This is a genomic window from Frigoribacterium sp. AC759, from assembly GCF_979256015.1.
The window spans coordinates 57,672-113,330 of sequence record NZ_CEEDMT010000006.1 but is presented as its reverse complement, the minus strand read 5'-3'; the positions used below and the strand labels follow the sequence as shown (position 1 = coordinate 113,330).

The window sequence follows — 55,659 nt, the reverse complement described above, 5'->3', positions numbered from 1 at the left end:
CACCGAAGACAAGATCACGGGTCTGACCGTCGGCGGCGACGACTACGTCACCAAGCCGTTCAGCCTCGACGAGATCGTCGCCCGCATCAAGGCGATCCTCCGCCGCACCATGAACGAGGACGAAGACGCGATCATCCGCGCCGGCGAGCTCACGATGGACCAGGACACCCACGAGGTCACGATCGGTGAGACGGCCATCGAGCTCAGCCCGACCGAGTTCAAGCTGCTGCGCTACCTCATGCTGAACCCCAACCGCGTGCTGTCGAAGGCCCAGATCCTCGACCACGTGTGGGAGTACGACTTCAACGGCGACGCCGGCATCGTCGAGAGCTACATCTCGTACCTGCGCCGCAAGCTCGACCAGTTCTCGGCCGAGCCGATCATCCAGACCAAGCGCGGCTTCGGCTACATGCTCAAGGCGTCGAAGAGCTAGTCGCCCGCACCGCCGTCACCAACGCCTGGGAGCCTCGGCTCCCAGGCGTTCTCGGTAGTCTGACGCCCTTATGCACGCACGCCTCTCGCAGTGGTGGAACGAGATCTCCATCCGCACGAAGATCACCGGCATCACGGTGACCCTCGTCACCCTCGGTCTCCTTGTCGCCGGGCTCGGCACCATGACCGTGCTGAGCACCTATCTCTACGGGCAGGTCGACACGCAGCTGAAGACGTCGGCCGACAGCTTCACCGGCGCATCGCGCAACGGCACGTCGTGCACCATCAACTTCGGCGACAAGTCGAGCTACCTGGCGATCCTCAACCCCGACGGCAGCATGATCTGCGACACCAGCGACCTGCTGGAGGACGGCGTCGGGCCCGTGCTCGGCGGGGTCACCGTGGCCGAGTCGGCCGGGGGCGAGGCGCAGAGCGTCGACAACCGCACCCACGATCAGGAGTGGCGGGTCTACGCCACGGTCAAGCCGCTCACGCTGACCTCGACGACCGGCTCCACGCAGACCATCGACGCCACCATCGTGACGGGCACGAACCTCGCCGCGACCAACGCGACGATCAACCGCTTCGGCGGGATCTTCCTCGGCTTCGGCGTCTCGGTCGTGGTGCTCGGCGCCGCCCTCACCCGGCTGCTCGTCACATCGACGTTCTCCCCGCTGCGTGACGTCGAGGCCACGGCCGCGCGCTTCGCCGACGGCGACTACAGCCAGCGTCTCGACTCGACCACGCCCAACACCGAGGTCGGGCGACTCAATCGATCGCTCAACACGATGCTGAACCGCATCGACGACGCATTCGACGACCGCGCGAAGACCATCGACCAGATGCGGCGCTTCGTCGGCGACGCGAGCCACGAGCTCCGCACCCCGCTCGTCAGTCTGCGCGGCTACGCCGAGCTGTACCGCATGGGCGCCCTCACGAAAGAGGAGGACGTCGCCCAGGCCATGGAGCGGATCGAGAAAGAGGCCATCCGGATGGGGGTGCTCGTCCAGGACCTGCTGCAGCTGGCTCGTCTCGACGAGTCGAAGCCGCTCGAGCTCGGCCCGGTCGACCTCGTGCAACTCGCCCGCGACTCCGCCCTCGACACGATGGCCTCGAACCCCGACCGCGACATCGAGGTGCTCGTGCTCGACCCGGTCGTCCCCTCGGCCACCCCGGCGGATGACGGCGAGGCGGCCGAGCCCGCGGTCGACGCGGCGCCCGGCGCCCCGGTCGAGAGCCGGATGACCGGCCCGGTGGCGCCCGTCGCGCCGGGGTCGGCGACGGCGGGCGGCGCACCGGCGACGTTCGCGGGGGCCACCCTCGCGCGCCTCCGGAGCCTGCGTGCCCGCGGCGGCCGCAACGCGGACGGCAGCGCGGCCGTCGTGCCCGTCGAGCAGACACCCCTCGACGAGGCGCACGCCATCGTGCTCGGCGAGGAGAACAAGATCCGTCAGGTGATCACCAACTTGATGGGCAACGCCATGCGCTTCACCGAGCACGACAGCCCGATCGAGATCGTGGTGCAGTCGGACCCGGGTCGCGGCGTCGCGACGTTCGCGATCGTCGACCACGGCGAGGGCATCCCGCCGCAGATCCGCGAGAAGATCTTCCAGCGGTTCTGGCGAGCCGACTCGTCGCGCACCCGCGACACCGGGGGCAGCGGGCTGGGACTCGCGATCGTCTCGGGCATCGTCGCGGCGCACGGCGGCAGCGTCGACGTGCGCGACACCCCCGGCGGCGGCGCCACGTTCCAGGTGGCACTGCCCCTGATGCCCGCCGACGCCCCTGTCACCACCGCCCCCGCGGCCGGCCCGCAGCCCGCCTAGCCGCCCGCGGCGCCCGCGGCGCCCGCGGCGCCCGCGGCGCCCGCCGCGCCCGCGGCGCCCGCCGCGCCCGCGGCGCCCGCCGCGCCCGCGGCGCCCGCGGCGCCCGCCGTCGCACCCCACACCCCGAAACCCGCGCAACACCCGCATATCTCGGGGTGCTACGCGGGTTTCGGGGTGCTGGGCGGCGTCGGGCGGGGTGCCGCGCAGGTCTCGGGGTGCCGCGCGGCTTCGGGCGGGGTGCTGCGCGGGTCTCGGGGTGCTACGCGGGTCTCGGGGTGCTGCGCGCCTCTCGGGGTGCTGCGCGGCTTCGGGCGGGGTGCCGCGCGGGTCTCGGGGTGCTGCGCGGCTTCGGGCGGGGTGTCGTGGCGCACACGCCGAAGGGCGGCCCTCCCGGAGGAGAGCCGCCCTTGTGGTGGTGCGGTGGTGCGGTACGGACTAGAAGTCCATGCCACCCGTGGGGTCGCCGGCCGGGGCCGGGTTCTTCTCGGGCTTCTCGGCGACGACGGCCTCGGTCGTGAGGAACAGACCGGCGATCGAGGCGGCGTTCTGCAGCGCCGAGCGCGTGACCTTGGCGGGGTCGATGATGCCGGCGGCGATCATGTCGACGTACTCGCCGGTCGCGGCGTTGAGGCCGTGACCGATGGGCAGGCCGCGGACCTTGTCGGCCACGACGCCGGGCTCCATGCCCGCGTTGAAGGCGATCTGCTTCAACGGAGCGTCGATGGCGACACGGACGATGTTCGCACCCGTCGCCTCGTCGCCCTCGAGCTGCAGCTCGGCCAGAGCGGTCTTGCCGGCCTGGATGAGAGCGACGCCACCACCGGCGACGATGCCCTCTTCGACGGCGGCCTTGGCGTTGCGCACGGCGTCTTCGATGCGGTGCTTGCGCTCTTTGAGCTCGACCTCGGTCGCAGCGCCGGCCTTGATGACGGCGACGCCGCCGGCCAGCTTCGCGAGACGCTCCTGGAGCTTCTCACGGTCGTAGTCGCTGTCGGTCGCCTCGATCTCGCTGCGGATCTGACGCACGCGACCCGCGATCTGCTCGGGGTCGCCGGCACCCTCGACGATGGTCGTCTCGTCTTTGGTGATGACGACCTTGCGGGCACGACCGAGGAGGTCGAGCGTCGCGTTCTCGAGCTTGAGGCCGACCTCTTCGGCGATGACCTGACCACCGGTGAGGATCGCGATGTCCTGCAGCTGGGCCTTGCGACGGTCGCCGAAGCCGGGGGCCTTGACGGCGACCGACTTGAAGATGCCGCGGATCTTGTTGACGACCAGGGTCGCCAGCGCTTCGCCGTCGACGTCCTCGGCGATGATGAGCAGCTGCTTGCCGCTCTGGATCACCTTGTCGACGATGGGGAGGAGATCCTTGATGTTCGAGATCTTCGAGTTGACGATGAGCACGTAGGCGTCTTCGAAGACGGCCTCCTGGCGCTCGGGGTCGGTGACGAAGTACTGCGACAGGTAGCCCTTGTCGAAGCGCATGCCCTCGGTGAGCTCGAGCTCGGTGCCGAAGGTGTTGGACTCCTCGACGGTGACGACGCCCTCCTTGCCGACCTTGTCGATCGCCTCGGCGATCAGCGCGCCGATGGTGGGGTCTGCGGCGGAGATCGAGGCCGTGGCAGCGATCTGCTCCTTGGTCTCGATGTCCTTCGCGTCGGCGAGCAGCTGAGCCGAGACGGCCGCAGCGGCCTTCTCGATGCCGCGCTTCAGCGAGATGGGGTCGGCGCCTGCGGCGACGTTGCGGAGGCCCTCACGGACGAGCGCCTGAGCGAGCACGGTGGCGGTGGTGGTTCCGTCGCCGGCGACGTCGTCGGTCTTCTTCGCGACCTCCTTGACGAGCTCCGCACCGATCTTCTCGAACGGGTCGTCGAGCTCGATCTCCTTCGCGATGGACACGCCGTCGTTCGTGATGGTGGGGGCGCCCCACTTCTTCTCGAGCACGACGTTGCGACCACGCGGGCCGAGCGTGACCTTAACCGCGTCGGCCAGGATGTTCAGGCCACGCTCGAGGCCACGACGGGCCTCTTCGTCAAAAGCAATGATCTTAGCCATGTGTGTTTTTCGTCCCTCCCGGACGTCATGAAGCAGAAGCTTTGGCACTCACGTGTCGCGAGTGCCAGTGACGATTCTGGCACTCGCCCGGTGAGAGTGCAAGTGACGTCGCGGGCGACCCGGGGAGGTGCGGTGCGCGGTGATCGCGACCCGCGCCTCCTCGGCCCGGTCGCCCTCAGGGCGTGTAGTCGGCGCCGAGCACGACCGTCACCGACGCGTTCGGGAACGCCGAGCTGACGGCCGTCGCCGCGACGCCGAGCGTCTGGGCGAGCCCGAGGGCGACCCCTTCGTCGGCGGCGTCGGCGTAGTAGACGGTCGAGGTCGTGGCCGAGGTGTCGCCCGCGTTGCCCTGGGTGGCGACGGTGTACCCGGCGGCCTCGAGGTCGGCGGAGGCGGCGGTCGCGAGACCCGCGGTCGACGTCCCGTTCAGCACCGCGATCGTGACGGAGGGGTCGACGTCGGCGGGGTCGGTCACGGGAGCCTCCGTGGGCGTCGCGGAGGCGGTGTCGTCGGGCGCCTCCGCCTCGGCCGTCTCGGTGACGGTCGTCGTGGGGGCGTCGAACTGGATGCTGTCGTTCAGCACGCCCAGGGCGACGACCCCGCCGCCCACCAGCACGCCCGTCGCGAGAGCGGCCCAGGCGAAGACGACCAGCCCACGGCCCCGCCTCGGGGTGGACCGGTGCGCGCCGACCCTCTGCAGATCGGCGGGCAGGTCGTCGAAACGGTCGCGGGGGAACTTCGGCATGTGCTGTCGGTCTTCTCTGGGTCGGCGGGCGTCGGTTCGGCGGGCGTCGGGCGCTCTGTCGGCGGGTCGGCGTGCAGCGGGGCGGCGGGTCGGCGGTCGGCGGGTCAGCGGGTCGGCGGCCCGAACGATCGGGTCGTGCGGGCGAGCGAGCGGGCGTCGCGGAGTCGGAGCAGACGCCCCACGAGCATCGGCGCGTAGGCCAGTGCAGCCGGTCGGTCTATGAGCGAGTTGAGCAGCTGCTGGTACCGGGCCGTCGAGAGACCGAGATCGCGTCGGATCACGGCCTCTTTCTGGCGCGCGGACCCCGTGGTGGACTGCTCGAGGTCGAGGATCGCGCGGTCGCGCTCGGAGAGCCCGATGACCGTCCCGTCGTCGCCAGTCGCACCGCTGTCGCCCATCACCCGCCCTCTCGATCGTCGTCATCCTACGGGCGGCCGCCTCCGGGCCGCCTCAGGCGCAGCCCTCCGCGCCGGGTCAGGAGGGGAGCAGTCGCACTCGCCTGCCGTGAGCGTCGCCGACGGCGAGGGCCCGGCCGTCGAGGGCGAGCGCGGCGAACCCGTCGCCCGGCGCGACGCCCTCCGGCACCTCCGCCACGACGTCGTGCAGCAGATCGCGCCGCTCGTACGACACCCAGGTGGCGCCGAGGGCGCGCACGGCGTCGACGAAGGCCTGGCGCCGGCGACCGGGCAGGTAGACGAGCGTGCCGGTCGAGACCACGACGAGCCGCGCGTCCGACGGGGCGGTCGCGGCCAGGGCGGCCAGCCCGTCGACGGCGTCGCCGCGGACGAGCCGAGGAGGCGCGCTCCGGGCGATCGCGACGGCCCGCCGCAGCAGATCCACCCGCTCCGACGGCCCGGGCGGCAGCGACGTCTCGAGCCACGAGACCGCGGCGGGGTCGGTGACGTCTACGGGGTCCAGGTCGAGACCGGCCCGCCAGACGATCTCGGGCAGCACGACCCGGCGAGGCCACTCGTCGTGCGGCAGCGGGGAGTCTCCGAGGTCGACGTCGAGCTCGACGACGACGTCGCTGTCGGCCGCGCCCCAGCGCGCCTGCTCGTCGCGGCCCGCGCCGCGGAGGTCGGCCCGGAACGCGTACCGGTCGGGGAACAGGCAGAGCCCCGCCGAGGCGCCGACCTCGAGCAGGGCCACCGGGCCCTCGAGCCTGGCCAGCGCGAGCGACACCGGCCCGAGGCGGCGGACGTCGTTGACCTGGGTCGTCCGACGGGCGAGCTCGGCGAGGAGGGCGTCGGGGTGGGCGAGCATCCACTCCCGGAGGCGCGGCCACGGTGCGAGGGGGGCGCCCAGCCAGCGCGACACGGCGAGCACGAGGGCGGGCTGGCGCCGCGCCTCCGGAGCCCTCTCGATCAGCGCGAGCACGTCGGGGTCGCCGGCGATGCCGAGCGACCACTCGGCGTACAGAGGGGACTGCTCACGGGCGGACGCGTCGGCGTGGCTGCGGAACCGGTCGGCGAGGAGCATGCCGTGATTCTAGGGAGGACGGGGCTGCGACGGGCCGGCGCCGGTGCCGCCCTGGAATGACTGTCGGGGGGACCGTGTTGAATGGGGAGTCCCGAGAACTGAGGAGTCACCCGTGTCGTACAAGGTCGAGAAGTCCGAAGAGCAGTGGCGAGCAGAACTCGGCCCCGAGCAGTACGCCGTGCTGCGCGAGGCCGCGACCGAGCGCCCGTGGACGGGCGAGCTGCTCGACGAGAGCCGCGCCGGCGTCTACGCCTGCGCCGCCTGCAACGCCGAGCTGTTCAAGAGCGGCACCAAGTTCGACAGCAACTGCGGCTGGCCGAGCTTCTACGAGTCGGTGAACCCCGAGGCCGTGCAGCTGATCGACGACGACAGCCTCGGCATGACCCGCACCGAGGTGCGGTGCGCGAACTGCGGTTCGCACCTGGGCCACGTCTTCCCCGACGGCTTCGGCACGCCGACCGGCGACCGCTACTGCATGAACTCCGTCTCGCTCAGCTTCCGCGAGGGCGACGACGCCTCCTCCACCGCCGAGTGACCCGGTGAGCACCGTCGCGGCTGCGGCCGCCCGGCGTCGATCGCGGTCGAAGGTCACCGACGACGCCCCCGATCACGAGCAGCTCGTCGCAGCCGTCGAGGCGGCGGCGACCGTCGCCGACCACTCGTCGATGCGCCCTTGGCGGCTCATCGAGCTGAGGGGCGACGACCGCCGACTGATCGGCCGGTCGCTGGCGGCGGCCGACGGCGCCGTGGGCAAGGACGCCGAGAAGCTCGAGCAGAAGTCGCTGCGGGCACCGCTGGTCGTCGCGGTGGTCTCGTCGCCGAAGCCCAGTCGCAAGGTGCCCGAATGGGAGCAGGAGAGCGTCGCCTCGGGTGTCGCCCACCTGCTGTCGCTCGTGCTCGACGACGAGGGCTGGGGCGTCTTCTGGCGATCCGGCACACACACCCGGGCCCCCGAGGTCCACGCGGCGCACGGTCTGACGGGCGACGAGAAGCTGCTGGGCTGGCTCTACGTCGGGGGTCGCGATCGGCCGCGCGACGCCGACAAGCCGCGCAAGCGCGTCGAGGTCGATCGGCATCTGAGCGGCCCGCCCCGCCCGTGACACGACGAGACCCCGGTGCCGAGGCACCGGGGTCTCGTGGTCTGCGACCCTAAGAGGTCACCAGGTCTTCTGGCTGGTGCCCACGAACGTGATCGGCAGCCAGAACGAGCCGGTCATGGCGACGATGCCGGCGAAGAAGATGATCGCGTTCGGCTCGCCCGACCCGAACGAGTAGGCGAACAGCGCGAAGCTGATCAGCAGCAGCACGATCGAACCGATGGCGGTCAGGATGTTGGTCATGGGGGCTCCTCGTGATCCGGGCCGGGCGACGGCCGACGCCGTCTCCCCCTACTTCACCACTGATGACCGCTCCTGCGCCAATCGCGGGCGGGAAGATGCACTGCGTGCGCCCATCCCGGGCCGCTCCCGACCTCGCCGCCGGGCTTGTAGGGTGGTGGAGTCAGCCGCCTTGGCGCAGTCCGGTAGCGCAGTGCTCTTGTAAAGCGAAGGTCGTCGGTTCGAATCCGACAGGCGGCTCCATCGAAGGCCCCGATCGTCCGAGATCGGGGCCTTCCGTCGTCCGCCGCGCCTCCATCCGGGGCCCTTCACCGGGGAATCCGAGACGCCTCGCGCCGAAAGGGGTACAGGGAGGAGGACAGACGCCCTGTCGCTCCCCCCAACGAGGGCGACCCGTCTTGGGGATGACGGCATCCGTCCCCCGAGCGCACACTGGACGCGCCCCGAGGAACCCGAAGAACCGCGGGGCGCTGTACCCCATCGAGCGATCGATGGGTCGCGCCAGATCCACCCCCCGATGCACCCGCTCGCCCTTCCGAAATCCCAAGGAAGGCACACCGCGACATGGTCACACGGACATACTCACGATCGCTGCCGATCGGCGCCACGATGATCGCCGGCGCACTCCTCGCGACGGTTCTCGTCGCGACGGGCACGCAGAGCGCCTCGGCCGCCACCGGTTCGATCATCGCGGGCAAGACGGCCACGGACGCGGCGGCCGCCTCGAAGACCCTGCTGAACGGGAACCTCGCGGGGTGGACGCAGAACTTCAAGGACGACTTCACGACCCCCATCGCCCAGGGCGGGTTCCCCGGTCCGTACGCGAAGCAGTGGATGAGCTACGACGGCTTCGGCGACACCTGGCAGATCGGCCGCTACGAGTCCGACATCCTCTCCGTGCGCGACGGGCTGCTCGACATGCACCTGCACACCGGCTCCGACGGCGTGCCGCGGGCCGCCGCACCCGTGCCCCTGATGAACGGCCAGTGGGGCGGCCAGACCTACGGGCGCTACAGCATCCGGATGAAGGCCGACGCCCTGCCCGGCTACGGCACGGCCTTCCTCCTCTGGGACGACGCCGAGACCTGGGCGAACGGCGAGATCAACTTCCCCGAAGGCAGCCTGGACGGCTCGACCAAGGCCTTCAACCACCAGCTCGGCACGCCGTGGAACAACGACCTGGCCGTCGACACGCACACGTCGTACACCGACTGGCACACCTACACGATCGACTGGACGCCGAAGAAGATCAGCTACCTGCTCGACGGCATCGTCGTGGCGTCGACCACGACGAACATCCCCAAGACGCCCATGCACTGGGTGCTGCAGACCGCGACCAACGGCACGAAGCCGGACGCGAAGGTCGACGGCCACCTCCAGATCGACTGGGTCAGCCAGTACGCGTACACGCCCGGCAGCCCCGCCACCGTCAGCGTGCCGACCGCACCGGCCCGACCGACGCCGACCCCGACGCCTGCTCCGGCCCCGGCTCCCGCTCCTGCCCCGGCTCCGGCTCCCGCTCCTGCCCCGGCCCCGGCTCCCGCTCCGGCCCCGGCTCCCGCTCCGGCTCCTGCTCCCGCTCCTGCCCCGGCGCTGAAGACCCTGACCGTCCCCGTGCCGAAGATCGTCGGCAAGACCACCGTGGGCGCGACGCTCACCGCCCAGACCGGCACCTGGACGAGCGGCACCGCGCTGACCCACCAGTGGCTGCGCAACGGCACGGCCATCGCCGGGGCCGCACGAGCGAGCTACGTCACGACCGCGGCGGACGCCGGCAAGAAGATCACCCTCGTCGTGACGGGCAGGAAGACCGGATACACGACGGCGTCGAAGACCTCGGCGGCCGTGGCCGTCACGCCCGCTCCTCTGGCGAGTGCGACGCCGGCGGTAACGGGGACGCCGAAGGTCGGCGGCAAGATGGGCACGAAGACCGGCACCTGGACGGCGGGCACGTCGTTCTCGTACCAGTGGAAGAGCGACGGCAAGTCGATCTCACGGGCCACGGCGCCGACCTACGTGCCCACGGCCTCCGACGCGAACCGAGCGCTGACGGTCGTCGTCACCGGCACCAAGCCGGGGCACACCGCGGTCGCCCGCACCTCGAAGGCGGCGACGGTCGTCCCGTTGCGGCTCACCGCCCCGGCCCCCGCCATCTCGGGTTCGGCTAAGGCCGGCAGCACGCTCACCGCCAAGAAGGGCACCTGGACCGCGGGCACCGCAGTGACGCTGCAGTGGACGCGCGACGGCAAGGCGATCGCCGGCGCCACGGGCCTGACGTACCGCACCAGGGCGTCGGACGTCGGTCACGAGATCCGCGTCAAGTCGACGGGCTCGAAGGCCGGGTACTCGCCGGCGGCTCGGTGGTCGGCAGCTCTGGTCGTCCGCCGCTGAGGACTCAGCCCTGACGTGCGGCGTCCCGGCGGCCGTCCCGCGACCACCAGACGAGGTCGGCGACGCCCTGTGCGATGAGCAGCAGGGCGACGACCAGCACCACGTAGGCCACCGGCTCGACCGGGCGACCCGACGTCAGCGTGGCGATCTGGACGACGAGGCCGAAGACGCCGAGCGCCGCCTCGAGGACGGGAGGGAGGACGCTGCCCGTCTTGGTCAGGATCCAGAAGGGTCGGCGCGGGGTGCTCATGCGTCGAGGCTACCCGGGGCGCGGGACCGCAGGAGGCGCGCGAGACTACCCTGGCGGGATGCGTGAGAAGACGGTCCGGGTCGACCCCGACGTGCCGAACTGGCTGCTGACCAAGCAGGGTGGTCGCGTGCTGCCCGTCGTCACCGTCGTCTGCGCCCTGATCGTCGTCGCGAGCATCGTCGCGGCCCTGCTGGTCGGAGGCGGTTCGGTCACCGTCGTCACCGTCGTCGTGCTGCTCGCCGCGGCCGGGGCGATCGCCTGGGCCGTCGCCGACCTCGTCTGGTGGACGCGCGGCGGTCGTCGCGCCGTCGTCCGTCTGCCCCGCGACCCCCGCGGATGACGTCCGAACATGCCCCGATCGGCATGTCTGTGCCCCGGCAACCTGGCAACCGCTCAGAGACGGGAGCCGTAAACTCGTCAGGATGCATCGATTCGATGCCACGATCTCCCGGCCCTGATCGTCACTGCTCGTTCAGCCGCGCCGGCATACGCCTACCCAGACAATTCGACAGGGAGTTCCGGTGAACGGAAACGCCACGACCCGGCACAGCAACGCGGCGTTGCTGTCGGTCGCCAGCACGATGGCCGAACGGGTCACCACCTCCGAGAGCATCGACGAGAAGCTGCGACCCGTCCTCAAGCGCCTCCGCATGCCGACCGGTCTCCTCCAGCGCGTCGCCGGCGTGCACGAGCGCCGCAATTGGGGCCCCGAGCAGAGCTTCGACGTCGCGGCCATCGACGCGGGCAAGCGCGCCCTCGCCGAGGCCGGCGTCCGACCCGACCAGGTCGGACTGCTGATCAACACGTCCGTCACGCGCCCGCACCTCGAGCCGTCCGTCGCCGTCCGTCTGCACCACGGGCTCGGGCTCCCGTCGTCGGCGACCAACTTCGACATCGCGAACGCCTGCCTCGGCTTCGTCAACGGCATGACCCTCGCCGCGCAGCTGATCGACGCCGGGCAGATCGACTACGCCGTGATCATCGACGGCGAGGACGCCGACGACGTCCAGGTCAACACGATCGACCGTCTGCTGACCGAGGGCTTCGACCGCGACGACTTCATGAGCGAGTTCGCGAGTCTCACCCTCGGCTCCGGCGCCGCCGCCGCGGTCATCGGCCGAGCCGACCTGCACCCCGAGGGCCACCGCATCCTCGGCGGTGTGACCCGCGCCGCGACCGAGAACTACGACCTCTGCGTCGGCAGCGTCGACGGCATGTTCACCGACGCCAAGGCTCTGCTCAAGCGCGGCATGGAGCTCGTCGTCTCGGCCTGGCGCGAGGCCAAGCCCGAGTGGAACTGGCAGGGCATGGACCGCTACGTCATGCACCAGGTCAGCGACGTGCACACCAACGCGTTCGTCAAGGCGGCCGGCATCGACCGCAAGCGCGTGCCGCTCACCTACCCCACACTCGGCAACGTCGGCCCCGCGTCGATCCCGATCACGCTGGTGGAGGAGTCCAAGACCCTGTCGCGCGGCGACCGGGTGCTGCTGATGGGAGTTGGCTCGGGCATCAACACCGCGATGATGGAGCTCGCCTGGTGAGTCGCCTCCCCCGCGCCGCACGGTCGACCGCACCGGCCCTGCTGCCGCCCGACGGGCTCGCAGGGCTCGACCCCGCGTGGTCGCGTCTCATCGACGTGCCGTACGGACTCGGCTCGCACCGCGCCTCCCGACGCTGGCACGTGCTCGACAACGCCGAGGCGCTGGCCCGGCTCGACGTCGAGCCGGTCGGCACCATCCTGTGCGTGCACGGCAACCCGACCTGGTCGTACCTCTGGCGCGAGCTCGTCGCGGCCACCGTCGAGACGGCCTCCGCCGGCGGACCGGCCTGGCGGGTCGTCGCCGTCGACCAGCTCGACATGGGCTTCTCCGAACGCACCGGTTCGCCGCACACCCTCGCGCGCCGCGTCTTCGATCTGGGCGACCTCACCGAGGCGCTCGGCGTCGAGGGCCCCGTCGTCACGCTCGGTCACGACTGGGGCGGCGTCGTCTCGATGGGCTGGGCGGTGGACCACCCCGAGATGCTGGCCGGTGTGATGCTGCTCAACACGGCGATCCACCAGCCGCGCGGCGTCCCGATCCCCGCTCCGCTCCGACTCGCACTCGCCCGGGGCGTGCTCGGGCGCGCGACGGTCGGCACGACGGCGTTCGTCGACGTGACGCTCGCCCTCGGTCACCCGCCGCTGCCGGCCGAGGTGAAGCAGGCCTATCGCGCCCCGTACCGCACCGCGGCCCGTCGCGGCGGCATCGGCGCCTTCGTGGCCGACATCCCGGTCGACGCCGACCACGAGAGCGCACCCGAGCTGAACCGCATCGCCGAGGCGCTGCGCGAGGTGCCGGTGCCGTCGCTCATGCTGTGGGGGCCCCTCGACCCGATCTTCGGCGACCGCTACCTCGACGATCTCATCGAGCGTCTGCCGCACGCCGACGTGCACCGCTTCGAGGGCGCCGGTCACCTGCTCGCCGAGGACGTCGACTACGCCGCGGCCGTGCTCACCTGGCTGGGCGACCGGCTCCCCGACGGCTCGCCACCCGCCGAGCCCACCGTCGACGGCGCCGTCGCGGGGGCCGAGACTCCCGGCGACCCGTCGACCCCGGCAGGCCCCGGGCGGCTCGACGGCGCCGGCGCGACCGGTGCCGCTGCGGCCAGGAAGGCCGTCGAAGCGGGGGCCGACGAGGCCACGGCCGCCGCTGCGGCGGCATCCGCCGAGCACGTCGCCGAGGAGGCGCGGGTCGACTCCTCTCAAGACCGCCCGCTCTGGTCGTACCTCGACGCCCTGGCCGACAGCTCCGACACCGCACTGATCGAGATGGTGCCCGCCGGGTCGGACGGCCCCCGGTCCGTCAGCTGGCGGCTGCTCTCCCGCCGGGTCCGCGAGATCGCCCTCGGGCTCCGCAAGCACGGCGTCCGCCCCGGCGACCGCGTCTCGCTGCTCGTGCAGCCCGGCGCCGACCTCACCGCGGTGCTCTACGCCTGCCTCCGTCTCGGGGCCGTGGTGGTCGTCGCCGACGCCGGTCTCGGGGTCCGCGGGCTGACCCGCGCCGTCCGCGGGGCGTGGCCCGACCACGTGATCGGGCAGCTGCCCGGTCTCACGGCCGCGCGAGCCCTCGGCTGGCCCGGTCGCGTGATCTCGACCACGCGCCTCCCGGGGGTCACGAGACGCGCCCTCGGCGTCGAGACGTCGCTGCCCGAGATCGCCGCGCTCGGTCGTCGCGCGCACGAGGCCCTCGCCGAGCTGCCCGAGTCGCCCACCGGCGACGCCGAGGCCGCCATACTCTTCACCTCGGGCTCGACCGGCCCCGCCAAGGGCGTCGTCTACCGCCACCGGCAGCTGACCGCGCTGCGCGACGCCCTCGCCGCCCAGTACGGCGTCGGTCCGGGCACCGGGCTCGTCGCCGGCTTCGCGCCGTTCGCCCTGCTCGGACCCGCCCTCGGCGCGACGAGCGTGACACCCGACATGGACGTCACGAAGCCGCGCACCCTGACGGCGCGCGCCGTGGCCGCCGCGACCGCCGCCGTCGACGCGACCGTGGTGTTCCTCTCCCCCGCCGCGCTGACCAACGTGGTCGCCACCTCCGGCGAGCTGACCTCCGCCGACCGCGCGGCGCTGGCCGGGGTCGAGACGTTCCTGTCGGCGGGTGCGCCCGTGTCGGAGTCGCTGCTCGCCGCCGCCGGCGACCTGATGCCCGGCGCGACCCCGCACACCCCCTACGGCATGACCGAGGGGCTGCTGCTGACCGACATCACGCTCGAGGGGGTCCGTGCGGCGACCGCCGACCGCGCCGCGCGCCTCGCCGACGGCGCCACCGACGCCGGCGGTGTCTGCGTGGGGCTGCCCGGCGCGACCACGACGGTGCGGATCGCCGCTCTCGACGAGGCGGGCCGCGCCTCCTCGGAGTTGATCGCCGAGCCCGGCGTCACCGGCGAGATCGTCGTCTCGGCCGCGCACGTCGAAGACCACTACGACCGGCTCTGGCTGACGCACCGCGCCAGCCGTCGCGGGTCGACCACGACGAGCCGCTGGCACCGCACCGGCGACGTCGGCCACCTCGACGAGCAGGGCCGCCTCTGGGTCGAGGGGCGTCTGCCGCACGTGATCACGACGGCGAGCGGCGTGCTGACCCCGGTCGCGTCCGAGCAGGCGGCGGAGGCGCGGGCCGGCATCGCCCGCGCGGCCGTCGTCGGCGTCGGCCCGGCCGGCACCCAGCAGGTGGTGGTGGTCGCCGAGACCGTGCCGCCCGCACGCCGTGCCGGTCTCGCGTCGGCCGCACTCGCCGCCGAGGTCCGCCACGCCGTCGGCGCGGCCTCGGGTCGACCCGTCGCCGCCGTCCTCGTCGTGCCGGCGCTGCCGACCGACGTGCGTCACAACAGCAAGATCGACCGCTCACGCCTCGCCGCCTGGGCGACGTCGGTGCTCTCGGGCGACAGGATGCGCCGCCCGTGAAGGTGCTGGTCGCCTCAGCCGGGCGAACCCGGGCGGGTTCGGCTGAGACGGGCGCGTGGACGCGCCCGTTCGCGCCGAACACGCCCGCCTCCGCCGCCGGTACGCCGCTCCCGAGCGACGGACGCCGCCCGTGAAGGTGCTGGTCACCGGGGCCAGCGGGCTGCTCGGCGGTGCCGTCGCCCGTGCGATCGCCGCGGCCGGGCACGAGGTCACGACGTTCCAGCGTCGGCCGTCCGGTGTGACCGGGGTCCGCGACGCGCTCGGCTCGATGACCGACCCGGCAGCGGTCGCCGCCGCCGTCGAGGGGCAGGAGGCGGTGGTCCATCTGGCCGCGAAGGTCTCGCTGGCCGGCGCACCCGCCGAGTTCGAGGCCGTCAACGTCGGCGGCACGCGGTCGCTGATCGCGGCGATGCGCGCCTCCTCGGTGCCCCGCCTCGTATTCGTCTCGTCGCCGTCGGTCGCGCACGCCGGCTCGTCCATCGTCGGAGACGACGCCGCTCCCGCCTCGCCGAGCCGGGCCCGCGGCCACTACGCCCGCACGAAGGCGGCGGCCGAGCTCGTGGCGCTGCAGGCGGCGGGCGACGATCTGCGCGTCGTGGCCGTCCGCCCGCACCTGGTCTGGGGGCCCGGCGACACCCAGCTCGTCGCCCGCATCGTCGATCGCGCGCGCTCGGGTCGACTGCCGCTGCTCGGCCACGGGGCGGCGCTGATCGACTCGATCTACGTCGACAACGCGGCGTCCGGCATCGCCGCGGCGCTCGAGCGGGTCGACGCCGTCAGCGGCGGGGCGTACGTGCTCACCAACGGCGAGCCGCGCACGGTGGCCGACCTGATGGCGGGGATCTGTCTGGCGGCCGGTGTCCCGGCACCGCGCCTCCGGGTTCCGGCGGGGGTGGCACGGGGCGCCGGGTCGCTCGTCGAACGGGTCTGGGCCGTGCGCCCGGGAGCCGACGAGCCCCCGATGACCCGGTTCCTGGCCGAGCAGCTCTCGACCGCGCACTGGTTCGACCAGCGGCGCACGCAGCACGACCTGCAGTGGACGCCCGCCGTCGGGGTCGACGAGGGCCTGCGGCGACTCGCGTCCTGGTACGCCGCCGGGCAGCCCACGGTCTGATCTGCAGGGCTCGCCCCGGGCTGTGCGGCTCGCCCCGGTCTGTTCGGCGGGCCCCGGGCTGTGCGGCGCGCCTGACCCTCGGGCTGTTCGGCGGGTTCCCGTCATCCGCGGCGGGTCAGCGCTGACCCGCCGCCGATGACACCGACCCGCCGCACCACGCTCAGATGACCGCGTCGCTCCACGGGTCGGGGTTGCCGAACCGGTGCGCCGTGATCGCGACGGCCTGCTCGCGGAGGAACGGCAGCAGCTCGAGCCGCCCCGTCGGCGTCACCGAGGCGTCGAACACGGCCACCGACGGGTCCCCGCCGAGAGCCGACGACAGAGCCGAGGAGGCGCGGGTCGGGTCTCCCGCAGCCGTCACCAACCGCACGCGCTCGGTCCGCAGACCCCCCGCGCGCACCCTCCCGAGCCAGGACGCGTCGTCCTCGTGCGTGACGGAGCCCGCCGAGAGGCCCAGCGCCGAGACGAGCGCCGTCGGCAGCTCGATCGCCGACGACACGGTGACCGGGGCGCCCGACCGGAGACCGGCCAGCAGCACCCGCACGACGGCCGCGGGGTCGGCGCCGTCGGCCGCCCGCACCGTGACCGGCAGGGACCGGTAGCGCAGCAGGTCGCGCTCGAGTCCGAGCCCGCTGACGTCGCGGGCGACGCCGAACTCGGTCGCCCAGAAGTGCTCGTCGGAGGCGGCGGCGGCACGCAGGTCGTCGTGCGCCGACGCGCTCGACGCCCCGAGCAGCGGCGTCGAGGCCTCGACGGCCGCCAGGACGGCCGAACCTGGGCGCGCCTCCTGGGCTTCGACGAGCGGGGTCGGCCGCCACGAGCCGAGGTGGACGAGGTAGTTGGGCCCGCCGGCCTTCGCCCCGGCGCCGACCGACGACTTCTTCCAACCGCCGAACGGCTGGCGCCGCACGACGGCACCGGTGATGCCCCGGTTGACGTAGAGGTTGCCGGCCTCGACGGCGTCGAGCCAGATCTCGAGCTCGGCGGGATCGAGGGTGTGCAGACCCGCCGTCAGACCGTAGTCGGTGGCGTTCTGCAGCCGGATCGCCTCGTCGAGGGTGGCGGCGGTCATGATGCCGAGCACGGGCCCGAAGTACTCCGTCAGGTGGAACTCGCTGCCGGCCGCGACACCCGATCGGACGCCGGGCGACCAGAGCCGACCCGTCTCGTCGAGCTGCTTCGGCTCCACCAGCCACGACTCGCCCGCGCCGAGCGTCGTCAGCGCCCGCTCGAGCTTGCCGTGCGCGGGCTCGACGATCGGACCCATCTGCGTGGTCGGGTCGGACGGCAGCCCCACCCGCATCGTCGACGCGGCGTCGACGAGCTGACGACGGAACCGCTCGGAGGTGGCGACCGAGCCGACCAGGATCACGAGACTGGCCGCCGAGCACTTCTGCCCCGCGTGACCGAACGCCGACTTGATCACGTCGGAGGCCGCGAGGTCGAGGTCGGCGCTCGGGGTGACGATGATCGAGTTCTTGCCGCTGGTCTCGGCGAGCAGGGGCAGGTCGGTGCGCCAGCTGGTGAACAGCGCGGCCGTCTCGAAGGCCCCCGTGAGGATGACGCGGTCGACCGACGGGTGCGACACGAGGTGCCGCCCGAGGTCGCCCTCGTCGACGTCGACCAGGGTGAGCACGTCTCGCGGCACGCCGGCGTCCCAGAGGGCCTGCACCATGACCGCGCCGCAGCGCTTGGCCTGACCGGCCGGTTTCACGACGACGCTGCTGCCCGCGGCGAGCGCGGCGAGGGTCGAGCCGGCGGGGATCGCGACGGGGAAGTTCCACGGCGGGGTGACGAGCGTGAGGCGTTCGGGCACGAACTCGGCGCCGTCGACGGAGTCGAGCTCCTCGGCGAGGTGGGCGTACCAGTTGGCGAAGTCGATCGCCTCGCTGACCTCGACGTCGCCCTCGGCGATGGTCTTGCCGGTCTCGCTCGCCGCGACCTCCATCAGGTCGGCCCGCCGGGCGGAGAGCATCGCTGCGGCGTCGCGGAGGACGACGGCCCGACCCGCGCCTCCTCGTGCCGCCCAATCGGAGGAGGCGGCGACCGCGGTGTCGAGCAGGGCGTCGAGCGTCGCCTCGTCCGTGACCCGGGCGGCCTCGATCAGGTCGACGCCGAGCGTCGAATCGGCCGAGCGGGCGGCGATGCCGCGACCCCAGCTGCGGTTCGCGGCGAGCGCGGGGTCGGTGTCGGGCTCGTTCTCGAAACCGCCGCCGGCCGGGCGCGGCTCGAGGGCCTGCGCGGGGTCGAGTCGGCTCTGCACCCGGTGCGGAGCGGGCACGACGCCGTCGACGGCCGCCAGCGAGGCGAGGAACCGCCCCTTCTCGCGCTCGAACATGGCCTCGTTCGAGGCGAGCTCGAAGACGGCCGACATGAAGTTCTCGCTCGACGCGTTCTCTTCGAGGCGGCGGATGAGATAGCTGATGGCGACGTCGAACTCGCGGGGGTGCACGACCGGCGTGTAGAGCAGCAGCCCGCCGACGTCGGCCTTGACGAGCTCGGCCTGACCCTCGGCCATGCCGAGCAGCATCTCGAACTCGATGCGGTCGCCGACCCCGCGGGCCTCGGCGAGCAGGTGCGCGAAGGCGATGTCGAAGAGGTTGTGACCGGCGACGCCGATCCGCACGGCGCGGGTGCGCTCGGGGGTGAGCGCCCAGGTCAGCACCCTCTTGTAGTTCGTGTCGCTGTCCTGCTTCGTGCCGTATGTGGCGAGGGGCCACTCGTGGACGGTGGCGTCGACGGTCTCCATGGCGAGGTTCGCGCCCTTGACCACGCGCACCTTGATGGCCGCGCCGCCCGCGTCGACCCGGTCGGTCGCCCACTCGGTGAGCCCCTGCAGGGCGCCGAGCGCGTCGGGCAGATAGGTCTGCAGCACGATGCCGGCCTCGAGGTCGCGGAGCTGCGGCTGGTCGAGGAGGCGCGTGAAGACCGCGATCGTCAGGTCGAGGTCGCGGTACTCCTCCATGTCGAGGTTGATGAACTTCGGCTCGCGAGAGCGGGCGGCCAGTTCGTAGAGCGGGGTCAGCTTCTCGACGACGCGCTCGACGGTCTCGTCGAAGGCCCACATCGAGAGCTGGCTGACGATCGACGAGACCTTGATCGACACGTAGTCGACGTCGTCGCGGGCGAGCAGCGCCCGGGTGCCCGCGAGCCGGTGCTCGGCCTCGGCGTCGCCGAGCACGGCCTCGCCGAGCAGATTGAGGTTCAGCCGCGTGCGGTCCTGCTTGATCGAGGCGATCGCCTTGCCGAGCCGGGCGGGGCGGGCGTCGGCGACGAGGTGCCCGACCATGCCGCGGAGCACGCGGCGGGCGATCGGCACGACGACGCCGGGCAGCACGGGCGCCATCACGCCGCCGAGGCGGACGGCGCTGCGCATGTGCCACGGCAGGAACGACGGAGCCTGCTTGGCGAGGGTCGCCAGGTTACGGGCGGCGACGCCGAGGTCTTCGGGGCGGACGACGCGATCGACGAAGCCGATCGTGAAGGCGAGACCCGATTCGTCTTTCAGCACCTGTGCGAGCAGATGGGCCGAGCCGGTGCTCGGGGCCGCGGAGGCCTCGTGCGCCCAGCGGCGTGCGAGGGCGACGGCGTCGTCGCCGATGCCGACGGGCAGGAGCTGTTCAGCGGTGGACGGCCCCGCCGTCTCGTCGAAGGTGGTCATGGGATGAATGTAGAGCGGAACTTGCCACGCGGCAAGGTTTGACATCTGCTCGTAACACGAGGCCGTCTGCTCGGCTGTCCACCGGCCGTCGGTCGATGTCCGGTCGATGTCCACAGCTGACGGAATATCACTGGCGGTGAGGGGCGGACCGCGCTACCTTGAGCGCGTCCGGGGCCGCTCCCCGGAAACCGGCAGCGAGCGGAGAACGGATCGACGATGGCCATGATCGAAGCACGGGGCCTCACCAAGACCTACCGGTCGAAGTCCGGTCCCGTCCACGCCCTGAACGGGCTCGACCTCACCGTGCCCGAGGGCACCGTGAAGGCGCTGCTCGGGCCGAACGGCGCCGGCAAGACGACGGTCGTCAAGATGCTCACCACGCTCGAGCGCCCCGACACGGGCACCGCGACCATCGCCGGTCTCGACGTCGTCGCCGACGCGCAGGCCGTGCGGCGCTCGATCGGCGTCTCGGGCCAGTACGCCGCAGTCGACGAGAACCTCACGGGCTTCGAGAACCTCGACATGATCGGGCGGCTCTACCACCTCGGCGCGAAGGTCTCCCGCGAGCGCGCTCGCGAGCTCATCGACGTGTTCGACCTCTCCGCCGCCGGTGATCGACCGGTCAAGGGCTTCTCCGGCGGCATGCGCCGTCGCATCGACCTCGCCGGCGCCCTCGTCACGAACCCGCGCGTGCTCTTCCTCGACGAGCCCACCACGGGTCTCGACCCGCGCAGCCGGCTGGCCCTCTGGGACATCATCACCAGCCTGGTCGACGGCGGCACGACGGTGCTGCTCACCACGCAGTACCTCGAGGAGGCCGACCGCCTCGCCGACGACATCTCGGTGATCGACGGCGGCGCCGTCATCGCCGAGGGCACGTCCGATCAGCTGAAGGCCCAGGTGGGCGGTCATCGACTCGTCGTGGCGCTGGTCGACGAGACCCGATCGGCCCAGGCCGTCGAGGTCCTCCGCCGGCACGGCGACAACGAGCCGACGATCGACGCCGACGGCCGTCAGCTCGAGGTCGCCGTCACCGACGGGCCGACCGCGCTGCAACGCACCCTCGCCGACCTCGGCGCGGCCGGCATCGAGCTGCACGACGCCGGCATGCGGCGCCCCACCCTCGACGACGTCTTCCTGCAGCTGACCGGCCACCGCACCGGCGCCGACGACGACGCCGCCGGCACCGACGCCCCGAGCGAGAAGAAGGCCCGCGCATGACCACCACGACCGCGCTCGCGCAGACCCTCGAGCCCGCCACCGACACGGGTCTCTCGACCTGGGCGTCCGACGGCTGGGCCGTCACCAAGCGCAACCTGATCAAGGTGCGTCGCTCGCCCGACATGCTGATCTTCGCCGTGCTGCAGCCCATCATGTTCGTCCTGCTGTTCAGTCAGGTCTACGGCGGAGCGATCGCCGTCGAGGGCACCGACTACACGCAGTTCCTGATGGCGGGCATCTTCGCGCAGACCGTCGTGTTCGGCTCGACGTTCTCGGGTGCCGCCATGGCGCAAGACCTGAAAGAGGGGATCATCGACCGGTTCCGCACCCTGCCGATGAGCCCCTCCGCCGTGTTGATCGGCCGCACCAACAGCGACCTCGCGCTCAACACGATCTCGATGGTCATCATGATGCTGACCGGTCTCGCCGTCGGGTGGCGGGTGAACGCGTCAGCGGCGTCGTTCCTCGGCGGCGTCGCCCTGCTGCTGCTCTTCAGCTACTCGTTCAGCTGGGTCATGGCCCTGCTCGGCATGAGCGTGAAGACCCCCGAGACGATCAACAACGCCTCGTTCATGATCCTGTTCCCGCTCACGTTCGTCTCGAACGCGTTCGTGCCAAGCGACACGCTGCCGACGGTCCTCCGGGTCTTCGCCGAGTGGAACCCGGTCTCGTCGCTCGTGCAGGCGGCGCGCACGTCGTTCGGCAACCTCGGCGACACCCCGGTGCCCGACATCTGGACGATGCAGCACCCCTACGCGACCGTGCTGATCGGCATCACCGTGATGCTCGTGGTGTTCGTGCCCCTCTGCATCCGCAAGTTCCAGCGCATCAGCGCGAAGTGACGCGGGGCGACGACGGGGGGCGGGTCGGTCACCGCCGGCGCCGCGCCTCCTCGCGGACCGCCTCGTCGAGCTCCGACGTCGGAACGGTCAGCACGCTGCCGATCACGAGCCGCATCAGGTCGGCGACGTGCACGGCGTCGCGTTCGTAGAGCCACTGCAGCTGCAGGCCGTCCTGGACGGCGAGCACGACCCGCGCCGCCGCGGTCGCCGTGTAGCCGGGCCGCAGCCAGCCGCGGTCGGCGGCCACCGAGAGGTACGCCGTCGTCGAGCGGATGATGCGGTCGTAGTAGTCGCGGTAGTACTCGTGCGCGGGGTGCTCGCTCGAGACGGCCTCGGCCGACGCCGTGATGAACAGCGAGATGACGACCGGCACGTCGACGTTGTACTCGGCCAGCTCGACGAGCTCGTCGACCCGCATGCCGCCGTCGTCGTCGAAGTGCCGCCGCAGGCGCTCGTCACGCCGACGCAGCACCGCCATCAGCAGTTCGTCCTTCGTCGGGAAGTAGTGCATCAGCGACTGGTGCGACACCCCGCACTGCCGCGCGATCTCCCGCAGCGACGCCCCGTGGAACCCCACCTGGCCGAAGACGGGCAGCGCGGCGTCGAGGATCGCCTCGCGCTTGGCGATGCCCTTGCGGTAGCGACCCGGCTCGCGGACGTCCGCCACCGCGGGGCCGGCCGCGGGGCCGACCTCAGGGCCGACCTCCGGGCCCGCCGCGGGATCGACCGCGGGTTTGGAACCCGGGTCGGCGGAGGGGGCGGGGGCGGAGGCGTCCATCGGGGCCAGCCTAAATCGTCGTCCGGCCGTGTGACACCGGGCGGGTGCACCCGCCCGCACCGGCATAGAGTCGAGCGATGCCCTGGTCGCTGCTGACGGTCCCCGCCTTCCGGGCCCTGTGGCTCGGTCGTCTCGTGTCGTGGACGGGCAGCGGATTCGCCCCCATCGCGATCGTCTTCGCGGCGATCGACCTGGGGGCCGACCCCGTCGACCTCGGCCTCGTCGTGGCGGCGCGATCGGTGCCGAACATCGCGCTGCTGCTCTTCGGCGGAGCCCTCGCCGATCGACTCTCGAAGCGCCTCGTCGCCGTCGTCTCGTCGTTCGTCTCGGCCGGCTCCCTGCTGATCGCGGCCCTCCTGATGCTCACCGAGACCGAGACCCTGACCACCCTCGCCGTGATCGGGGCCGTCAACGGCGCCTCCGCCGCCTTCTTCGGACCGGCCACCGGCGCACTTGTGAGAGACACGGTGCGCGACGCACGGATCGGCGACGCGACCGTGCTCATGCGGGTCGGCACCAACGTCGGGCTCGTCGTCGGCCTCGCGGTCGGCGGTGCCGTGGTCGCCACCCTCGGCTCGGGTCTCGCCCTGGCGCTCGGCGGTGCGGTCTTCGCGGTGGCGGGCGTCGTGTTCGTGGGGCTGCCGACCGACTCGGCCCGCGCCTCCGGGGGGACGACCGTCCTGGCCGATCTCGGCAGCGGACTCGGGTTCGTCTGGCGCACCCGGTGGCTCGGCGCCGCCGCGGCGCTCGCGTTCGTGTTCCAGTTCGCCTTCGGGGGCGGGATCCACGTTCTCGGCCCCATCGTCGCCGACGACGCCTTCGGGCGCCTGCTCTGGGGATTCGCCGGCGCCGTGCAGACCCTCGGGCTGATCGTCGGAGCGTTCTGGGCCGGCTCGCTGCGCGGCCGGGTGCGGCTGTGGGCCGCCTGCCTCGGCGCGGGGGCGCTCGCGATCCCGCTGGTGCTGCTCGCCTTGACGGTGACCACCGACCCGGTCGCCTTCGACCCGCTGCACTGGTTCTTCTGGATCAGCGTCGGGCTCTTCGTCGCGAGCATCGGACTCGAGGTGTTCACCGTGCCGCTCGACATCGCGGTGCAGCGGCAGGTACCCGGTCTCTACCGCGGGCGGGTGATCTCGGCCGTGACGGTCGCGTCACTGGCGGGGATGCCGGTCGGCGAGATCGCGGTCGGTCCGCTCGCCGAGCTGGTCGGCACGTCGACCGCGCTGATCACCCTGGCCGTGCTGGTCGTCACCGTCGCGACGGCCGTGGCGGTGCACCCCCGCGTGCACCGCGTCGACGCCCCGGAGGCGCGGGTCGCCTGACCGCGCACCCCCGGGAGGCGCGGGTCAGCTGTAGTCGCCGCGCTCGATGGCCTCGGCGTACTTGCGCACGTCCGGGCCGGGCTCGTAGTCGATGAAGCGGTCCTTGACCGCGTCGTTGATCGCCTTGTACGACTCCTCCCACGACTCGCCCGAGTGGGCGGCCGCGGCATCGCGGACGGCCTCCTGCAGGACGCGGTCGGAGTCGGTCAGGATCTTGTCGCGCGCTTCGTCGTTCCAGCGCACATCGGTCAGGTCGGCCATGCTGTCTCCTTGGGTCGAGGGTGTCGCGGGTGCGGGGTGGGGCTACTTCTTCTTACTCAGGGCGGACTCCTTGTGGGCCGCCTTCGAGCCGCTCTTGTCGCTCTCGACGACGAAGTAGGGCTCGTCGTCGGAGGCCTTGAACTTCTGCCCGTCGAGCTGGAACTCCTCGACGCGCTTCTCCACGACCGTGCCGTGGGTCTCGCCCTGCGGGGTGTTCCAGGTGACGTGGTCTCCCTTGCTGAACGTCATCGCGCCTCCTTCGTCTGCGCCGGCCGTCGTCGGCCGGTCGTCGATGCGATCGTGGCGTGGACGCTACGCCGCGGAGGCCCGCAGGCCGCTCAGCCCGGAGGGGTAGGGGTTCCGAGGGCGATCCTGTACCCCGCGCGCGTACCCCACGCCGGGTCCGGACGGTGCGAGGCGGGGGCGGCAGGGCGGTGGCGGCTCAGCGGCTGCGGCTCGATGGCTGCGGCCCAGCGACCGAGGCTCAGCGGCCGCGGCGGGGGCGGCTGCGCCCGGTGCCGCGCTGCGGTCCGCGGCCCTGCGGCGGCGTCCGCTTCGGCTTGGCGCCGCGAGGGTCGGGAGCCGACCCCTTCTTGGCCGGGGCCGCCTGCTCGGGCTCGTCGCGCCTCCTCGACCGGCTGCTGCGCGCCGTGCGCCCGCGGACGACGCCGATGAAGTCGTCGGTGTCGTCGTCGCTGCGGTCGACGAGCCAGACCAGCGCGACGACGGTGGGCTCGAGATCCGAGACGAAGCGGTAGGTCAGGCCGCTGCGCGAGTACAGCCGCGAGATCGACTGCGGCACGACCGCGACGCCGGCGCCGGTCGCCGCGACGTCGACCGCCTGGGCGTCGGTCAGCGTCGGATCGAGGTCGTGACGGGTCTCGCCCTCGAGGTCGGCGGCGGTCAGCTCGTGCTCGATGCCGAGCGCGGCGAGCGGGTGGTCTTTGGAGACGACGGCGACCGCGCGCTCGTCGTAGAGACGGATGACCGAGTGGTCGTCGTCGGTGGCGAGGGGCAGCCGCGCGAGCAGCATGTCGACGGCGGCGTCGCCGTGCAGGGCGTCGAGGGCGCTCGAGGCGTCGATCTCGACGACGTCGAGGGGCAGGTCGGCCCGGCGCTCCTCCCACAGGCGCGACCACTTCGACAGCGTGACGCCGGGGACGAACCCGATGCGGAAGGAGGCGCGGGTCGGCTCGGTCGTCATCGCCCCAGGGTACCGGGGTGCGCGCTCGTGCCGACCCGCGCCTCCCGGTACCCTTGCGGCATGACTCAGAAGACCCCGCAGACGCTCAAGCCCTTCACTGCCGCGAAGAAGCTCGGGGTGCACCTGCCGGCCACGCCCGAGTCGTTCCAGAACACGCCCGTCACCCGCGAGGAGTTCGCCGAGCTCACCGCGAACCCGCCCGAGTGGCTGGCCGAGCTGCGCCGCACCGGCCCGCACCCCCGCCCCGTCGTCGCGCAGAAGCTCGGCGTCACGATCTCGGGTCTCGCGCGCGCCGGCGTCGACGACGCGCTCACCACCGACGAGATCCACGACCTGCTGAAGGAGATGCCCGCCTGGCTGGTCACCGAGCGCGCGAACCTGGCCGAGGTGCGCGAGGAGGAGCAGCGCGTGAAAGACCGCGACGCCGGTCGCGCGCTGCTCCGCGCCGAGCGCGAGCGGGCCGAGGGCGCCGACCAGGCCTGACCTCGACGGGCCGCGGCCCCCGCGACCCGCGTAGTTTCTGACGCATGTCATTCAACGACGATGCGCGCATCGACAGCAGCAAGGTCCGGCGGCGCGGGCGGGGTCGCACCACCGGCATCGCGGCCGGCGGGACGGGCGTCGTGGCGATCATCGTCGTCGCCCTGATCAACCAGTTCACCGGGGTGAACCTCAGCGGGCTGCTCGACGGCACGTCGACCGGCTCGGGTTCGCCCGATCAGATCGCGGCGGCTCCGCTCGAGGGCTGCGCGACGGGCGCCGACGCCAACGCGAGCATCGACTGCCGCATGGCCGGCGCGGCGGACTCGCTCGACACGTACTGGTCGACGGAGGCCGCCCAGCTCGGCGTCGGTGACTACGTCACGCCCGACTTCTTCCTGTTCACGGCGGCCGTCGACACCGGCTGCGGCAGCGCGACGAGCGCCACCGGCCCGTTCTACTGCCCGCCCGACCAGGCGCTCTACGTCGACACCGACTTCTTCGACCAGCTGCGCGAGCAGTACGGGGCGAGCGCCGGTCCGCTCGCGCAGATGTACGTCGTCGGGCACGAGTGGGGCCACCACATCCAGCAGCTGACCGGCGCCTTCGACCGCGCCGACCGCAGTGCGACGGGGCCCGGCTCGGACACCATCCGCCTCGAGGTGCAGGCCGACTGCTACGCGGGGGCCTGGGTCGGCGCGGCGACGACGGTCGCGGACGACGCCGGCACGACGTTCCTCGAACCGGTGACCGACGCGCAGATCGCCGACGCGCTCGACGCCGCGGCGGCGGTGGGCGACGACCGCATCCAGGAGGCGTCGGGCGGCCGCGTCGACTCCGACACCTGGACCCACGGCTCGGCCGAACAGCGCCAGAGGTGGTTCGACACGGGTCGCGCCGGCGGCGCGGGGGCCTGCGACACGTTCGCCGTGCCGACCGAGCGGCTCTAGCGGGACCCGTCGGAGTGGTGAGCGGACCCGGCAGCCCGCACCGCGCCTCCTCGGAGTGGTGAGCCCCGCCCCGTCGGAGTGGTGAGCCGACCCGGCGGCCCGCACCGCGCCTCCTCGGCTGCTCGCCTGACGACCTCGACGGCCCGACGACCTCGGACGGGGGCGTGCGCACCGCCGCGAGGAGGCGCACAATCAGGCAACGCCACAAGGAGGTCGGTCATGAGTCGCACCGGAAGAGCCGTCGAGTTCGAACGCTACGGAGACGTCGACGAGCTGCACTTCGTCACCCAGGAGCTGCCCGTCCCCGCCGACGACGAGGTCGTCGTCGAGGTCGTCTGCGCCGGCCTGAACCACATCGAGAACTTCATCCGCAAGGGCGACTTCATCGACCGGCTGCCGCTCGAGTTCCCGGCCCGTCAGGGGTCGTGCTTCGCCGGCATCATCAAGAAGCGCGGGTCGGCCGTTCGCGACTTCGCGGTCGGGGCCGAGGTGATCGGTCACGCGATCGAAGGCGGAGCGCACGCCACCTACGTGACCGTCCCCGCCTCGTCGATCGTGAAGAAGCCGTCGAACGTCGGGTGGGAGGTCGCCGGCGGGCTCTATCTCGCCGGGGTGACGGCGTACGACGTGGTCCGCTCGCTGCACCTCGGGCCGGGCGACATCGTGGTCATCACCGCGGCGGCCGGCGGGGTGGGTCACATCGAGTGCCAGCTCGCCCTCGCGGCGGGGGCGAAGGTGATCGGCACCTGCAGCCCGCCGAACCACGACTACCTGCGCTCGATCGGCGTCACGCCCATCACGTACGGCGAGGGTCTGCAGCAGCGCATCGAGGAGGCCGCGAAGCGACCCATCACCGCGTTCATCGACAACTTCGGCGGCGACAACCCCGAACTGGCGACGAGCCTCGGAGTGAAGGAGGCGCGGTTCAGCTCGAGCGAGCACCGCCTCGACCTCGAGATGCACTACATCCGGCCCGAGCGAGACGACACCGAGCCCGCCATGGTGCTCGCCGCCCTCGCGAAGCTGATCGCCGAGAACAAGGTGCGGGTGCTCATCTCGGGCTTCTACCCGTTCGACTACATCACGCAGGCGTTCGACGATCTCGCCGAGCATCACTCGCGGGGCAAGGTCGTCGTCGGCATGCAGCCCGTCGAGACCGGCGTGCGCTCGCACTGGTACCTGTCGGGCAAGGCGCGCAGCACGCACGAGGCCAGCGCCTGACGCGGGCCGCGCCGGTGCGCCCCGCGCCCCGCGCCCCATCGAAGTGACGCAGCAAGGCCCCCGCGTGCGCCGCAACGCCCCCTTCGCGTCACATCGATTTCCGAGGGGGTGCGGCTCAGCGAACGCAGCAGCGCGCGCCGCACGCAGCGCATCCAAGTGACGCATCGGGGGCCCTCCGCGCGCCGCAAGCGCCCTTTCGAGTCACATCGATCACCGCGGAGGCGCGGAACGGAGCAGCGCGCGGCACCGCACAGCACCGCACCGCACCGCACCGCACCGCACCGCACCGCACCGAGGTGACGCATAAGGGGTCCTCCCGGCACCGAGAGGCCCCCTTCGGGTCACATCGATCGCCACGGAGGCGCGGCTCGCGGAGCGGAGCAGCGCGCGCCGCACGCGCCGCATCGAGGTGACGCATCGGGGGCCCGACGCGTGCCGCAAGCGCCCCTTCGCGTCACATCGATCGCCGAGGAGGCGCGGGTCGCGTCAGAGGCCCGGCGCGCGGAGCAGCGCCCCCGGCGAGCGCACCGTGGCGGCGGCGATGTCCATCGCGCGTCCGAGCGCGTCGGCCCAGTCCACCGACCCCGGTTCGCGCCGCGCGGAGAGCAGCGACGAGACGATCGCGGCGAAGGTCGCGTCACCCGCGCCCATCGTGTCGACGACCTCGCCGTCGGCGGCCGAGATGCCGCGCCGCAGCTCCGCCCCGCCGGCCAGCAGCAGGCTCGCCCCGTCGGACCCGCGCGTCGCGAGCACTCCCCCGGCACCGGCGGTGAGCAGCGCCTCCTGCCAGTCCGACAGCGGGCCGCCGGTGACGAGCTCCGCGTCGTCGTCGCCGATCTTGACGAGGAGGCACGTCGCGGCCACGCGGGCGAATCCGGCTCCGAACGCGGCGACCTGGGCGTCGCCGCCCGGCAGGAACCCGGGCCGGGGGTTGGGGTCGACCACCAGGCGGCGGGGCGAGTCGCCGGCGACCGCGAGCAGGCGGTCGGTGAGGGCCACGTCGTCGAACGGGTACGAGCTGACGGCGATCAGCGGGGCCGCGTCGAGGGCGGCGAGCTGCTCGGCAGAGAAGTCGAGGCCGCGGGCGACGGCGGCGTCGGTGAACACGTACGACGGCTCGCCGTCCACCCGCAGCGACACGGCCCGACCGGTGCCGAGCGGGTTGACCGTCTCGAGCAGGTCGACCCCGTGCTCGGCGAGGAAGCTCCGGATCGAGCGCCCGTCGGCATCGTCGCCGATGGACGCCAGCAGCGTGGTCGGCACCCCGAGGCGACTGAGACCGACGGCGACGTTGAGACCGGCGCCGCCGACGTGATCGCTCGAGCCCGTCTCGGTGCGCAGCTCGTCGATGAGCGCGTCGCCGATGACGACGACCCTGGCGCCGCGCGGGCGTCCCTCGCTGGTGGTCATGAGGCGCCTCTCGATAGCGGTCCGTAGGGTGCCTCGGCGTCGGGGTCACGAGGCGACACGTCACCCTAGACCGGGCCCGGCCGATGTCGCACCCCGCCGCTACGCTGACGACGTGAGCGAATACGCACTGGCCGTCGACGTCGGCGGCACCAAGGTCGAGGCGGCGCTCGTCGCCGCAGACGGAACCCTCCTCGACGGCAGCCGCGAGCGGCGTCCGACGGGTGCGACATCGACGTCCGACGAGCTGGCCGAGGCCGTCCGCACGGTCGTGACCCACGCCCTGGCGTCCCTGCCGGGCGACGACGTCCTCGTCGGTGCGGGCATCGGCAGCGCGGGCCCGGTCGATCTCATCGCCGGCACGGTCTCGCCCATCAACCTGCCCGCCTGGCGCGGCTACCCGCTGCGCGAGCTGGTCGCCTCGCTCGCCGCGGCCACGCTGCCCGACTCGGCCCCGGTCACCCTCCGACTCGACGGCGTCAGCCTCGCCCTCGCCGAGCACTGGGTCGGTGCCACGCAGGGTGTCGACAATGCGCTCGCGATCACGGTCTCGACCGGTGTCGGCGGCGGGCTCATCGTCAACGGCCGTCTCCTTTCCGGAGGCACGGGCAACGCCGGTCACATCGGCCAGATCCAGATCGCCGACCGGCCCGAGGGCGAGAGCGCCTGGGCCGCCACGCTCGAGGTCATCGCATCGGGTCCGAACGTCGTCGCGTGGGCGCAGGCGCAGGGCTGGCAGGGCGAGCGCGGCGAAGACCTGGCCGCCGGCTACGTCGCCGGCGACGAGATCGCGGTCGCCGCCGTCCGCCGATCGGCCAACGCCGTCGGCGAGGCCATCTCGTCGGTCACGACCCTGCTCGACCTCGACGTCGCCGCGATCGGCGGGGGCTTCTCGCGCGTCAGCGACGACTACCTCGACCTGGTGCGCCAGAGCGTCGACGAGGCCCCGGTCAACGACTACGCCCGGCGCGTCCGCGTCGTGCGCTCCGGTCTGAGCGACGAGAGTCCGCTCGTCGGGGCCGCCGCCCTCGTCTGGCAGGCCGACCTGCTCGGCTGACCCGCGCCTCCTCGGCCCCCGCCTCCTCGACCCGCGCCTCCTCGACCCGCGCCTCCTCGGCCCGCGCCTCCTCGCGAACGCCCCCGATCTGAGAACGGTTCCCGTCACGAGCAAGCCCCAGGGAGGCGCGCCTAGGCTCGTACCGTCCCCCACAGCGTCGTCGGAGATCAGCGCGCCCACAGACGCGCGAGTCACTCGCAACCCCGGAGGTAACCCATGACCACCACAGTCCCCGTTCTGCTGACGCCGTCCGCCGGCGCCCCCTTCGAGCACTCGACCGTCGAGCTCCGCGACGTCGGTCCGAACGACGTCCAGATCGACATCGCGTTCGCCGGCATCTGCCACAGCGACATCCACCAGGCCCGCGAAGAGTGGGGCAAGGCGATCTTCCCGATGGTGCCCGGCCACGAGATCGCCGGCATCGTCACCGAGGTCGGCAGCGACGTCACCAAGCACAAGGTCGGCGACCGCGTCGGCATCGGCTGCTTCGTCGATAGCTGCCGCGAGTGCGAGAACTGCCTGGCCGGCGAGCAGCAGTTCTGCGTCAAGGGCAACGTCGCGACCTACAACGGCCGCCAGTACTCGGGCGAGCCCACCTACGGCGGGTACGCCAAGCAGATCGTCGCCGACGAGAACTACGTGCTGTCGATCCCCGAGGGCATCGCGCTCGACGAGGCCGCTCCGCTGCTCTGCGCCGGCATCACCACCTACTCGCCGCTGAAGCACTGGGGCGCGGGCCCCGGCAAGAAGGTCGCGGTCGTCGGCATGGGCGGTCTCGGTCACATGGCCGTCAAGATCGCGCACGCCATGGGCGCCGAGGTCACCGTCATCAGCCAGACGCTGTCGAAGCAGGAGGACGGCCTGAAGCTCGGCGCCGACCACTACTACGCGTCGAGCGACCCCGAGACCTTCGGCAAGCTCAAGAACTCGTTCGACCTGATCATCAACACGATCTCGGCCGACATGGACATCGACGCCTACGCCCGCACCCTGCGTCTCAACGGCACCATGGTGTTCGTCGGTCTGCCCGAGAACCCGCAGTCGTTCCGTGCCGGGTCGCTGATCGGCGGCCGTCGCAGTCTCGCGGGCTCGAACATCGGCGGCATCCCCGAGACTCAGGAGATGCTCGACTTCTGCGCCGAGCACCGCATCGGCGCCGAGATCGAGACGATCGGGGCCGACGAGGTCGACGACGCCTACGAGCGCGTCGTCGCCAGCAAGGTCCGCTACCGCTTCGTGATCGACACGGCCACGATCTAGCACCTGCTCCGACGAAGGCCCCCTCCGCGTGCTGCGGAGGGGGCCTTCGTGGTGTGCGGCCTCCGCCGTCGAAAGCCGAGGAGGCGCGGGCCGAGGAGGCGCGGGCCGAGGAGGCGCGGGTCGGGGCCGAGGAGGCGCGGGTCGGGGCCGAGGAGGCGCGGGTCGGGTCGCGCGCGACCCCGGGCGAGTCCGGCGGAAGCGGGCGTCCGTGCCGCACCGCGACCACGACGCGCGCCCGAACACGGTCCAGTCCGGCGCAACCGGGCCTCGGCCGCCGCCCGCCCGCGCCGAACTCGCCCGCTCCGGAGCAGGCGCCAGCACCGGCACCGGCGCCTGAGCTACCGGGGCCCGGCGGGCGGCGTGTTGAAGCGGCGGAGCCAGCCGGCGAACTCGCCGAGTTCGTCGTCCGTCCAGCCCTCGACGTGGCTGCGGAACACGGCGCGGTTCTCGTGCCGCACCTCGAGCATGCGGGCGTCGGCCCGCTCGGTGCTGCGGAGCATCGACACGCGGCCGTCGCTCGCGTCCGCCACGACGTCGACGAACCCGGCGTCGCGCAGCAGCGCGACCTGGCGGCTGACGGCGCTCTTGTCCATCGCCATCGCCTTGACGATGTCGCCCGCGGTGCACGGCTGGTGCTTCATGACGTAGCGCAGCACGTAGAACGCCGTCGGCGGCACGTCGCGGTCGAACCGCGAGGCCGCGGCTGCGATGGTGCGCTTGGCCTCGACCATCATCGAGCCGATCTCGTCGACCACACCCGCCATCAGCCCCTCGCGACCCTCGTCGTCCGGGCTCGGGAGGCGCGGTGCGCTCGGCACCGCGCCCGCCCGCGTCGCGTCATCGGTCCGCTGCGACATCCTTCTCCTCGACCAGGGACGAGAACACCGGGCTCTCGGCCAGCTCGTCGTCGGACACCGGGTGACCCGCCACCTCGGCGGCACCCGTCGCGATGATCGTATCGATCGTCCCGGTGCGCGTCGTCGTGTGGGCGTGGTGACGCCCCGCGGCCTCGGCCTCGGCCCCTGCCACGGCGTCGGACCCGGCCCTGTTCCCAGCCCCGGCCCCGGCATCGGTCGTGGCGCCGGTCCCGGTCATGACTCCGGCGTCGACCGGGGAGGTCGGAGCACCGGCGGTCGCCGGCCCGCTCGACACCGCAGGCGCCAGACCGGCCGTGGCCGCCGCACCCTTGACCGCAGGCGACGCGTCGTTCCCGTCGACCGGAGCCGCGCCTCCTTCGTCGTCGGACGAGGCCGCTGCGGCGCGCTGGATGCCGCTCTTCGTGCCGAGCTCGACGTTCGGCAGCAGGCAGACGAACACGATCGTGATGATCGCGAGCGGTGCGGCGATCAGGAACACGTCGGCGACGCCCTGCCCGTAGGCGGACTCGACGATCGTGCGGATCGGGCCGGGCAGCGTGCTCAGGTCGGGGATGCTCGAGGCCGAGCCGCCGCCGAGGGCGCTGGGGTCGACGCCGGCGCTGGTCAGGTCGTCGGTGATGTAGCCCGAGACCTTGGTGCCGAGCACGGCGCCCATGACCGAGACGCCGATCGTGCCGCCGAGGCTGCGGAAGAACGCGACGCTCGACGAGGCCGCCCCGACGACGCTCACGTCGACCGAGTTCTGCACGACGAGCACGAGGTTCTGCATCACCATGCCGATGCCGAGACCCATCATCGCCATGAAGACCGAGACGACGAAGAAGTTCGTGTCGTACTCGATGGTCGACATGAGGAACAGACCGGCGGCCAGCAGCACCGACCCCACGATCATGTAGGGCTTCCACTTGCCGTACTTCGAGATGAGCGCACCGGCGACCATCGACGAGATGAGCAGGCCGAGCACCATCGGCAGAGTCAGGATGCCCGCCATGGTCGGCGACTGACCGCGCGCCAGCTGCATGTACTGACCGAGGAACACGCTGGTGCCGAACATCGCGACGCCGACGCTGAGCGAGGCGATGACCGCGAACGTGAAGGTGCGGTTCTTGAAGAGCGTGAGCGGGATGATCGGCTCCTTGGTGCGGAACTCGACGATCACGGCGAGCACGAGCAGCACGGCGGCGCCGACGCCCATCAGCCAGCTGGCGGTCGAGTTCCACTCGAACTGCTTGCCGCCGAGCGACACCCAGACGAGCAGCAGCGAGACGCCGCCGGCGATCAGCCCGGCGCCCCAGTAGTCGACGACGACGGCCTTCTTCGGCTTGGCGGGCAGGTGCAGCGTCTTCTGGATGACGATCAGGGCCGCGATGCCGACGGGCACGCCGACGAAGAAGTTCCAGCGCCAGCCGATGCTGTCGGTCAGCACGCCGCCGAGCAGCGGGCCGCCGATGGTGCCGACGCTCATGACGGCGCCGAGGTAGCCCATGTAGCGGCCGCGCTCACGCGGGCTGATGATGTCGCTCATGACGACCTGCACCAGGGCGGTGAGGCCACCGGCGCCGAGACCCTGGAACACACGGAACGTGATCAGCGTCGCGGTGTTCTGCGAGAAGCCGGCCGCGACCGAGGCGAGCACGAACAGCACCAGGGCGACCTGCAGCAGCACCTTGCGGTTCGTGAGGTCCGAGAACTTGCCCCAGAGCGGGGTGCTCACGGTGGTAGCCAGCAGGGTCGCGGTGATGACCCAGGTGTACGAGGTCTGGCTGCCGTTCAGGTCGCTGACGATGCGCGGCAGCGAGGTCGACACGACGGTCGACGACAGGATCGCGACGAGCATGCCCATCAGCAGACCCGAGAGGGCCGTGAGGACTTCGCGGTGGCTCATGCCGGGCGCTTCGCCCGGTTCGTGCGGTGCCGCGGGCTTCGTGCCCGCGGCGGTCGTGGTCTGCGACAAGGTGCGCTCCGGTGATTCGAGATGGTGGGGACCCGACGCCGATGGCTGGTCCGTTGGTTGCAGAATGTCAACCATACTCGGTGGTTGACGATTTGCAACCATCTATCTGCAGAATCTGCACTTTTTTTCGGCGCGCACACGGGAGCAGACGAAGGAGGCGAGGTGCGAGTCGAACTCGCACCGCGCCTCCTCGGATGGGAAAGGTCGCCAGAGCGCTAGCGGACCTCTTCGCGTCTCTTCTGGCGGAACATCTCGGCGGGTTCGTGCTCGCCGTTCCAGACCTGGGTGATGCCCCAGGCGACGGCCATCAGCGGCACGGCGATGACCGCGCCGACGACGCCGCCGAGGATGGTGCCGGCGGTCAGGGCGACCAGGATGACGAGACCGTGCAGCTGCAGCGTGCGACCCATCAGCACCGGCTGGAGGAAGTTGCCCTCGAGCTGGTTGACGACGACCACGACGACCACGACCCAGATCGCGGCCGGAACGCCGTTGGCGACGAGGGCCACGAGCGCGGCGAGGATGCCGGCCGCCGTGGCCCCGACGAGCGGGATGAACGCGGTGAGGAAGACGACGACCGCCAGGGGCAGCGCCAGGGGCACGCCGATGATCCAGAGGCCGACGCCGATGCCGATCGCGTCGACGGCCGCGACGGTCGCCGTGCCCCGCACGTAGCCGCCGAGGGTCGACACCGTCTTGTCGCCGATGCGACGCGCACGGGCGTACTGCTCGCCGCGGAACGGGCGGAGCATGAACTCCCAGATGGCCGGGCCGTCTTTGAGGAAGAAGAACAGCACGACGATCATCAGCACGAGACCGGTCAGGAAGCTGCCGACGGCCGATGCGCCGGCGAGGGCGCCCGAGCCGAACTGCGCGCTGGTGACGAAGTCGGTGACCGCGTCGATGCCGCCCTGGATCTGGTCGTCCGTGATCGAGAAGGGCAGGGTCGTGATCCAGTTCTGAAGCTGCTCTATGCCCTGCGTCGCCGACTCGACGAGCGAGGCGGCCTGATTCTCGACGGCCCAGACGATCAGCCAGGCGATGAGGCCGAGGATGATGACGACGGCGAAGAGGCAGATGAGGGTCGCCAGCACCGAGGGCACTCGGTGCTTCCGGAGGAACGACACCACCGGCAGCATCGCCGAGGCGAAGATGAGCGCGAGCAGCACCGGCAGGGTCACCAGGCTGAGGCTGAGGAACACGTAGATGAGGGCGGCGGCCACGATGACCACGGCGATGATCTGCACGGCGCGCGTCGCGAGCGCGCCGAAGGCGTCCGCCCAGAGCGAGTGACGCACGGCGGCGTCCTGCCGGGCCACCTCGGTGGCTTGGCTGCGGAAGAGTCCCACGATGTCGTCCTCGTTTCTGGTGGTGCGCTGCGGTCAGGCTGACGAGCCGACAGAGCAAGCCAACCCTGAAACGACGATAACGGGCCGCATCGCCCCGCGCGCCCCTAGCGTGGGGGGATGCCGACCTCCGTGCTCGTCGTGTCCGACACCCATGTGCCGCAGAAGGCCAGGGCCATGCCGTCCGCCGTCTGGGCCGCCGTCGATCGCGCCGACGTCGTGGTGCACGCCGGAGACTGGACCGGCCTGCCGCTGCTCGACGAGTTCGAGACCCGCGCGCGCCTCCTGATCGGGGTCCGCGGCAACAACGACGGCCCCGAGTTCGACGACAGACTGCCCGAGGTGGTGCGGACCACCGTCGACGGCGTCCGCCTCGCGGTCGTCCACGAGACCGGAGCCAAGGAGGCGCGCGAGAGCCGCATGGACCGCCTCTTCCCCGAGACCGACCTCCTGCTCTTCGGCCACAGCCACATCCCGTGGGACACGACGACCCCGGCGGGCCTCCGCCTGCTGAACCCGGGGTCGCCCACGGATCGGCGCCGCCAGCCGCACGCCAGCTACCTGACGCTCACCCTCGACGCCGGCGCGGTGCGCGACGTCGTGCTGCACGAGCTGCCGGTCAAGCGGCCCGGGGTGCTCCCCCACCCGCGCAGGACGACCTGAGCCGCGGCACCGGCCGCGATCAGCCTGCGGGGGTCGCTGCGGGCGTCGCCGCGGGCGTCTCGCTCTCGGCCGGCTCGGCGGGCGCGCCCGACTCGGTCGGCGTCGGCGTCGGGGTGGCGGTGCTGCTGTCGGCGTAGCTGTTGCCGGCGGCCGTCACGACGAAGTTGCGGAACTCCTCGTTGGTGAACGGCGTGCTCGCCTCGTACTGCTGACCGTTGACCAGCACCAGCGGGGTGCCGGGCAGGGCGTCGACGGTGCTGTTCGGGATCGGGCCGTCGACGGCGCGCTCGGTCGCGTTGGTGACCCACGACGCGAACTCCTCGTCGTCGATGCAGGTCGTGATGCGCGCCGGGTCGACGACGCCCTCGATGCCCGTCGCGATGTCCGACAGCGTCGCGTCGTCGAGACCGCGGGTGCCCTCCTCCGGCTGCTGGTCGAACAGGGCGGTGTTGAAGTCGAAGAACGAGTTCGGCGAGTAGTTCGCCACGCAGGCGGCCGCGTTGGCCGCGCGGTTCGAGTACCGGGTGCCTACCGACGAGTTCGTCAGGATCGCCACCGGGTGGTACTCGACGGTGGCCGCGCCCGAGTCGACGAGGCCGGCGATGTAGTCGTTGTTGGCCTCCTCGAACTGACCGCAGATCGGGCAGAGGTAGTCGAGGTAGACGACGATGTCGACGGTGTCGCTCGCGGCCGTCGTCTCGGAGGGCACCGGCTCGTCGTCGGCGGCGAGCGCCGGGGTGGTCTCGGCGACGAAGTCCTGGCCGATGCGGATGCCGTCGCTGGCCATGTTGGCGGGGCCGGGGCCGGCGGGCTTGATGCTGTTCGTGATGACGACGACGACGATCACGACGACGGCCACGAGAGCGAGCGCGATGCCGCCCTGCAGCAGCAGTCGACCGGTCTTCTGACGACGCTTCTGCTTCTTGCGGGCGAGCTGAGCCTTCTGCCGCGCGGCGGCGCGACGCTGGTTCTTGGTGAGGATCTTGTCGTCCGGGGTGTTGTCAGTCATGGAACGGGTCTCTCCGATGCGCCACGGGGTGTCGCCGTCGCGTCGTAGGGGGCGTGGGGAGGGTCTGCGAGTGCAGCGCCCTGTCGGGGGTGCCGGCCGCACCGGACGACTGTCCGGACGACCGTGTCGAAAACGATACCGTCCCCGCCCCGGACGCCGCATGAGACCGTCTCGGTTCGGTGCCATACTGTCGGGTGGTGGTCATCGCGGACCTCTTGGTCTGATCACCATCCATTCACAACGGATCGTCCGGCACGTACCTGCCGGTGAAGGAGAAACATCATGGCGTCAGTCACGTTCAGCAAGGCAACCCGTCTGTACCCCGGTTCGACCCGCCCCGCGGTCGACAGCATCGACCTCGAGGTCGCCGACGGCGAGTTCCTCGTGCTGGTCGGGCCCTCCGGCTGCGGCAAGTCGACCACCCTGCGCATGCTCGCCGGTCTCGAAGAGGTCAACAGCGGCGACATCTTCATCGGCGACCGCAACGTCACCGACGTGCCGCCGAAGGACCGCGACATCGCCATGGTCTTCCAGAACTACGCGCTGTACCCGCACATGACGGTCGCCGAGAACATGGGCTTCGCGCTCAAGATCGCCGGCGTCGGCAAGGAGGAGCGCGCGACCCGCGTCCTCGAGGCCGCCAAGCTGCTCGACCTCGAGCCCTACCTGGCCCGCAAGCCCAAGGCCCTCTCGGGTGGTCAGCGTCAGCGCGTCGCCATGGGCCGCGCCATCGTGCGTCAGCCCCAGGTGTTCCTGATGGACGAGCCGCTCTCGAACCTCGACGCCAAGCTGCGCGTGCAGACCCGCACCCAGATCGCCTCGCTGCAGCGTCGACTCGGCGTCACCACCGTCTACGTCACGCACGACCAGACCGAGGCGCTCACCATGGGCGACCGCATCGCGGTCCTGAAGGACGGCGTCCTGCAGCAGGTCGGCAGCCCCCGCGACCTCTACGAGAAGCCGCAGAACGTGTTCGTCGCCGGCTTCATCGGCTCGCCGGCCATGAACCTGCTGCCCGCCGACGTCGTCGACGGCGGCATCCAGTTCGGCACCGCCGTCACCGCGGTCGACCGCGACACCGTCGGCCAGGCCAACGGCAAGAGCGTCACCGTCGGCGTCCGCCCCGAAGACGTCGTCGTCAACACCACCGGCGAGGGCCTCGCGGTCACGGTCGACGTCGTCGAAGAGCTCGGCGCCGACGGCTACCTCTACGGTCACACCGAGGTCGGCGGTCAGCGCGTCGACATCGTCGTGCGCGTCGACGGTCGCAACCACCCCAAGCTGGGCGAGACGATCCACATCACGCCGCAGGCGCACCACGTGCACGTCTTCGACACCGAGAGCGGCGAGCGCCTCGGCGACAAGGCCGTCATCAGCGCGTAGCAGCACACCTCATCGGCCCGACGGGTCACCTGGGCGCCAGCCCGGTGACTCGTCGGGCCGATCCCGTACCTCCTGTCAGACACCCCCGAGACGCACCCGAGAGACACAGAGACCACGAGACGATGCCCGACTCCCTCAACATCACCTCCGCCACGGTCGACCCGGCCCTGCTCGACCTCCCCTGGGATCTCCCCCTCGGGGCCTGGCCCGACGACGCCATCGCGACGCTGCCGAAGGGCATCTCGCGGCACCTGGTGCGCTTCGCCCACCTCAGCGGCTACGTCATCGCCATCAAGGAGACCTCGGGCGAGATGGCCCGGGGCGAGTACGAGATGCTGCGGACCCTGCAGCGCATGGACATCCCCTGCGTCGACCCGCTCGCCGTCATCACGAACCGGCACGACGAGGACGGCTCGCCGCTCGACCCGGTGCTCGTGACGCGGCACCTGAAGTTCTCGCTGCCCTACCGGGCGCTCTACTCGCAGACCCTCCGACCCGACACGGCCAAGCGACTGGTCGACGCGCTCGCCCTGCTGCTGGTGCGCCTCCACATCATCGGCTTCTACTGGGGCGACGTGTCGCTCTCGAACACCCTGTTCCGTCGCGACGCAGGCGCCTTCGCGGCGTATCTGGTCGACGCCGAGACGGGCAAGCTCTACCCCGGTGGTCTGTCGAACGGTCAGCGCGAGAACGACCTCGAGGTGGCCCGCGTCAACATCGCCGGCGAGCTGCTCGACCTCGAGGCGGGCGGGCGACTCGACGACAACCTCGACGCCGTCGACGTCAGCAACGGCATCGTCGCCAAGTACCGCAGCCTCTGGACGGAGCTCACCGGCAGCGAGACCTTCTCGAGCTCCGAGCGCTGGCGCATCAACGACCGCGTCGAGCGGTTGAACGACCTCGGCTTCGACATCGAGGAGCTCGCGATCAAGACGGCCGAGGGCGGCACCCAGGTGAAGATACAGCCGAAGGTCGTCGACGCGGGTCACCACTCGCGGCGCCTGCTGCGTCTCACCGGTCTCGACGTCGAAGAGAACCAGGCCCGACGCCTGCTGAACGACCTCGACGCCTACCGGCTCCGCACGGGCAACAACGACAACGACGAGGAGATGATCGCGCACGAGTGGGCGGCCCGCGTCTTCGAGCCCGTCGTCCGGTCGATCCCCCGCGAGCTGCGCGGGCGTCTCGAGCCGGCCGAGGTGTTCCACCAGCTGCTCGAGCACCGCTGGTACCGCTCGCAGCAGGAGAACCGCGACGTGCCGATCGCCGAGGCGCTCACCTCGTACATCAACGACGTGCTGCGGCACCGTCGTGACGAGCAGATGGTGATCGAGCCGCCGACGGAGTCGATCGCGCTGCCCGAGGCCGAGTCGCTCGACGACGACGACTGGCGCAGCAAGGTCTGACCCGGCCGGAGAACGCAGGAGGCGCGGGCCGGGACGACCCCGATCCGCGCCTCCTGCAGGGGCTCACTTCTTGCGTTCGGCCCGCAGCTTCGAGATCTCGTAGAGCGTGACGGACGCGGCGATGCCGGCGTTGAGCGACTCGACGGCGCCGGTGATCGGCACCGACACGATCGCGTCGCAGGTCTCGGCGACGATGCGCGAGAGGCCCTTGCCCTCGCTGCCGACGACGACCACGATCGGGCGGTCGGCCAGCTCGAGACCGGGCAGCATGACATCGCCGCCGCCGTCGAGGCCGACCACGAAGACGCCCTGCTCTTTGAACGACTTGAGCGTCTGCGTGAGGTTCGAGGCCATCGCGACGGGGATGCGCGCCGCGGCGCCGGCCGAGGTCTTCCAGGCCGAGGCCGTGAGACCGACCGAGCGACGCTGCGGGACGATGACGCCCTGACCGCCGAACGCGGCGACCGAGCGGATGATCGCCCCGAGGTTGCGCGGGTCGGTGATGCCGTCGAGGGCGACGAAGAGCGGCTTCTGCTGACGCTTGATCGACGTCTCGAGCATGTCCATCGGGTGCGCGTACTCGTACGGCGGCACCTTGAGGGCGACGCCCTGGTGCACCGAGTCGGCCCCGGTCAGACGGTCGAGTTCGGGGCGCATGACCTCGAGCACCGGCAGACCACGTCGCGTGGCGAGCTGCAGGATCTCCTTCGTGCGGTCGTCCATCTCGATGCGGGCCGCGATGTACAGCGTCGACGCGGGGATGCGCGTGCGCAGCGCCTCGAGCACCGAGTTGCGACCGGTCACCATCTCGTGGTCGTCGGCCGACTTCGGGCGACGACGCTGCGCGTCGCTCGCCCCGCCGCGACCGGCGATCGGCGAACCGGCGCGCGGGCCGTTGCTGCTGCGACCGCGGGCGCTCTCGAGTCGCTCGCGGGCGATCTTCGCCTTGCCGGCGGGGTGGTACGGGCGGTCTTCGGCCGCGGGGGTGGGCTTCTTGCCCTCGAGGGCCTGACGACCCTGCCCGCCGCTGCCGACCTGCTTGCCCTTGCTGCCCTGCCGCACGGCACTGTTGCCGGGACGGCCCTTACGTGCTCCGCTGGTGTTCTTCACTGTTCCAAGCTCCAATGCGACCCGCTGGGGGTGTCTTCGATGAGGATCCCGGCACCCGAGAGGGTGCTGCGGATCTGGTCGGCCCGTGCGAAGTCGCGATCGGCCCGGGCATGCTGGCGTTCCGCCAAGAGTACGTCGATCACGGCACCGAGCGCGCGGTGCGCCGCGCCCTCGTCGTCGTCGCGCCACTCGGGGGCGAGCGGATCGATGCCGAGCACGGCGACCATGGCGGCCACGTGCTGCCATTCGCGGGCGGCCGTGTCGAGGTCGCCGTCGTCGAGGGCCGAGTTGCCGGCGCGCACCGCGTCGTGCAGCACCGCGATCGCCTGAGGCACGTTGAGATCGTCGTCCATCGCGGCGGCGAAGTCGTCGGGGACGACCCGCGCGCCGACCGAGGCGAAGCGCGTGCCGGCGAGGCGGCGCTCGGCACGGGACAGGAAGGTCTCGACCCGGTCGAGCGCCGCATCGGCCTCGACCAGCGCACCGTCGTGGTAGTCGATAGTCGACCGGTAGTGCGCGGCGCTGAGGAAGTACCGCACCACGACGGGTCGGGCCTTCTCGAGGAACTCGGCGGCGAAGATCGAGTTGCCGAGCGACTTCGACATCTTCTGACCGTCGACGTTGACCAGACCGTTGTGCAGCCAGTGCCGCGCGAACCCGTCGCCGGCCGCCGTCGACTGGGCCAGCTCGTTCTCGTGGTGCGGGAACCTCAGGTCGAGACCGCCGCCGTGGATGTCGAAGGCCGGGCCGAGGTAGCGACGCGACATGGCCGAGCACTCGATGTGCCAGCCGGGTCGACCCTCGCCCCAGGGCGACGACCAGGCGGCCGATGTGGGCTCGTCGGCCTTCGCGCCCTTCCACAGCGCGAAGTCGCGGGGGTCGCGCTTGCCCCGCGGGTCGGCGTCGGCGGCCGACGCCATGTCGGCGACGTCCTGCCGGGTGAGCGCCCCGTAGGCGGGCCAGCTCGCCGTGTCGAAGTAGACGTCGCCCGAGGCGTCGTCCGCCGCGTAGGCGTGCCCGCGCTCGATCAGCCGCTCGACGATTTGCTGCATCTCGCTGATGCTCGCCGTCGCGCGGGGCTCGTAGGTCGGCGCGAGGATGCCGAGGGCCTGGTAGCCGGCGGTGAACTCGAGCTCGTAGCGGTAGGCGCGTGCCCACCACTGCTCGTCGGTGCCGGCGGCCAGGGCGAGGATCTTGTCGTCGATGTCGGTGACGTTGCGCACCAGCGTGACGTCGAGACCGCGGTAGGTGAACCAGCGGCGCCACAGGTCGTACACGAGGGCGGAGCGCAGGTGCCCGATGTGGGGCGACGACTGGACGGTCGGCCCGCAGACGTAGAGGCCCACCTGACCGGGGACGAGCGGTTCGAAGTCGACGAGCGCCTGGGCGCGGGAGTCGTAGAGGCGGATTGTCACGCGATCAGCCTATTGAGGTGCCGTCGACCACGGCGACCAGCGCGGTCGCGATGGCCGTGACGCCCTCGCCCCGCCCGGTGAAGCCGAGCCCGTCGGTGGTGGTCGCCGAGACGCTGACCGGTGCGCCGACGACCTCGATGAGCCGCGCCTCCATCTCGAGGCGACGGCGGGCGAGCCGCGGGCGGTTGCCGATGACCTGCACCGCCGCCGAGACGACGTCGAACCCGGCCGCGGTCAGGCGCTCGAGCGTCGCGGTGACGAAGACCTCGCCGCTCGCGCCGGCGAAGCGCGGGTCGTCGGTGCCGAACATCGAGCCGATGTCGCCGAGGCCCGCCGCCGACAGCAGGGCGTCGACCAGGGCGTGCGCGACGGCGTCGCCGTCGCTGTGCCCGGCGAGACCCGCCTCGCCCTCGAAGTGCAGCAGACCGAGGTGCAGCGGCTGGCGGTCGTCGAAGGCGTGGACGTCGACGCCCAGACCCGTGCGCAGCCGGTGCGCGTCGTCGTCGGAGCGCGAACCGCGCTCGGCGGCGGGGTTCGAACCGCGCTCGGCGGCGGCAGAGGCGGCGGCGGGGGCGGGCGCGGCTGCGGCGCGCTCGCGGGCGATCGTCTCGGCCCGGCGGAGATCCCACGGGGTGGTGATCTTGAAGGCCACGGGGTCGCCCTCGACGACGACGACCCGGTGCCCGTGCGCGGCGAAGAGCGCTGCGTCGTCGGTGTGCTCGGCGCCCGCCGTGGCGTAGGCCGCGTCGAGCTCGGCCCGGGGGAACCCCTGCGGCGTCTGCATGGCGACCAGCTCGGAGCGGTCGACGGTCTCGACGACCTCGCCGGCGGACCCGACGCGCTTGATGGTGTCGCTGACGGGCAGCCCCGGCACGACCCCGTGACCGGTCCGCTCGACCGTCGAGGCGACGAGGTCGAACTGCGCCGTCGGGGTGAACGGTCGGGCGCAGTCGTGCACGAGCACGGTCGCGACGGAGGGGGCGACGCGGGCGAGGCCGGCCGCGACCGAGGCCTGACGGCTCGCGCCGCCGGAGACGACCGACGCGTAGCCCGACGCCGGCCCGGCGACGGAGTCGACCAGGGCGCGCGACTCGTCGACGAGCGCAGCCGGCACCACGACGACCACCTGCACGGGGTCGGCCGACGCGAAGATCGACTCGAGCGACCGCTCGAGGATGCTGCGGCCGGCGACCGCGACGAAGGCCTTGGGCGCCCCCTGGGCGAGACGGGTGCCGCTGCCGGCGGCGACGACGACGACTGCGCGGGCGACGTCGACGAGCAGATCGTCGACCTCGGTCACGCCGGGCTCGAACTGCATCAATCTGGCTCCATCCTGCGGCTCACAGGCTAACATGGGGGCCTACCGGTAAGGGCTCCCTTACCCTCCGGCCTGCCCCGCGGTGGCTAGGCTGTAGAGACCTTTTGCTTTGACTGGATCCTGGAGGACACCCGTGCGAGACGGATCTGTGCTGGAACTTCGATCGGCGCTCGCCCGTCGCACCGTGGCGGCCACCGCCGTCGGGGTTGGCGTCGTGCTCGTCGCCGCCGGGTGCAACTTCATCAGCCCCCAGGCGACCCTCAAGCAGTACGACGCCAGCGACGGCACGAGCCTGAACATCGGCGACGTCGCCGTGCGCAACGCGATCGCGCTGACCGAAGATGGCACCGAGGCCAGCCTCAGCATGGTCGTGCTCAACACGGGCGACGACAGCGTCGACGTCTCGTTCCAGTACGAGACCGAGGCCGGTCGCCAGACCGAGACCGTCACGGTCGAGGGCGACTCGCAGGTCAGCCGCGGCACGACCGAGGGCGACGAGCAGCTGCTCATGTCCGACCTCGACCTCACGGTCGGCTCGCTGCTCCCCGTCTACATCCAGTACGGCACCGAGACCGGCAAGACCCTCCAGGTGCCCGTGCTCAACGGCGATCTGCCCGAGTACGCGACGCTGCTCCCCTCCCCCGCCACGAGCGCCGAGCCGGGCACCGACTCGACGCCGCTCCCCGAGTCCAGCGCCAACCCCGAGGGCAATGACCGCCAGACGAACGAGGGCACGACCCAAGAGGGCGCCACGCCGAGCGCCACCACCGCTCCGTAGGCACCGCACGCACCACGAGAGGCCCGGCCCGCAGTCTGCGGGGCCGGGCCTCTCGTCGTCCGCCCCGACCCGCGCCTCCTCGGCTCCGGTCGGGATGTCGTCCGCCCCGACCCGCGCCTCCTCGGCTCCGGTCGGGGAACGAGAGGGCGAGGGCCCCGGGCAGGAGGCGCGGGTCAGGCCTCGATGCGATACCCGAGTCCGCGCACGGTCACCAGGGCCTTCGGCTCGGACGGCACGGCCTCGATCTTCGAGCGGATGCGCTTGATGTGCACGTCGAGCGTCTTGGTGTCGCCGAAGTAGTCGGCGCCCCAGACGCGGTCGATCAGCTGACCGCGGGTGAGCACCCGGCCGGCGTTGCGCATCAGCAGCTCGAGCAGCTCGAACTCCTTCAGGGGCATGGCGATGTCGGTGCCGCGCACGGTGACGACGTGACGCTCGACGTCCATCCGGATGTCGCCGGCCTCGAGCATCGAGTCGGAGAGGTCGTCGGTGTCGACGCGGCGGCGCAGCACAGCCCGGATGCGTGCCAGCAGCTCGCGCGTCGAGTACGGCTTCGTGACGTAGTCGTCGGCGCCGAGCTCGAGCCCGACGACGATGTCGACCTCGCTGTCTTTCGCGGTCAGCATGACGATCGGCACCTGCGACCTGGTGCGGATGACCCGGCAGACCTCGGTGCCGGGGATGCCGGGGAGCATGAGGTCGAGCAGCACCAGATCGGCGCCGCCCTTCTCGAACGCGGCGATCGCCGCGGGGCCGTCTTCGGCGACCGTCGTGCGGTAGCCCTCGCGCTCGAGGATGAACGCCAGCGGTTCGCTGAGCGACTCCTCGTCTTCGACGATCAGGATGTGGGTCGTCATCGTGCCTCGATGTCTTGTCGGGTGGTGCCCTCACGGCGGGCGCCGTCTGTTCGGGCGCCGTCGTGTCGGGCGGTGCGGTCTTGTCGGGTGGTGACCGGCAGGGGGGTCGATCGGGTCTCCGGCTGCGTGCGCGCCTCGGGCAGACGGAGGGTGAAGGTGCTGCCCTTGCCGACCTGCGACCAGACGCGCACGTCGCCCCCGTGATTCTGGATCACGTGCTTCACGATGGCGAGCCCGAGCCCGGTGCCGCCCGTCCGCCGCGACCGCGCCGGGTCGACGCGGTAGAAGCGCTCGAAGACGCGGTCGAGCTCGTCGTCGGGGATCCCGTAGCCCTGGTCGGTCACGGCCACCTCGACGGTGCCCGAGTCGTCGACGGTGGCGCCGATGCCGACCCGCGAGCCGTCGGGCGAGTAGTTGATGGCGTTGGCGATCAGGTTGTCGACGGCCGTCACGAGCATCTGCTCGTCGCCGAGCACCGTCGCATGCCGGCCGCCGCGCACGACCAGCGAGATGCCGCGGGCGTCGGCGACGACGCGGTTGCGGTCGACGGCGGTGTCGACGACGACGCGCACGTCGATGGGCTCGCTCGATTCGAGGGCGTCGGTCGCCTGCAGCCTCGAGAGCTCGATGATGTCCTGTGTGAGGCGCCCCAGGCGACCGGCCTCGCGGGTCAGGCTCTTCGCGAAGTGCCGCACCTGCTCGGGGTCGGACGAGGCCGACTCGAGAGCCTCGGCCAGCAGCCCGACCGCGCCGATCGGGGTCTTCAGCTCGTGACTGATGTTGGCGACGAAGTCGCGCCGCATGTCGTCGAGACGACGCCCCTCGCTGCGGTCTTCGGCGAGCACGAGCACGTACCGACCGCCGAGCGGCGCCACGCGCACGCCCAGCACGAACGTCGCCTCGCTGCCCGGGAGGCGCGCGAGGGTGAGCTCGTCGGCCTGCGGTTCGCCTTCGCGCCGGGCGAGGGCCACGAGGTCTTCGATCTCGGCGTGCACGAGGTGCTGCTGCGCCGAGACCAGACCGAGCTGCAGGGCCCGCGGCGACGCCTTGAGCACGTTGCCCGACGGGTCGACGACGACGCCCGCCGACTCGAGCGCGTCGAGCACGGCGTCGATGCCGTCGGGCAGCGACACCTCGACGAGCCGTGCCACCTTGACGGACCTGGCGTGCGCCGCCACCACGACGATGACGATCGCGGCACCGGCCACGGCCCCGAAGGCCAGCGACAGCGGAACCAACCAGGCTGAGTCCATGCCATCACGATAGTGACCCGCGCGGGGCATGATGAACGGGAGGGGCTGCGACGGCCTGTACTTTGGTGAGTGTTCAGGCCACCGGCACCGGTCGTTAACCTTCACCCATGAGGCTGGACTGGACTGTGCGGGCGACATCGCCCCCGCTGCCGGGCGTCCACGCCCCCGCGAGCTACGAGAGGGTCGACTACGACATGCGCGAGGTATTCCAGCAGGAGCTGCAAGAGGTCCAGGAGCGCCTGGTCGAGATCTCAGGCCTCGTCGCCATCTCGATCAAGAACGCCACGACGGCCTTCAACGAGTCGAACGTGTCGCTGGCCGAACAGGTCATCGCCGACGACGACGCCATCGACGAGCGCGCCATCGCCCTCGACGAGCTGGCCATCGACATCCTGGCCCGCCAGAACCCGGTCGCCCGCGACCTGCGCATCGTCGTGAGCGCGCTGCGCATCAGCGCCTCGCTCGAGCGCATGGGCGACATGGCCGAGCACATCGCCCAGCTGGCGCGCTACCGGTTCCCCGAGAAGGTCGTGCCGAAGTCGCTGCGCCCGACGTTCAAAGAGCTCGGCGAGCTCGACGTCGCGATCGCGAACAAGCTCACCGAGCTGCTGACGACCGAGGACGTGCGCCTCGCCGAGGAGATCCGCAACGACGACGACCGCATCGACGAGCTGCACCTCAGCGTCTTCGACAAGGTGCTCGGCGAGACCTGGAAGGGCGCGGCCGTCGACACGGTCGACTCCACCCTCGCCTCGCGCTACCACGAGCGCTTCGCCGACCACGCGGTCTCCATCGCCAAGAAGGTCCAGTACCTGGCGACCGGCGACTGGGTCGCATCCGAGGTCTGAGAACCCGCATCGCCGAGGAGGCGCGGTGTCCGCCCGACGGACACCGCGCCTCCTTCGCGTCCGCCCTCGCAGAACTGCGAGAGGATGGCGGGATGGCTTCAGTCGCGATCCTCGTCAACGGTCTGCCCGGCTCGGGCAAGACCACCCTCTCGGCCACGCTCGCGGGTGTGCTGGGCTGCCCGCTGCTCGCCCACGACCCCGTCGAGGAGGCGCTGGTCGACCTGGCCGGGCCGATGGTCGCCCCCGAGGCGATCGACCGGATCGCCCACGAGACCGTGTGGTCGATGGCGGCCGAGGTCGAGGCGGGCGTGGTCGTCGACGCGTTCTGGCATCGTCCGACCGAGCTCGAGGGCGCACGGTCGGGCGTGGCCCGCGCCGGGTCGCCCCGCACCGTCGAGGTCTGGTGCGACGTCGACCCCGAGGTGGCGCTGCAGCGCAGCGTCGACCGGATCGCGGCGGGCGGGCGGCACCCGGCCCACGGGACGGTCGAGTCGACCCGCGCGGCGTGGGGCGAGTGGGCGGCCGCCGCCGAGCCCCTGGGGGCGTGGCCGGTGATCCGCGTCGACACGAGCACCCCGGTCGACATCGACGCGCTGGTGCTGGAGATCAGCGAGCAGTTCGTCTAGCCGGGCGCCCGGTGCGGCGGGCTCGCCTGCCGGCGGACTCGCGTGCGGCGGGCTCGCGTGCGGCGGGCTCGCGTGCGGCCGGGTCGGGTGCGGCGGGTCGGTGTCCTCCGCGGCGGGCCAGCGCTGACCCGCCCCGGATGACGCGAACCCGCCCCACACCCGTCTGAGGGCGGCAGCAGAGCGGTTCGAGCTACTTCTTGCCCTGGTTCGCGACCGCGGCGGCACCCGCGGCGGCGGCCTCGGGGTCGAGGTACCGGCCGGGGCCGGTCGGCGCGAAGTCGTCGTCGAGCTCGTAGACCAGCGGGATGCCGGTGGGGATGTTCAGCTCGGAGATCTCGTCGTCGCCGATGCCGTCGAGGTGCTTGACCAGGGCGCGCAGCGAGTTGCCGTGGGCCACCACCAGCGTGACGTCGCCGGCGGCGAGGCTCTCGGTGATGTCGCTGTGCCAGTAGGGCAGCATCCGCTCGATGACGAGGGCCAGCGACTCGGTGCGCGGGGCGTCGATGCCGAGCTCGGCGTAGCGCTTGTCGTGGGCCTGAGAGAACTCGCTGTCGTCGTCGAGCGGGGGCGGCGGCACGTCGAACGAGCGACGCCAGGTCTGGAACTGCTCGGGGCCGTACTGCTCGAGCGTCTGAGCCTTGTCTTTGCCCTGCAGGGCGCCGTAGTGGCGCTCGTTGAGCCGCCACGAGCGCTTCACGTCGATCCACAACCGGTCGGCCTCTTCGAGCGCGATGTCGGCGGTCTGGATGGCACGGGTAAGCCGCGACGTGTAGAGGATGTCGGGCAGCAGGTCGTTGTCGCGCAGCAGCTCGCCGGCCCGCTTGGCCTCGGCGCGACCCTGCTCGGTGAGTCGCACGTCGACCCATCCCGTGAAGAGGTTCTTCGCGTTCCATTCGCTGTTGCCGTGACGCAGGAGGATGAGGGTCGAAGTCATGCGACAAGCGTATCGCGACGACATGCTGGCAGACTCGGCGCATGCCCATCGGTTCGATCACCCGCGGCACGACCGGCACCAACCGGCTCCGCCGCGTCGACCGGTGGATCGCCGCGCACCCGTCGTTCCGCCGGGCGGACGACCCGTTGGTGGTCGACCTGGGGTACGGGGCGAGCGCGACGACCCCTCTCGAACTGCACCAGCGCCTCCTGCGGGTCCGCCCCGACGTCGAGGTGGTGGGCATCGAGATCGATCCCGAGCGGGTCAGACTCGCGAACCTGTCGGCGCGACCGGGCGTGAGCTTCCGCCGGGGCGGTTTCGAGGTGCCGCTCGACGGTGACCGCCGACCCGCCGTGATCAGGGCGTTCAACGTGCTGCGGCAGTACGACGAGTCGCAGGTGGCCGACTCCTGGGCGCTGATGACCGCGCGGCTGCAGCCCGGCGGCGTGCTCGTGGAGGGAACTTGCAACGAGATCGGACGCGTGGCGAGCTGGGTGGACGTGACGCCCGAAGGGCCGCAAGCGTTCACCGTGTCGCTGCGGCTGGCCGAGCTCGACGTGCCGTCGATCGTGGCCGAGCGGCTGCCCAAGGCGCTCATCCACCGCAACGTCGCGGGCGAGCGCGTGCACGACCTGCTCGTCGACCTCGATCGCCAGTGGGCCGTCGCGGCGCCGCTGTCGGTGTACGGCCCGGTGCAGCGCTGGCTGGCGACGGTGCAGGGGCTGCGCGACGGCGGGTGGCCGGTTCGGCACGGTCGCTCGCGCTGGCGGCTCGGCGAGCTGTCGCTGCCGTGGCAGGCGGTCGCACCCCGGGCCTGAGTCGCGAGGCCGGCCGGGCGCCCGGTCAGACGCGGGCGCACCCCGGGCCTGAGTCGCGATGCCGGCCGGGCGACCGGTCAGACGCGGGCGAGCAGGGCGCGGGCCTCGTCGTGGTCGAGCCCCGTCGCCATGAGCAGGTCGACCAGCAGCGGGCGCATCATCAGCACGATCATCGCCTCGGTCACGGGCGCACCCGGCACCACCACGGCCGGGTCGAGTCGGCGGGCCACAGCGGTCAGCGCCTCGCGTGCGACGGGTCGCCTCTCGACGTCGCGGAGGGACTCGCCGAGCACACCCACGGCCCGCGCGGTGCTCTCGAGCAGATCGCCGACCGCACGGCGATCGACCCCGTCGCCGACGGAGGTGTCGAGCCGACGAGCGATCACCCGGAGGTTGCGCACGGCGAGGTCGACGCAGCGGCGCACGACGGCCTGCTGCCGGAGGTGAGGCAGTCGCGAGCGCAGGAACGGCGACAGCCGCGCGATCGACTGCGCCGACTCGAGGGTCGACGACCAATCGTCGAGCAGCGGCTGCGTCGAGCGCAGGCGGCGGAGGGCGTCGTCGGCCCGACGGACGTCGTCGGTGCGCACCGCCGCGACCAGCGAGGCGAACGCCTGCTCGACCTCGGCGAAGAGCTGCTCGGCGTCGGCACGGGCCAGACCGATCGGATCACGCGGGATCACCGCCGTGATCAGCAGCGCCACGATTCCGCCGATCGCGCCGTCGATGCTGCGGACGAACGGCCCGCCGTCGGGGTCGGGCAGCAGCATCACGAGCATCGACTGGGTCGCCGCGGCGGCCGCGAACGCGCTGCTCGACGAGAAGAAGCGCCCCACCAGGAGGGCGACGGACAGCACCAGGGCGATCTGCCAGAGCCCCTTGCCGACGATCATCAGCAGCACCTCGCTGAGGGCGATGCCGATCAGCACCCCGACGGCGTTCTCGAGCACCCGTCGCGGTCGGGCGTCGCGGGCGAGGCCGAGCGACGAGATGGTGATCGTCACGGCCAGCAGCGGGATCGCGTGCCCCAGCAGGTAGTGCGTGATCGCGTACGAGAGCGAGACCGCCACGACGATCTGCACGACCGCCGGGCCCGACGCGATCGTGCGCGCGGTGGCCACCTTCGGATCGAACCCGCCGGAGGCGCGGGTCAGCATCGACCGCACCCGTCGCGTCGACGAGGCGCTCGCGCCCTCGGACCCGCTCACCGCCGGGTCAGCGGCGGACGGCGCCGAGACGGGGCAGGCGGGGTACCCCCGCTGCGGCGCCGGCGGACGAGGGCACGATGACCTCCTGCGAGGCGGCGACCACGATGTCGTCGGCGACGACGGCGAGTGCCGCCGTCTCGGGGGTGGTGCGCTTCACGAGCGCCAGCGCGACGGGGCCGAGCTCGTGGTGCAGCGCGACGCTGGTCACGTGACCGACGACGCTGGGCGAGCGGGGCTGCGCGTCGGGGTCGGCACCGGGGTCGGCGTCGGCGGCGGTCTGACCGAACGCGCCGGTCGGGGGCGATGCGAGCACGACGGCGGCGCCGTGCTCGGGCAGCACGCCGTCGCTGCCGTCGAGGTGCAGCATCACCAGGCGCCGCGGCGGGTGCCCGATGTTGTGCACCTTGGCGACGGTCTCCTGGCCGCGGTAGCAGCCCTTCGCCAGGTGCACGGCGCTGCGCATCCAGTCGAGCTCGTGCGGGATGCTGCGCTCGTCGACCTCGGTCGTGAGACACGGGCGCCAGGCCTCGATCCGCAGCGCCTCGAGGGCGAGCGTGCCGGCGGCGGGCAGGTCGGCGGCGGGAGACGCGGCCAGCGCGGCGAGGTCGTCTCGGGACACGAGCGTCTCGCGATACGACCACTGCCTGCCGGGGTGGCTCTCGGAGTCGGCGTAGCTGTGACCGCCGGCGGCGACCTCGTGCCAGGGGTCGACCCAGGCGATGGCGACGTCGTTCGAGGTGAGCACGGGCACCCGAGCGTCGGCGGAGAGGTCGTGCATCGACCCCACCGTGGCCATGTCGGACGACCGGTCGACGACCTCGACCCGGAGCATGAAGCGCATCCGATCGAGCCAGGCCCGGAGCGGCTCGGTCTCGTCACCGTCGACGAGCAGCCACGCGGTCTCGCCGTCGTCGACGAGGCGCACCGCGTGCTCGAGTCGCCCGTTAGCGTCGAGCAGCAGGGTCTCGGTCGATTCACCGGGCGCCAGACGCCCGACGCTCTGACTGGTCAGCGAGTTGAGCCAGCTGAGCCGGTCGGGGCCGCTCACGGTGAGCACGCCGCGGTTCGAGAGGTCGACGACCGCCGTGCCCTGCGAGAGCAGACGCTGCTCACGGATCAGCTCGCCGTAGTGGGCGGCGACCCCGGTGCCGTCGTCGACGAAGCCGTCGCGCGCCGCGAACGGCGAGCGGTAGGCGGAGCCGGTCGAGGAGGCGGTGGTCGCGTCGGTCGCGCCGCCCGCGGAGGTGTCAGTCAACGCGCGACAGCCTGCCGGACGCGTGCGTGCGGAGCTCCTGGCCGAGGGCCGCGATGTCCCATGCCCAGAGGAGGTCGTTCTCGACGAGCCCGTACATGCGGGTCGACGCCGAGTGCTCTTTGGCGTTGCTCGAGCGCAGCACGGCGTCGGTCGCGAGATCGATGCGCGGGCCCTTGACCCGACCCAGGTAGAGCTCGTTGACCCCGGTGGGGTGCACGATCTGCACCTCGAGACCGAAGCCGTCGTCGGGGGTGCGGAGGATCTCGACGGCACGCGCCGAGTTGTACGGCTGGACGCCGACGCCGGGCAGCATGCCCGGACCGCGGTCGCCCACCTCGGCCGGCCGCTCGAGCCGCCAGTAGCCCGTCTCGGTCGTCAACGGCGTGCGCTCGTCGTCGAGCAGCCAGGTGAACGAGCTGTAGTTGAGGAACGGCAGGCCGTCGTGGCTGAAGCTGATGCGCTGACCGAACTCGTGGACGCGCCGCTCGGCGGGCTCGGAGCCGTCGGCGGGCAGGTCGGGGTCGCCTTCGCCGATCTTGTAGTCGACGACGCCGGTGCCCTCCCATACGCCGATCAACCACGACAGGGGGACGAGCTCCGACGGCAGGTCGGTGGGGATGTCGATCAAGGTCAGCGCTGACCCTTGAAGAGCTTGACCAGCACGACGACCGACACGAACCCGATGCCGAGGGACGCCAGGGCGAGGAGGCCGACGAAGAACAACTCGAGAGCGAGCAAGGAATCCATGCGGGCAACCCTACCCGCCGACCACCGACATCGGGAGGGCCTCAGCAGACCCTCGGGGCATCGGCAGGCGCGCCGCCCGGAGCGGCCGCGGCGGGTCAGCCGGTGACGGCCACCACCAGGGTCGCGACGGCGAGCACGACGAGGCTGCCGCAGAGGGCCAGCATCGTGCGCGACACGAGGCCGTCCTTCTGACTCGCCGCGAGCTGCAGCACGAACGTCAGGACGATCAGACCGCCGAGCGAGAGGGAGAGCCAGGTGAACGCCTCGTCGCGCGGGGCGACGACGACGATGAGCACGGCCGCGACGACGGCGGCGAGCCACACGGGGATGATCGTCAGCGGCTTGAGCCGCGCCGTGTCGACCGCGCTGGGGGTCAGGGGATCTGCCACTTCGTCGTTCTCCGTTCGAGACCTGCCCTAGCATCGGGTGGTCGGGATGGGCCGGGCTCATGTTTTAGACTGCTCGACAGTACATTCACTGGAGGTCGTGTGGCGCAGCTCTTGGTACTGACCTCGGCAGGCGGGCCCGACGTCCTCCCCGCGCTCGCACTCCTCAGTCACCGTACCCGCCAGATCCCCGCCGAACCCGCGCAACTGGTGAACGCGCCGTCGAGCGATCTGATCTTCGTCGACGCGCGGGCCGATCTCGCGAGCGCCAAGTCGCTCTGCAAGATCCTCCGCACGACGGGCGTCACCGTGCCGATCGTGCTCGTGCTCACCGAGGGCGGGCTCACCGCGGTCAACGCCGAGTGGGGCGTCGACGACGTCATCCTCGAGGGCGCCGGCCCCGCCGAGGTCGACGCCCGCATCCGACTCGTCACGGGGCGTCTCGCCCAGTCGCAGACCGGGTCGAAGATCCACGCGTCGGGTGTCGTCATCGACGAGGCGAGCTACTCGGCGAAGGTGCACGGCCGCCCCCTCGACCTCACCTTCAAGGAGTTCGAGCTGCTCCGGTTCTTCGCGACGCACCCCTCCCGGGTCTTCACGCGCGAGCAGCTGCTCAGCGAGGTCTGGGGCTACGACTACTTCGGCGGCACCCGCACGGTCGACGTGCACGTCCGCCGTCTCCGCGCCAAGCTCGGCGACCTCGAGTCGCTGATCGGCACCGTGCGCAACGTCGGCTACCGGTTCAACGTGTACGACGACGACAACGTCGCGCCGGGGGCCTGACCGTGAGCGATCCCGGCGGGTCGACCCGCGCCTCCTCGGCTGCCTTCGACGGAAGCGGTGCGGGCGGCACGGGCGGTGCGGGCCGGGTCGCCGATGTGCTGGCCCTGGCGTCCGCGGCCGCGACAGCCGACGGGAGCCCCCCGTTCAACGACCAGTCGCTGGTCGAGCTGCGCTCGGGCGAGGCCCGGGTGCTGGGCGACGGCCAGGCGGCGGCGATCGTCCGTGAGGGCGAGGCCGAGCTGGCGGTGCACCCCGAGCACCGCCGCCGTGGTCTCGGTGCGCGGCTCGTGCAGACGGTGCTCGACGAGACGACCGGCCCGATCGCATTCTGGGCGCACGGCGATCTGCCCGGCGCTCGGGCGCTCGGCTCCCGCTTCGGCGCCGTCGAGACACGCCGACTGCTGCAGCAGCGGGCCCCGGTGACCTCGCGCGCACCCCGTCTGTCGGACGGCGACCGCGTCGCGGCCTTCCGCCCCGGCGTCGACGACACGGCCTGGCTCGACCTCAACGCCCGCGCGTTCGCCGATCACCCCGAGCAGGGCTCGCTCGATCAGGGCGATCTCGACGCGCGCCGCGCCGACTCATGGTTCGACGCCGACGACTTCGTGCTGCTCTGGCGCGGCGACGAGCTGATCGCGTTCTGCTGGCTCAAGGTCGAGACCGGTCAGCCGGGCGAGTTCTACGCGGTCGGGGTCTCCCCCGACCATCAAGGCGAAGGCCTGGGAGGCGCGGTGGTCGACGCCGGGATGGCCCGCCTCGCCGAGAAGGGCATCGGCACGGCGGCGCTCTACGTCGAGGGTGACAACACGGCGGCGCTCCGCCTGTACGCGGCGCGCGGATTCACCGACCACGCGGTCGACGTGCAGTACACACTCACGCGCTGAGCGCGCTTCACGCGCTGCACGCTCACGCGCCGAGCGGACTCAAACGCTGCACGCTCATGC

General features: G+C 71.9%; 52 protein-coding genes and 1 tRNA gene (1 of these 53 cut by a window edge). 27 read left to right on the top strand and 26 right to left on the bottom strand.

The features are described from left to right. A protein-coding gene (locus ACZ6JE_RS07520) for a response regulator transcription factor (protein WP_146852589.1) crosses the window boundary here: on the top strand, positions 1-433 show its 3' portion. It extends 260 nt beyond the left edge of the window; only the last 433 of its 693 coding nucleotides appear in the window; the start codon falls outside the window, past its left edge; its stop codon occupies positions 431-433. Between the two features lie 70 nt (positions 434-503). Further along, a complete protein-coding gene (locus tag ACZ6JE_RS07515; protein ID WP_464318591.1) occupies positions 504-2,258 on the top strand; it encodes a sensor histidine kinase in 1,755 nt (584 codons plus the stop codon). A 435-nt stretch (positions 2,259-2,693) separates the two neighbouring features. Here the strand turns inward: ACZ6JE_RS07515 and groL are convergent, their stop codons facing one another. The 4 genes from groL to ACZ6JE_RS07495 all read right to left on the bottom strand — a co-directional run bounded on the left by groL (position 2,694) and on the right by ACZ6JE_RS07495 (position 6,537). Beyond that, complete coding sequence (gene groL / locus ACZ6JE_RS07510) at positions 2,694-4,313, bottom strand: chaperonin GroEL (RefSeq protein WP_055800382.1); 1,620 nt, start codon at positions 4,311-4,313, stop codon at positions 2,694-2,696. A 175-nt stretch (positions 4,314-4,488) separates the two neighbouring features. After that, complete coding sequence (locus ACZ6JE_RS07505) at positions 4,489-5,058, bottom strand: LytR C-terminal domain-containing protein (RefSeq protein ID WP_464318590.1); 570 nt, start codon at positions 5,056-5,058, stop codon at positions 4,489-4,491. Positions 5,059-5,162: 104 nt separating this feature from the next. After that, positions 5,163-5,456 (bottom strand): DUF3263 domain-containing protein, encoded by a 294-nt coding sequence (locus ACZ6JE_RS07500; RefSeq protein ID WP_192061367.1) that lies wholly within the window; start codon positions 5,454-5,456, stop codon positions 5,163-5,165. A 76-nt stretch (positions 5,457-5,532) separates the two neighbouring features. Further along, the gene (locus tag ACZ6JE_RS07495) at positions 5,533-6,537 is read right to left on the bottom strand and encodes a DUF2332 family protein (RefSeq protein ID WP_464318589.1); all 1,005 of its coding nucleotides are present in this window, start codon (positions 6,535-6,537) and stop codon (positions 5,533-5,535) included. A 112-nt stretch (positions 6,538-6,649) separates the two neighbouring features. On the opposite strand from ACZ6JE_RS07495, the gene msrB reads away from it, so the two are divergent. Both msrB and ACZ6JE_RS07485 read left to right on the top strand, forming a co-directional pair. After that, positions 6,650-7,072 (top strand): peptide-methionine (R)-S-oxide reductase MsrB, encoded by a 423-nt coding sequence (msrB, locus tag ACZ6JE_RS07490; RefSeq protein ID WP_192061365.1) that lies wholly within the window; start codon positions 6,650-6,652, stop codon positions 7,070-7,072. Positions 7,073-7,076: 4 nt separating this feature from the next. After that, entirely contained in the window at positions 7,077-7,637 is a 561-nt protein-coding gene (locus ACZ6JE_RS07485) for a nitroreductase family protein (protein ID WP_243215731.1), read from the top strand. Positions 7,638-7,694: 57 nt separating this feature from the next. Here the strand turns inward: ACZ6JE_RS07485 and ACZ6JE_RS07480 are convergent, their stop codons facing one another. Further along, positions 7,695-7,877: a hypothetical protein gene (locus ACZ6JE_RS07480; RefSeq protein ID WP_192061363.1), complete on the bottom strand. Its 183-nt coding sequence runs from the start codon at positions 7,875-7,877 to the stop codon at positions 7,695-7,697. A gap of 163 nt (positions 7,878-8,040) precedes the next feature. Between ACZ6JE_RS07480 and ACZ6JE_RS07475 the strand changes: the two genes are divergently transcribed. Beyond that, positions 8,041-8,117: transfer RNA gene (locus ACZ6JE_RS07475), tRNA-Thr, on the top strand. Positions 8,118-8,438: 321 nt separating this feature from the next. After that, positions 8,439-10,265, top strand: a complete 1,827-nt coding sequence (locus ACZ6JE_RS07470; RefSeq protein WP_464318588.1) for a family 16 glycosylhydrolase — start codon at positions 8,439-8,441, stop codon at positions 10,263-10,265. 4 nt (positions 10,266-10,269) lie between these two features. On the opposite strand, the gene ACZ6JE_RS07465 is transcribed toward ACZ6JE_RS07470, so the two are convergent. Beyond that, entirely contained in the window at positions 10,270-10,515 is a 246-nt protein-coding gene (locus ACZ6JE_RS07465) for a hypothetical protein (protein WP_192061361.1), read from the bottom strand. Between the two features lie 58 nt (positions 10,516-10,573). On the opposite strand from ACZ6JE_RS07465, the gene ACZ6JE_RS07460 reads away from it, so the two are divergent. The 4 genes from ACZ6JE_RS07460 to ACZ6JE_RS07445 all read left to right on the top strand — a co-directional run bounded on the left by ACZ6JE_RS07460 (position 10,574) and on the right by ACZ6JE_RS07445 (position 16,076). Continuing rightward, positions 10,574-10,855 carry a hypothetical protein gene (locus ACZ6JE_RS07460; RefSeq protein ID WP_192061360.1) on the top strand — a complete coding sequence of 94 codons (282 nt, stop codon included), beginning with the start codon at positions 10,574-10,576 and terminating at the stop codon, positions 10,853-10,855. A 181-nt stretch (positions 10,856-11,036) separates the two neighbouring features. After that, on the top strand, positions 11,037-12,059 hold the full coding sequence (locus tag ACZ6JE_RS07455; protein WP_320477528.1) for a 3-oxoacyl-ACP synthase III: 1,023 nt from the start codon (positions 11,037-11,039) through the stop codon (positions 12,057-12,059). Further along, entirely contained in the window at positions 12,056-14,962 is a 2,907-nt protein-coding gene (locus tag ACZ6JE_RS07450) for an alpha/beta fold hydrolase (RefSeq protein ID WP_464318587.1), read from the top strand. Before ACZ6JE_RS07455 ends, ACZ6JE_RS07450 begins: the two co-directional genes overlap by 4 nt. Before the next feature lie 130 nt (positions 14,963-15,092). Further along, positions 15,093-16,076 (top strand): NAD-dependent epimerase/dehydratase family protein, encoded by a 984-nt coding sequence (locus tag ACZ6JE_RS07445; protein WP_464318605.1) that lies wholly within the window; start codon positions 15,093-15,095, stop codon positions 16,074-16,076. Between the two features lie 160 nt (positions 16,077-16,236). Here ACZ6JE_RS07445 and ACZ6JE_RS07440 read toward each other — a convergent pair whose 3' ends face one another. Continuing rightward, on the bottom strand, positions 16,237-19,737 hold the full coding sequence (locus tag ACZ6JE_RS07440) for a bifunctional proline dehydrogenase/L-glutamate gamma-semialdehyde dehydrogenase (protein WP_464318586.1): 3,501 nt from the start codon (positions 19,735-19,737) through the stop codon (positions 16,237-16,239). Positions 19,738-19,953: 216 nt separating this feature from the next. On the opposite strand from ACZ6JE_RS07440, the gene ACZ6JE_RS07435 reads away from it, so the two are divergent. Beyond that, the gene (locus tag ACZ6JE_RS07435) at positions 19,954-20,958 is read left to right on the top strand and encodes an ATP-binding cassette domain-containing protein (RefSeq protein WP_192061356.1); all 1,005 of its coding nucleotides are present in this window, start codon (positions 19,954-19,956) and stop codon (positions 20,956-20,958) included. Beyond that, complete coding sequence (locus ACZ6JE_RS07430; RefSeq protein ID WP_464318585.1) at positions 20,955-21,800, top strand: ABC transporter permease; 846 nt, start codon at positions 20,955-20,957, stop codon at positions 21,798-21,800. The genes ACZ6JE_RS07435 and ACZ6JE_RS07430 overlap by 4 nt, the downstream gene beginning before the upstream one ends. Before the next feature lie 28 nt (positions 21,801-21,828). On the opposite strand, the gene ACZ6JE_RS07425 is transcribed toward ACZ6JE_RS07430, so the two are convergent. After that, positions 21,829-22,578 (bottom strand): TetR/AcrR family transcriptional regulator, encoded by a 750-nt coding sequence (locus ACZ6JE_RS07425; RefSeq protein WP_464318584.1) that lies wholly within the window; start codon positions 22,576-22,578, stop codon positions 21,829-21,831. A gap of 77 nt (positions 22,579-22,655) precedes the next feature. Here ACZ6JE_RS07425 and ACZ6JE_RS07420 point away from each other — a divergent pair, with 77 nt between their 5' ends. Next, complete coding sequence (locus tag ACZ6JE_RS07420) at positions 22,656-23,900, top strand: MFS transporter (RefSeq protein ID WP_464318583.1); 1,245 nt, start codon at positions 22,656-22,658, stop codon at positions 23,898-23,900. Between the two features lie 24 nt (positions 23,901-23,924). On the opposite strand, the gene ACZ6JE_RS07415 is transcribed toward ACZ6JE_RS07420, so the two are convergent. The 3 genes from ACZ6JE_RS07415 to ACZ6JE_RS07405 form a co-directional block, all read right to left on the bottom strand. Next, a complete protein-coding gene (locus ACZ6JE_RS07415) occupies positions 23,925-24,161 on the bottom strand; it encodes a hypothetical protein (protein ID WP_192061352.1) in 237 nt (78 codons plus the stop codon). A gap of 42 nt (positions 24,162-24,203) precedes the next feature. After that, positions 24,204-24,410, bottom strand: coding sequence for a hypervirulence associated TUDOR domain-containing protein (locus ACZ6JE_RS07410; RefSeq protein ID WP_192061351.1), 207 nt, complete (start codon positions 24,408-24,410; stop codon positions 24,204-24,206). Between the two features lie 235 nt (positions 24,411-24,645). Beyond that, the gene (locus ACZ6JE_RS07405; RefSeq protein ID WP_464318582.1) at positions 24,646-25,365 is read right to left on the bottom strand and encodes a LysR substrate-binding domain-containing protein; all 720 of its coding nucleotides are present in this window, start codon (positions 25,363-25,365) and stop codon (positions 24,646-24,648) included. Between the two features lie 60 nt (positions 25,366-25,425). Between ACZ6JE_RS07405 and ACZ6JE_RS07400 the strand changes: the two genes are divergently transcribed. The 3 genes from ACZ6JE_RS07400 (at position 25,426) to ACZ6JE_RS07390 (ending at position 28,016) form a co-directional block, all read left to right on the top strand. Then, entirely contained in the window at positions 25,426-25,848 is a 423-nt protein-coding gene (locus ACZ6JE_RS07400; protein ID WP_192061349.1) for a DUF5997 family protein, read from the top strand. Between the two features lie 44 nt (positions 25,849-25,892). Next, entirely contained in the window at positions 25,893-26,795 is a 903-nt protein-coding gene (gene ypfJ, locus ACZ6JE_RS07395; protein WP_464318581.1) for a KPN_02809 family neutral zinc metallopeptidase, read from the top strand. 219 nt (positions 26,796-27,014) lie between these two features. Then, positions 27,015-28,016, top strand: a complete 1,002-nt coding sequence (locus tag ACZ6JE_RS07390; RefSeq protein ID WP_243216526.1) for an NADP-dependent oxidoreductase — start codon at positions 27,015-27,017, stop codon at positions 28,014-28,016. 486 nt (positions 28,017-28,502) lie between these two features. Here the strand turns inward: ACZ6JE_RS07390 and ACZ6JE_RS07385 are convergent, their stop codons facing one another. Beyond that, entirely contained in the window at positions 28,503-29,426 is a 924-nt protein-coding gene (locus ACZ6JE_RS07385; protein ID WP_320479406.1) for a carbohydrate kinase family protein, read from the bottom strand. A 112-nt stretch (positions 29,427-29,538) separates the two neighbouring features. Here ACZ6JE_RS07385 and ACZ6JE_RS07380 point away from each other — a divergent pair, with 112 nt between their 5' ends. Together ACZ6JE_RS07380 and ACZ6JE_RS07375 are read left to right on the top strand one after the other, a co-directional pair. Beyond that, on the top strand, positions 29,539-30,480 hold the full coding sequence (locus ACZ6JE_RS07380; protein WP_464318580.1) for an ROK family protein: 942 nt from the start codon (positions 29,539-29,541) through the stop codon (positions 30,478-30,480). 216 nt (positions 30,481-30,696) lie between these two features. Continuing rightward, complete coding sequence (locus ACZ6JE_RS07375) at positions 30,697-31,740, top strand: NAD(P)-dependent alcohol dehydrogenase (protein ID WP_243216540.1); 1,044 nt, start codon at positions 30,697-30,699, stop codon at positions 31,738-31,740. 338 nt (positions 31,741-32,078) lie between these two features. On the opposite strand, the gene ACZ6JE_RS07370 is transcribed toward ACZ6JE_RS07375, so the two are convergent. The 3 genes from ACZ6JE_RS07370 to ACZ6JE_RS07360 form a co-directional block, all read right to left on the bottom strand. Continuing rightward, complete coding sequence (locus ACZ6JE_RS07370; RefSeq protein WP_464318579.1) at positions 32,079-32,597, bottom strand: MarR family winged helix-turn-helix transcriptional regulator; 519 nt, start codon at positions 32,595-32,597, stop codon at positions 32,079-32,081. Beyond that, on the bottom strand, positions 32,578-34,503 hold the full coding sequence (locus ACZ6JE_RS07365; RefSeq protein WP_320479404.1) for an MDR family MFS transporter: 1,926 nt from the start codon (positions 34,501-34,503) through the stop codon (positions 32,578-32,580). The genes ACZ6JE_RS07370 and ACZ6JE_RS07365 overlap by 20 nt, the downstream gene beginning before the upstream one ends. A gap of 284 nt (positions 34,504-34,787) precedes the next feature. After that, entirely contained in the window at positions 34,788-35,921 is a 1,134-nt protein-coding gene (locus ACZ6JE_RS07360) for an AI-2E family transporter (RefSeq protein WP_192061342.1), read from the bottom strand. Between the two features lie 117 nt (positions 35,922-36,038). On the opposite strand from ACZ6JE_RS07360, the gene ACZ6JE_RS07355 reads away from it, so the two are divergent. Further along, the gene (locus tag ACZ6JE_RS07355) at positions 36,039-36,581 is read left to right on the top strand and encodes a metallophosphoesterase family protein (RefSeq protein ID WP_464318578.1); all 543 of its coding nucleotides are present in this window, start codon (positions 36,039-36,041) and stop codon (positions 36,579-36,581) included. A gap of 19 nt (positions 36,582-36,600) precedes the next feature. On the opposite strand, the gene ACZ6JE_RS07350 is transcribed toward ACZ6JE_RS07355, so the two are convergent. Next, entirely contained in the window at positions 36,601-37,590 is a 990-nt protein-coding gene (locus ACZ6JE_RS07350; protein WP_464318577.1) for a DsbA family protein, read from the bottom strand. 282 nt (positions 37,591-37,872) lie between these two features. Between ACZ6JE_RS07350 and ACZ6JE_RS07345 the strand changes: the two genes are divergently transcribed. Continuing rightward, the gene (locus tag ACZ6JE_RS07345) at positions 37,873-38,973 is read left to right on the top strand and encodes an ABC transporter ATP-binding protein (protein ID WP_192061339.1); all 1,101 of its coding nucleotides are present in this window, start codon (positions 37,873-37,875) and stop codon (positions 38,971-38,973) included. Between the two features lie 122 nt (positions 38,974-39,095). After that, complete coding sequence (locus ACZ6JE_RS07340; RefSeq protein ID WP_192061338.1) at positions 39,096-40,379, top strand: DUF4032 domain-containing protein; 1,284 nt, start codon at positions 39,096-39,098, stop codon at positions 40,377-40,379. A 63-nt stretch (positions 40,380-40,442) separates the two neighbouring features. Here ACZ6JE_RS07340 and rlmB read toward each other — a convergent pair whose 3' ends face one another. From rlmB to ispD, 3 genes are read right to left on the bottom strand one after another with little or no spacing between them, the layout of a single operon-like run. Next, a complete protein-coding gene (rlmB, locus tag ACZ6JE_RS07335) occupies positions 40,443-41,489 on the bottom strand; it encodes a 23S rRNA (guanosine(2251)-2'-O)-methyltransferase RlmB (protein ID WP_192061337.1) in 1,047 nt (348 codons plus the stop codon). Continuing rightward, the gene (cysS, locus tag ACZ6JE_RS07330) at positions 41,486-42,904 is read right to left on the bottom strand and encodes a cysteine--tRNA ligase (protein ID WP_464318576.1); all 1,419 of its coding nucleotides are present in this window, start codon (positions 42,902-42,904) and stop codon (positions 41,486-41,488) included. Before cysS ends, rlmB begins: the two co-directional genes overlap by 4 nt. A gap of 4 nt (positions 42,905-42,908) precedes the next feature. Beyond that, on the bottom strand, positions 42,909-44,222 hold the full coding sequence (gene ispD / locus ACZ6JE_RS07325; RefSeq protein ID WP_464318575.1) for a 2-C-methyl-D-erythritol 4-phosphate cytidylyltransferase: 1,314 nt from the start codon (positions 44,220-44,222) through the stop codon (positions 42,909-42,911). 133 nt (positions 44,223-44,355) lie between these two features. Between ispD and ACZ6JE_RS07320 the strand changes: the two genes are divergently transcribed. Beyond that, entirely contained in the window at positions 44,356-45,000 is a 645-nt protein-coding gene (locus ACZ6JE_RS07320; protein WP_192061334.1) for a hypothetical protein, read from the top strand. 173 nt (positions 45,001-45,173) lie between these two features. Here ACZ6JE_RS07320 and ACZ6JE_RS07315 read toward each other — a convergent pair whose 3' ends face one another. Further along, positions 45,174-45,857, bottom strand: a complete 684-nt coding sequence (locus ACZ6JE_RS07315) for a response regulator transcription factor (RefSeq protein WP_192061333.1) — start codon at positions 45,855-45,857, stop codon at positions 45,174-45,176. Continuing rightward, a complete protein-coding gene (locus ACZ6JE_RS07310) occupies positions 45,854-47,110 on the bottom strand; it encodes a sensor histidine kinase (RefSeq protein WP_192061332.1) in 1,257 nt (418 codons plus the stop codon). The genes ACZ6JE_RS07315 and ACZ6JE_RS07310 overlap by 4 nt, the downstream gene beginning before the upstream one ends. Before the next feature lie 194 nt (positions 47,111-47,304). Here ACZ6JE_RS07310 and phoU point away from each other — a divergent pair, with 194 nt between their 5' ends. Both phoU and ACZ6JE_RS07300 read left to right on the top strand, forming a co-directional pair. Beyond that, a complete protein-coding gene (gene phoU / locus ACZ6JE_RS07305) occupies positions 47,305-47,958 on the top strand; it encodes a phosphate signaling complex protein PhoU (protein ID WP_192061429.1) in 654 nt (217 codons plus the stop codon). Between the two features lie 92 nt (positions 47,959-48,050). Beyond that, positions 48,051-48,584, top strand: coding sequence for a P-loop nucleotide/nucleoside kinase family protein (locus ACZ6JE_RS07300; protein ID WP_192061331.1), 534 nt, complete (start codon positions 48,051-48,053; stop codon positions 48,582-48,584). Positions 48,585-48,774: 190 nt separating this feature from the next. On the opposite strand, the gene ACZ6JE_RS07295 is transcribed toward ACZ6JE_RS07300, so the two are convergent. Next, positions 48,775-49,518 (bottom strand): phosphoglyceromutase, encoded by a 744-nt coding sequence (locus ACZ6JE_RS07295; protein ID WP_192061330.1) that lies wholly within the window; start codon positions 49,516-49,518, stop codon positions 48,775-48,777. Positions 49,519-49,559: 41 nt separating this feature from the next. Here ACZ6JE_RS07295 and ACZ6JE_RS07290 point away from each other — a divergent pair, with 41 nt between their 5' ends. Then, positions 49,560-50,336 carry a class I SAM-dependent methyltransferase gene (locus tag ACZ6JE_RS07290; protein WP_192061329.1) on the top strand — a complete coding sequence of 259 codons (777 nt, stop codon included), beginning with the start codon at positions 49,560-49,562 and terminating at the stop codon, positions 50,334-50,336. A 77-nt stretch (positions 50,337-50,413) separates the two neighbouring features. Here ACZ6JE_RS07290 and ACZ6JE_RS07285 read toward each other — a convergent pair whose 3' ends face one another. The 4 genes from ACZ6JE_RS07285 to ACZ6JE_RS07270 all read right to left on the bottom strand — a co-directional run bounded on the left by ACZ6JE_RS07285 (position 50,414) and on the right by ACZ6JE_RS07270 (position 53,935). After that, positions 50,414-51,544 carry an FUSC family protein gene (locus tag ACZ6JE_RS07285; RefSeq protein ID WP_464318574.1) on the bottom strand — a complete coding sequence of 377 codons (1,131 nt, stop codon included), beginning with the start codon at positions 51,542-51,544 and terminating at the stop codon, positions 50,414-50,416. 7 nt (positions 51,545-51,551) lie between these two features. Then, positions 51,552-52,799, bottom strand: coding sequence for a CAF17-like 4Fe-4S cluster assembly/insertion protein YgfZ (gene ygfZ, locus ACZ6JE_RS07280; RefSeq protein ID WP_464318573.1), 1,248 nt, complete (start codon positions 52,797-52,799; stop codon positions 51,552-51,554). Further along, the gene (locus tag ACZ6JE_RS07275; RefSeq protein ID WP_243215467.1) at positions 52,792-53,427 is read right to left on the bottom strand and encodes a nitrobindin family protein; all 636 of its coding nucleotides are present in this window, start codon (positions 53,425-53,427) and stop codon (positions 52,792-52,794) included. The genes ygfZ and ACZ6JE_RS07275 overlap by 8 nt, the downstream gene beginning before the upstream one ends. Positions 53,428-53,641: 214 nt before the next feature. Next, positions 53,642-53,935: a hypothetical protein gene (locus ACZ6JE_RS07270; RefSeq protein WP_192061325.1), complete on the bottom strand. Its 294-nt coding sequence runs from the start codon at positions 53,933-53,935 to the stop codon at positions 53,642-53,644. A gap of 99 nt (positions 53,936-54,034) precedes the next feature. On the opposite strand from ACZ6JE_RS07270, the gene ACZ6JE_RS07265 reads away from it, so the two are divergent. Next, a complete protein-coding gene (locus ACZ6JE_RS07265; RefSeq protein WP_192061324.1) occupies positions 54,035-54,715 on the top strand; it encodes a winged helix-turn-helix domain-containing protein in 681 nt (226 codons plus the stop codon). A gap of 2 nt (positions 54,716-54,717) precedes the next feature. Next, positions 54,718-55,599: a mycothiol synthase gene (gene mshD / locus ACZ6JE_RS07260; RefSeq protein WP_464318572.1), complete on the top strand. Its 882-nt coding sequence runs from the start codon at positions 54,718-54,720 to the stop codon at positions 55,597-55,599. The last annotated feature ends 60 nt before the right edge of the window (positions 55,600-55,659 follow it).

What these genes read in the sequence shown, in the direction of transcription:
- ACZ6JE_RS07515 (WP_464318591.1), top strand. Translation starts at nt 504, where the DNA reads ATGCACGCACGCCTCTCGCAGTGGTGGAACGAGATCTCCATCCGCACG.
- groL (WP_055800382.1), bottom strand. Translation starts at nt 4,313, where the DNA reads ATGGCTAAGATCATTGCTTTTGACGAAGAGGCCCGTCGTGGCCTCGAG.
- ACZ6JE_RS07505 (WP_464318590.1), bottom strand. Translation starts at nt 5,058, where the DNA reads ATGCCGAAGTTCCCCCGCGACCGTTTCGACGACCTGCCCGCCGATCTG.
- ACZ6JE_RS07500 (WP_192061367.1), bottom strand. Translation starts at nt 5,456, where the DNA reads ATGGGCGACAGCGGTGCGACTGGCGACGACGGGACGGTCATCGGGCTC.
- ACZ6JE_RS07495 (WP_464318589.1), bottom strand. Translation starts at nt 6,537, where the DNA reads ATGCTCCTCGCCGACCGGTTCCGCAGCCACGCCGACGCGTCCGCCCGT.
- ACZ6JE_RS07480 (WP_192061363.1), bottom strand. Translation starts at nt 7,877, where the DNA reads ATGACCAACATCCTGACCGCCATCGGTTCGATCGTGCTGCTGCTGATC.
- ACZ6JE_RS07470 (WP_464318588.1), top strand. Translation starts at nt 8,439, where the DNA reads ATGGTCACACGGACATACTCACGATCGCTGCCGATCGGCGCCACGATG.
- ACZ6JE_RS07465 (WP_192061361.1), bottom strand. Translation starts at nt 10,515, where the DNA reads ATGAGCACCCCGCGCCGACCCTTCTGGATCCTGACCAAGACGGGCAGC.
- ACZ6JE_RS07460 (WP_192061360.1), top strand. Translation starts at nt 10,574, where the DNA reads ATGCGTGAGAAGACGGTCCGGGTCGACCCCGACGTGCCGAACTGGCTG.
- ACZ6JE_RS07440 (WP_464318586.1), bottom strand. Translation starts at nt 19,737, where the DNA reads ATGACCACCTTCGACGAGACGGCGGGGCCGTCCACCGCTGAACAGCTC.
- ACZ6JE_RS07435 (WP_192061356.1), top strand. Translation starts at nt 19,954, where the DNA reads ATGGCCATGATCGAAGCACGGGGCCTCACCAAGACCTACCGGTCGAAG.
- ACZ6JE_RS07430 (WP_464318585.1), top strand. Translation starts at nt 20,955, where the DNA reads ATGACCACCACGACCGCGCTCGCGCAGACCCTCGAGCCCGCCACCGAC.
- ACZ6JE_RS07425 (WP_464318584.1), bottom strand. Translation starts at nt 22,578, where the DNA reads ATGGACGCCTCCGCCCCCGCCCCCTCCGCCGACCCGGGTTCCAAACCC.
- ACZ6JE_RS07420 (WP_464318583.1), top strand. Translation starts at nt 22,656, where the DNA reads ATGCCCTGGTCGCTGCTGACGGTCCCCGCCTTCCGGGCCCTGTGGCTC.
- ACZ6JE_RS07415 (WP_192061352.1), bottom strand. Translation starts at nt 24,161, where the DNA reads ATGGCCGACCTGACCGATGTGCGCTGGAACGACGAAGCGCGCGACAAG.
- ACZ6JE_RS07410 (WP_192061351.1), bottom strand. Translation starts at nt 24,410, where the DNA reads ATGACGTTCAGCAAGGGAGACCACGTCACCTGGAACACCCCGCAGGGC.
- ACZ6JE_RS07405 (WP_464318582.1), bottom strand. Translation starts at nt 25,365, where the DNA reads ATGACGACCGAGCCGACCCGCGCCTCCTTCCGCATCGGGTTCGTCCCC.
- ACZ6JE_RS07400 (WP_192061349.1), top strand. Translation starts at nt 25,426, where the DNA reads ATGACTCAGAAGACCCCGCAGACGCTCAAGCCCTTCACTGCCGCGAAG.
- ypfJ (WP_464318581.1), top strand. Translation starts at nt 25,893, where the DNA reads ATGTCATTCAACGACGATGCGCGCATCGACAGCAGCAAGGTCCGGCGG.
- ACZ6JE_RS07390 (WP_243216526.1), top strand. Translation starts at nt 27,015, where the DNA reads ATGAGTCGCACCGGAAGAGCCGTCGAGTTCGAACGCTACGGAGACGTC.
- ACZ6JE_RS07385 (WP_320479406.1), bottom strand. Translation starts at nt 29,426, where the DNA reads ATGACCACCAGCGAGGGACGCCCGCGCGGCGCCAGGGTCGTCGTCATC.
- ACZ6JE_RS07375 (WP_243216540.1), top strand. Translation starts at nt 30,697, where the DNA reads ATGACCACCACAGTCCCCGTTCTGCTGACGCCGTCCGCCGGCGCCCCC.
- ACZ6JE_RS07370 (WP_464318579.1), bottom strand. Translation starts at nt 32,597, where the DNA reads ATGTCGCAGCGGACCGATGACGCGACGCGGGCGGGCGCGGTGCCGAGC.
- ACZ6JE_RS07365 (WP_320479404.1), bottom strand. Translation starts at nt 34,503, where the DNA reads ATGAGCCACCGCGAAGTCCTCACGGCCCTCTCGGGTCTGCTGATGGGC.
- ACZ6JE_RS07355 (WP_464318578.1), top strand. Translation starts at nt 36,039, where the DNA reads ATGCCGACCTCCGTGCTCGTCGTGTCCGACACCCATGTGCCGCAGAAG.
- ACZ6JE_RS07350 (WP_464318577.1), bottom strand. Translation starts at nt 37,590, where the DNA reads ATGACTGACAACACCCCGGACGACAAGATCCTCACCAAGAACCAGCGT.
- ACZ6JE_RS07345 (WP_192061339.1), top strand. Translation starts at nt 37,873, where the DNA reads ATGGCGTCAGTCACGTTCAGCAAGGCAACCCGTCTGTACCCCGGTTCG.
- ACZ6JE_RS07340 (WP_192061338.1), top strand. Translation starts at nt 39,096, where the DNA reads ATGCCCGACTCCCTCAACATCACCTCCGCCACGGTCGACCCGGCCCTG.
- ispD (WP_464318575.1), bottom strand. Translation starts at nt 44,222, where the DNA reads ATGCAGTTCGAGCCCGGCGTGACCGAGGTCGACGATCTGCTCGTCGAC.
- ACZ6JE_RS07315 (WP_192061333.1), bottom strand. Translation starts at nt 45,857, where the DNA reads ATGACGACCCACATCCTGATCGTCGAAGACGAGGAGTCGCTCAGCGAA.
- ACZ6JE_RS07310 (WP_192061332.1), bottom strand. Translation starts at nt 47,110, where the DNA reads ATGGACTCAGCCTGGTTGGTTCCGCTGTCGCTGGCCTTCGGGGCCGTG.
- phoU (WP_192061429.1), top strand. Translation starts at nt 47,305, where the DNA reads ATGCGCGAGGTATTCCAGCAGGAGCTGCAAGAGGTCCAGGAGCGCCTG.
- ACZ6JE_RS07300 (WP_192061331.1), top strand. Translation starts at nt 48,051, where the DNA reads ATGGCTTCAGTCGCGATCCTCGTCAACGGTCTGCCCGGCTCGGGCAAG.
- ACZ6JE_RS07295 (WP_192061330.1), bottom strand. Translation starts at nt 49,518, where the DNA reads ATGACTTCGACCCTCATCCTCCTGCGTCACGGCAACAGCGAATGGAAC.
- ACZ6JE_RS07290 (WP_192061329.1), top strand. Translation starts at nt 49,560, where the DNA reads ATGCCCATCGGTTCGATCACCCGCGGCACGACCGGCACCAACCGGCTC.